Raw genomic sequence first — 55010 nt, 5'->3', positions numbered from 1 at the left:
ACGAGGCGAGTTCCGCGGGGACTTCCATTCCATCGGAGAGCTTGAACCCGACCGCCCGTTTCCTGGAGTCGTCGACGGCGTACATCACGTTGATCGACAGCCCGTTCTCGTAGAAGACGTAGGCGATCCGAATGTTCTCGACCTGAAATGCGGTCGCTTCGAGCGGCCGAGAGGCGATGACGATGCCGCGTTCTTCCTTGAGGATCCGATTCACCCAGTCGATCGTCGACGTGGCGTTGCTCGCGGGCTCGACCGTGAAGACGTGGCCGTACTTGTTCTTGAAGTACCGAGCCTCGTTCGCCCGCAGGCCGGCGAGTGCGGCCGCGACCGGCGACGACTCCAGGCCGACGGTCGCTACGGTGTCGAAGTCCACGGCATAGGGCATGACCAATTCCTCCGTGTTCGCGTCCGGTCGGTGGCGTCGGACATCGTCCACCGAGGGATGGATTCAACGTATTCGCTGGTAACGAAGGTAGCCGACGCGGGAGCTCGTGGCGCGATGCCCTCGCCGCGGCCGATGAGTCCTCCGTCTCAGCGGCTGACGCACCAGTAGCGTCACGAGGGCCCGCCCCCGGCTTGGTCTCCAAGGTCGGCCGAACGCGCGCCACGCGGCATTATGGGACGTCTCGAGCCGCAGCCGGTCTCGTCCGCCGAACGCGCGATAGGCGGCTACTTAACACTGGTGCCAGGACCTTATCCCGGCCAGGATCGGGTCCAGGTACCCGGCGAGAAGCTCTATAAGCGGCTGCCCACCAGCATCATTGGTGTGGCTCTCACATGGCTTGCCTCTCGCCGGGTGCCGTGCCGGGAATGGCTGAAGAGGGGTTTGCCCAGCTCGAAGTAGCGGTGCCTTCCCGCACGGACCTCACACGCCGAGACCGGAAGGACACCACAGGTGGCAGTCATAATCGGAATGGACCCGCACAAACGCTCAGCCACGATCGAGATCATCGACCCCACCAGCACGATACTGGCCACGGGCCGATACGGCACCGACAACGCCGGCTACACCGAAATGCTCACCACCGCAAAGCAATACACCGATCGGGTCTGGGCGATCGAGGGCTGCAACGGCATCGGCCGACTGCGCGCGTTGGGAAGCCATGTCGACCAACAGATCTGGACGATCGACCAACGCGCGCCCAGCGACATTTCAGGATGTTTGGTGCGCGGCCTGAATCGGCAGAGTCGGCGAGCTGGAACAGGTCCTGGCTGGCGGAGACGGGCCGGTGCGACTCGATCACGCTTTCATTCACGCCAGCCGCCTCGCACGAGCCCGCTACCTAGGTTTGATCTGAACCTGGTCTTGGTGGGTCAGCGGGCGAGGGAGACGGCGAAGGGCTTGACGCCGTGTCGGCGCAGGATGTGGGGCACGACCAGGATCATGGCCTCGGTGGCGCGGGCTGTGGTGATGTCGCCGAGGTCCTCGATCCATTCGGGTTGCCAGCCCAGGTCGCCGAGTAGGCCGGTGACGGTCCTCTTCGCGTGTTGGTCATCGCCCGAGAGATAGGCGGTCGGTGGGTTGGCCAGGGATGCGGGAGCGGTCATGACCATGAAAAGCATGGTGTTGAGGGTCTTGACCACATGGGTGTCGGGGAGCGCGGCCTGGAGCTTCTCGGCGAGGCTGCTGCCGGGATAGCACAGGACGCCGGGCAGGCCGTCAGCGTCGTCGCGGGTGGCGTTGGAGACGTCGATGAGGATCTTGCCGGCGAGTTCGGTGCGCAGGACGGTGAGCCGGTCCAGGGAGCTGTCGCCGGGCGTCGCGTTGATCACGATGTCCGTGGTGCGGGCAGTGGTGCGCTGGTCGGCGCGGGTGATCCGCGGGTCGAGCCCGGCGGGGCCTTCGGGGCCCCGGCCGCCGAGGGTGACGTGGTGTCCGGCTGCGGAGAGCTTGCCGGCGAGGTTGGTGCCGACGCGGCCGGCGCCCAGGATGCCGATGGTGGACATGCGGTGATGCTCCTTGCGGTATTCGGGGTGGGAAGAGCGGAGACTTCCGGTCAGGCGATCGGTGCGAGGACCTCGAGGGTGGCGGAGTGGATGCCGGGGGCGGCGGCCAGGAAGTCGCGGCTGCCGGTGTTCCAGGGTTCGCCCGTCAAGTCGGTGACGGTGCCTCCGGCCTCGGCGACCAGCAGGGCGCCGGCGACCAGGCCGGAGCGGACGTCGGAGAACTGCCAGAACGCGTCCATGCGTCCGGCGGCGACGTGGATGAGTTGCATCGTGGCGGGCACGGACACGCGCACGACCAGGCCGTTGATCAGCATGGCGGTGACGGAGTCACCGATCCGCCGGAAGGTGCGCTCGTCCTCGCCGGGCTTGGCCTGGCCGGTACCGATGAGCGCGGCGCCCAGGTCGGTTTTGGCGGACACCTTCAGGGGTCGGTCGTTGAGGCGGGCACCGCCACCGGCGACCGCGGTGTAGGTGTCGCCGGTCAACGGCAGGTGGACGACGGTGAGCACCGGCTGGTTGTCGCCGACCAGGGTGGCGGTGACGGCCCAGTCGTCCATGCCGTGGACGTGGTTGATGTTGCCCTCAGCGGGGTCGACGACCCACCACTCCCCGGGCGGGAGCGCGCCGCCGGCCAGTTCGTGCTCGGCCCACTGCGACCCCGGGCGGGCCCACAGCAGCGGTTCCCGCAGCACGTCCAGCACCGCGTCGTCGTTGGCGTGGATCTCGCCTACGACCTCAGCCAAACTCACGCCCCGGGCGTGCGAGGTGTAGCGGTCGCGCAGCGTGACGCCGGCGGTCTGCACCGCAGCTGTCACGTCGGACAGCAGCGTCGTACCGGCGGCGAAAGGTGTGGCTGTGCTCATGGTGGGCTCCCTGTGATCGGTCGAAGCGGGGCAGTTGTCTCGCCCCGCATTTCGAAGGTAGGCCGCCCGATCGTTAACAACAAGTGCATGCTTTTCACTTGTAGAGTTACTGTCATGCAATTGGATTTGAACCTGCTCACGGCCCTGGATGCCCTGCTGGAAGAGGGCAGCGTCGCCGGCGCGGCAGCACGCCTGCACGTCACCGCACCGGCGATGAGCCGCTCGCTGGGCCGCATCCGCAAGGCCACCGGAGACCAGATCCTGGTCCGCACCGGCCGCAGCATGGTCCCCACCACCCGCGCGCTGGCCATGCGCGCCGAGGTCCACACTCTCGTGCAGCAGGCCCACCAACTTCTGTCCGCGCAGCCCGACCTCGACCTGGCGGCTCTGGACCGGGTGTTCACCGTGCGCTGGCACGACGCCCTGACCGCCGCGTGCGGCGCTGCGCTGATCACCGCCGTCCACCGCCAGGCCCCCGGTGTCCGGCTGCGCCTGTCCGCCGAACCCGGGACCGACGACGCCGAGCTGCGCCGCGGTGAGGTCGACCTCGAATCAAGCTCCAGCACTCCGACGCTGCCCGACATCCGCCACCGTCTCGTCGGCAGCGACCGGCTGGTCGTCGCCGTCCGACCGGGCCACCCGCTCACTGAAGGCCCGCTCAGCCTCGCGCGCTACGTAGCCGCCGAGCACCTCATCGTTTCGCGACGCGGAAGACTGCGCGACCCGATCGACGACGCCCTGACCACGCACGGCCTCGAGCGACGCGTCGTCGCCGCCGGGCCCACCGCCGCCTTCGCCCTGCAACTTGCCCTCGACACCGACCTGGTCGTTACCCTCCCGGACGCGGTCACCCGCACGGCCCGGGAACAACTCGGCCTGGCCACACTGCCGCCGCCACTCCCGCTGCCCGACATACCCCTGTACCTGCTGTGGCACCAGCGCTACGACAACGACCGCGCCCACAGCTGGCTGCGAGAGCTGGCCACCCAAACCATCCAGGCACTATTCACACCACCGACCGCCTCTCCACAGCCCCTCACCAACCGAACCGGAAAGTGATCGGTACGCCCAGGGGAAAGCCTGCGGCAAGCTGACTCCCGTTCTCATGAACATCACCAATTCGTGCGAGCGTGCGACTCCCAATCTCACGTCGAAACGACGTCGTAAGTCGCGTACGCACCCAGGCGGGGCCGGGCCTGGAGCCTCTCACGGAGGTCGATCCTCGGCGGTTCGGCAGCGCAGCTGTCCAAGAACCCACCCGCCCTATAGATCCTGTTCGAGCTCATGGACGAGTTCCAAATGACGGCCGCAGATATCGGAGTGGGCTCGACGGACTCATTCTGATCGGCGCCAACGGCGCGAGCGAGCCGCTGTTGTCCAGCGATTGCTTTCACTCGCACATCGGCAGTTGCGGACGTTCGAGAACGCGCGCCACGCGGCATTACCGCTCACTCGTCCTGACTGAAGTCAGCCTGGCGAATGCATCCTGGGCACGTAGCCGCCGTAGGACGCCACCTCCGATGGAAACGAGATCCTCAGGTCACCACGCCGAGACTCCCCGGGAATGGCTGTTCACCACTTTCGCGGTTTCAGCTTTCACAGCTGCTTGGACCAGTCGCCTCGAGGGCGGTAACCACGGCCATCGCCGACCGGCGTCATCCCTCCGGGAAGGACTGCCCCGTGGTACGGATACTGTTCGGTCACCGCTGCCAACACGAACTCGAGGAAGCCGCCCTCGAACACGTCCCACATCATCCTCGCGTCGAACTTGGCGGCGACCGGCCACCGGTCCGGGTCCGGGCCCCGCATCAGCCAGAAGAAGTGGTCGGAGTTGTAGTTGTTGCCCCACTTCAAAAGCCCACCCTCGGCCGGGAACAGCAGATAGGGGCACTCGTCGTAGTCCCCGCCCTGGTAGGCCTGGGCCAGCATGGCGCAGTATCCGTAGGGGTCCGTGGTGTTGTACAGGAATCCCTCGAAACCGGGCGGCTCCCCGATATGGGAACTAGGCGCTGCCGAGGGTGCGTAGATGTGCAGCTCGTTGCTGATGCTCACCATCCCGTACCGGTCGACGAACGCCCGATAGTCCGCAGGCAGTTGAAAACCCATCATCTCGGGGCCGAGTTCCCACGGAACCGGAACAACTCCACCCGCGGGCGGTGACCCGATCACCGAGCCGAGCCTGTCCAGCATTTCCTCGATATCCATGTCCGCTCTCATCAGCGGTCCATTCTCGCCGCAAGCCATCCATTTCCCAGAGCTGGAAATCCCGGAGTCAGGTCCCGCACGCTGTGATAGCAGCTCGCTCATCGGCATTACCGGTCGTTCTGCTGCCGCGTCATGATCGGTGCGCCTAACGGATCTGGAACCTGTTCTCACAGTGCATCACATGCTGTCGGTGGTCTTACGGCTGACAACGTGGTGGTCCCACCACCCCCTGGCAGGCGACAGTCACTGGCAGAAGAGTTGCGTGACGTTGCGATCGCGTTCGCGTTTGACGTTGGCGCGTGCGCCATCGAGGGAACGCCGTAGGGTGCGGTTCTCGGTTCGGGCCTCGGTGAGATTCTCGTTAAGTGTGGTGAGAAGCTGCCGCAGCTTGGCGTTTTCGTCGATCAGGTGGTTGCCTTCGGGGTCGTAGAGCTGTCCGGTCAGGTCGCTGATCCGGTCGTCGCGATCCCTGATCGTGGCCCGCAATGATCGTATGACCGCTTCGGCGTTGAGGGAACGTTCGCGCCAGGACGCGGTCTCCGCGTCTAGAGTCTGCTCGGCTCGCTTGGTGCTGACAGCCTGGGAAGCATCGCGGGCGGCCAGAACAACCTTGGTGAGTGCAGGGCGGCGCCTGTCGTAGATGAATGTCTTGCCGACGCCGGCGAGGTCGCAGACGTTCTCGATGGTGAAGGGGACACCGGCCCTGGTCAGCTTGGCCAAGGCTCGGCGGACGCGTTTCTCGCAGTCGGCACTGGTGCGGGAGCGTTGCTCGATCATCTCGACGGGACGACGGCGAGTGTTGGGTGCCAACGGGTTTCGTCTCCTAGATATCGCCTTCAGGGGGCTGGCTACTCGAATTCAGTTGGCGCATTTGCCATCCGGTGGAGAACAGGGGATCGAAGTAGTCGTGGACCGGAGTTCGAAGATCGAGCTTCTCGGCGCCCTCGAGCAGGCCGAGATCGGCCAGGGCCTGGCGCAGACCGGTCAGGACAGGTTCCCAAGGCTCCCATTGGCCGAGGATGTAATCACGGGCCTCATCGCTGGGCGCTCCTTCGGCGAAGTGGACCGCGGCGTCGCGTTTGCGTTCCCAGTAGGCCAGGTCGGCACCGGTGAGCACGAAATGCTCGCAGGGCCCGTTCGGTCCATCGCTGCAGTTCTTTCCCCACGGGCATTGCGAGCCGCCGACCACTGGACCGTAACGACAGAGACCATGCTCGACCGGCACCACCGTCAGATCGATCCGAGCCGCCGCCGCGGCGGGGTTGTCTGCTTTGAGTTCGGTGGGGCGCAGCAGGATGGTGCCGGGCCTGTCCATGCCGGGGCCCCGCGGTCCAGACTTGTTGCAGATGCCGCGTCAGGGTGTCGTTGTTGTAGTTGGCGTAGTGTGCCAGCGCTTCCTCGGAGAAGTGCCCGAGCAGCTGCCGGACCAGGGCCGGGGGTGCGCCGTTGTTCAACAATGACGTGGCCAGCGTCGCCCGCGTCTGGTGCGTGGTGATGGGCTTCAGCCCGAGTCCTTGGAACCATCCGGTCCAGAGATCTCGGAACGAGTTCTGGGTAATCTCCAGCGTTAGGTCAGGATTCAACGTCGATCGAGGGAACAACGGCATTTCGCGATCCCACCTCGCTTCCAGCCGAGCTCGGCTACGGCCGTCAAGCTCTTCGAGTTGATCGCGATACCGCAACCGAAGCTTGGCGAGTGTGATCGCCCGGCGTCGCAGGAAGCGTTCATAAACCGGCAGGTAGCAGGGCATTCCGTAGTCGACCACCCCAACTTTGGCGATGTCGCGCCAGAGGTAGGGCTGCGCGGCGCCGACGAGACCGATACAGCCCAGCCGCAGTCCGAGCGTCTCGCTGATCCGGCCGCCCTGAAACGCTTGTGCGAGCCAGAGGTCGGAGAACCCGAGGTCTTCGACATCGAGAGCGTCGAGAGCCTGAAGGCTCTTCGGGCTGACCAGCAACTGAAAGTCGTCATCGCTGAGTGGGCGGGGCCGCGGATTGATTGCGGCCCTGGGAAATTCGGGCAGACTGAGGATGAAGGGGTCCAGCTCTGTGGCAGTCCGGCCGAGTTCACGTGCCGACCGCAAGACCGCCCGAAGGCTGGAGCTGAAGACGTGCCGAGTCACCTCGGTGAGCACGCGTGGTTTGTTGTCTGCACCACTGAGGGGCAGCGGGTCTGCTCGCGAAACCACAGAGCCCAGGTCTGTCTGAGCATTTCCGCGTCGGCTTTACCGATCCGTTCCGGATGCATCCCGTGATCGGTGCGGTTTTGCTCCAGCGTCTGCGACAGCAAAGTGATGCCGGCAATCCGGTTGACGATCGTGGCGTCGCATGGACGTTTGCCTGTCGGCTTTAGCGCCTCGTCGGACAGGTGCTCCCAGAGCAGGTCTCGCAGCCATCGCTGTGTGACGACCGTGAGGTCCCACGGTTTGCGGCGGGGTCCTTGAGTGTCGTGGAACGGCGAAGCTCCCAGCAGGATCGGATCGAACCAGCCTGCGTCTTTGGCGGATTCAGCCGAGATGGTGAGGCTGCGCACGCAGGCACGTCCAGCCAGATCCGCCGCGCGGGCTGTCGGCTGCGGATCTCGCGCCCGGGAATCAGCTCCGCAATCTCTGGATCGGTGAGAGACTGCACCCCCGCCGCTGTCAGCGCATCGACCACATGTTGAAGTTCAGCGGGACGCCACTGCGAGCGACGCGCAGTGTTGGCGTGCCGATGAAGGGCGTAGCGCACCTCCTGTTGAAGACTGGCGGGAAGCTTGGCCAGCGACAGTTGTCCGCGAATGCTCGGTGGTGACAACGATTCGACAACGCGGCGAGATTCCAGGAACTCGCCCCACTCGCGTGGTGCTTTGCCACACGCTTCGAGCCAGCGATTGAACTGCTGAGCGTGACTGTGGCAGATCTGCCTCCTCGCGCTGCCGACGACCCGGCTTGCTGATGCGTCATGAACGCAGCCGCTGATCCAGCACTCCCTCAGCGCCTGCAGCGGCTTCTGGCCTGCAGCCCAATCGATTTCGGTGAACCCCTCCCGTCGGCGTGCACGACTGAACGAACCACCGTGGCTGTAGCAGTATCGACATGTTCCGACCTCGCGCGGACACCCGCGGACGGCGCATGTCGCCAGTCGAGTCAGCGCCCAACCGAACCGCAGAGCGCGGATTGGCTCGGCGCGGGCCAGGAAGTCGTCGATGCCGAGGGTGTGCTTGACCTCGAGGTAGATCTTGGCGTGGTTGACACACAGCTGCTGGGTCGCGGTCCCGCCCAGGGTGCCATCACACCTCTCGACGCGACATGCCCATCCGTAGGTGTCGTGATGAGGCGGGAACTCGATCGGTTCGGCCAACAGCCAGTTCGGGAACTGCTGGCTGATGATGGCGTAGCGCCGGTCCGGGTTCAACTCCAGGTAGTCGCTCGCGGTGGAGACAACGGGTTCGTGCGACGCTGCCGGTACCATCACGAGTCGCCCTCGCTCGGTCGGGGCGGTGCCAGCCAGGGCTCTGACGGTGGGCGCGCGGTGGCCTCCCACGCCTGCTGCAGATACTTCATCGCGTGCCGGTTGGCCGACTTTCCGTAGACGTCGGTGACCATGGCCGGACTGGACCACCCGAACTCTTGCGCCACCAGCTCGGCGTTGAAATCTGATGCAGCATATAGTCCGGCGGCGGCCTTGTGCCGAAACGAATGCGGGAGCACGCGCATGTCCAGGTGGGCGCGGTGGCATGCGCGCCCGAGCATCTTGCGGACCCCATCGGTGCGCAGCGCAGCGCCCGGTGTAGCGCCGCCGGTATGGACGAGGATCTGCTCGTGGTCGACCAGATGCTGGGTCGGGCCGTACTCATCGAGTAGATAGGCATAGAAAGTGCTGATCATGTCGTCGCTGACCGCCCGGATCACCCCGTCCACGGTGTAGCCGTCCTGGCTCGGCTCCACGGGGACATACGATTTCGCTCACGCCCCGTTTGGATTGTCGTCGCGGCCGACGACGTGAACGTGCGGGTCCGCGCGCTGCCCACACGGGTGATGCCGAATCAGGTGCAGGTCGCAGAACCGCAGCCCGCAGAGGCCGCCGACCCGCAGGCCGCCGTCGTGCAGCCAGGTGACGATCATGACGTCCCGGGCGGTTGTGAGCACGCCAGGCTCGAACAACGCCTGCACGACCTCGTCGGGCAGGAACCTTGGCCGCCGCGAACCTGTGTGCGGGGCAAGGGGATTCGACTCGACTGTCCGACCGGCCCGACCATGCCGAGTGAAGCTACGGCCCGAGGTCAGGGCCTCGATCAGGTCCGCCCTGACATTTCCCGACGCCTGCAGGGAAAGGTAGTAAGCCTTCACCACCGTCGCGACGTTACCTGCCGCCGAAGTGCCGAGCGGCTTTTGATCCGGCCGTCGCCAGGCCAATCCGTAGACGCCGTCAGCTTGCCCGGTAGCGCCGTTCATGTAGCGGCGCAAGTCGTCGAACGCGATGGTGTCCGGGCTGCGGTTGTTCACGTGCAGCCAGTTCAGATGGTCGACCAGGCTGTAGGCATAGGTCTCCTGAGTCGAGGTCCCGTACCGGGTCAGCACTGCCAACGACGTCCGATGCACCTCCCCGGTCGGTGTGAAGATCCAGTGCGAGAGTCGGCCGTCCCGGTGGCGAACTTTCCGAACTACGAACCGATCAACATCACAGCCGACCGCCGTCGGTGTGGCCATATGCGTGGCGAACGTATGCATCAATATCTGTTCGCCACAGAATGTTTTCCGGATTGGTACGGATGTCGCGGACGCCGTTCGCGTGGGCACTAATCGTGCTGCACGAGCAGAGGCAGCAGCGTGTGCTCGGCGGCCAGCACACGGGCAGCGAGTGTGTCGACGGTGTCGTCGGCGAGGACCGGGACCTCGAGTTGGGCGATGACCTCGCCGGTGTCGTATTCGTCTTCGACCAGATGGACAGACGGGCCGCTGACCTTGGCCCCGGCATCGAGAACAGCCTGGTGAACGCGGGCGCCGAACATCTGAGTGCCGCCGAAAAGCGGTAAAAGTGCGGGGTGCACGTTGACGATTCGGGGTGCGAACTCCTTGAGGGTCCGCGGGCCGAGCTTCTTCATATAGCCGGCCGTGACGACCAATTCGACCGAGTGCTCGACGAACATGGCGCGGACGGCGTCGTCGAGTTGGTCGGGATCGGGATGGGTCTTGCCCGACAGATGGCGGGTCGGAATCTCGTTCTCGCGGGCATACGCCAGCCCGAGCGAGCGACTGTTGTTGCTGATCACAGCCACTATTTCGAACTGCGCGTCGGTTTGCAGTGGTACCCGGTGCAGCGCGCGCAGGTTGGAGCCGTTGTGCGAGACCAGGACACCGACGCGGAGCTTGGGCATGGGCCGATAGTCTTCCACAGCCGATTGTCGCCCGGGGTGGGTAGCTTGGCCGGTAGGAGTTATGACGGCGCAGCAGGGGCAGGGCAATTGCGTTCTACGCCCGTCATGAACTTCGTCGTCACACCCCGCAGTCGCCCACACCGGACACACCCGGCCTCAATGATTGTGACGATGGCGCTGCCCCTGCGAGGCGCAGGTCTGGCGCCCTGAGTCGTGGTGGCCTCGGATATGCGGCAAGTAGCCCAGGTTGACGAGATTCGGTGAGGCGCAACGGTGTAACTGCTACAACTTAGCGGTGCGGCTTGAATCCTCTCCGGTGTCGGGCTCTGGCCAAGGCTCGGTTCGTCCGGAAACTCCTCTTCTGGTCGCGTTAGACGTCGACGGAACGCTGTGCAACGACGGAAGCCACACTGACCGCGCCGCCCACGCGACCATCACCGTTGCGGTGCGTTCGGCGGTCAGGGCGGTACAGCGGGCCAACTCGTATGTGGTGTTGTGCACGGGGCGGCTCGCTCCCGCCACTCTGCCGTTCTTGCGTGAACTCGATATTCGTGTCGGGTATGCGGTCTGCTCCAACGGTGCGATAGTGGTTGATGCCGCGACCGGCGCGGTAGTCCACCAGTACCTGTTTCCGCTCCCCGCCGTCGTCGCCGACCTTCAGAATCGGCTTCCGGGTGCGGTGTTCGTGGCGGAGGATCCGGGTGTTGGCGTGCGAGTCACCGGCCCGGTATCGGACTCGGAAACCTTCTTCGGCACGGTTCGGGAGGTCGATGTCGCCGAACTGGCCTTGCAACCCACGACCCGTTTGGCGGCGCACTGGCCGGACCACACCACCGAGGAACTCGTGGCGGCGCTCGCGGGGTTCGCGCTTCCCGGATTGAAATGCTGGGTGTACCCAGGAGAGTCATTCCTCGACCTGACCGCGGTCGGAGTCAGCAAGGCGTCGGCATTGGAGTTATTACGCGCCGAACTCGGTGTTCCCATCGGTCGCACCCTCGCCGTCGGAGACGGCACCAACGACATGGAGATGCTCCGCTGGGCAGGATGGGGGGTAGCGATGGGACAGGCGCCAGCGGTGGTTCAAGCGGCTGCGGATGAGGTGTGCCCGCCGGTGACCGAAGACGGGGTGGCCACAGTGTTGGCTCACTGGTTCCCGCCTTCAGAGCCCGATCACTGATGGAAACTGAAGGCGTGGGTGAACAGGTCACGCTGGGGTTTTGGGGCACTAGTTTGACGGAGCATCCAGCGGGCGTTAGCTCTCGGCTAGTTGATCAGGCCAACTTGCCGAGGGGTGGGGAATCGGTGATGGTCGAGGGCGTCGAATGCCGAGGCTACGTTCATCGCGTGTCCATTGCACTGCAAATCAGATTCCCGCACAAGGTATTTCGGATCATGAATCACGGTTCAGGAGGAGCGACGTCCCGTGATGTGCTGGCCTGCGCTCAGCGCACAGGCGACAGGGTCTACGGCGTCGCGGCCTGCGAAGTTGCGACGAATGATGTTCTCCGACAATTTCAGCGGCGCGTCGACGAGGCGGTGGCGATCGAGGAATTCACGGCCAACTACCGGGAGATGTTGCGGTGCCTGAAACGTCGCGCGGCACGGCTGGTGTGCATAGGCGTACCGCCGATCGGGTGGAGTTCCGACGCCGAGGCCGATCTGGATGTCGTAGCGGCCAATCGAGAATTGGTGCGGTACAACGAGTCCGCCGCGGAGTGCGCGGCCAATGCCGGGGCAGTCTTCATCGACATGTGGCAGGAGTTCATCAGGGCCGCCGGACTTCTGAGCGGCTGGTCGCTGGAACTGCCCGCTCGGCCGAGCGCGCGCAGCTTGTGGCATGCGGATGGTCTTCATCCGTCACCGGATCTCGGTGTGGAACTGATCGCCTCGTTGGTGGTGGAGGAGCTGGCACGAGGTGGGGCCTGAAGGATCGTGTCCTCGCACCAAGATACGGGGACCAGGCCACCAACCGCGTATCCCGAGGAGAGGGTGGGACATATGAAGATTGTCGACTACGACCCTTCGTGGCCGATCCGTGCGGATCGGCTGTTGGACAACGTACGTGCGGCGATTGGTGATTGGCCCCATTCCGAGGTGTACGTGTTCGACCACATCGGATCAACCGCAGTTCCCGGCTTGGTGGCCAAGCCGATCGTCGATCTGCAAGTGTGTCTGCCCGTGCTACCAAGGCTGGCCGAACTCGCCACCGTCCTCGCACCGACAGGGTTCATGCCGGCCTCCGGCGCGCGGCCGGACTCGCCCGGTGTGTACCGCGACATCCCACGCCGGGACAGTGCAGCGTCACCTGAGCTGTACGACAAGCGCCTGTTCCATTCGCCAGAAGAGCCGGCCATCCTGCACATTCGCAGGCTCGACTCCCCGTTCGCCAAGTTCGTTGTCCTCTTTCGGGATTGGCTGCGGGCGCACCCCGACGAAGCGCGGGACTACGCCGTATACAAGTGCGGGCTGGCCACACAGCACGCCGCAGATCCCGACTACGACGACTACACCCGCGCCAAGTCGACATACTTCGACGAGATCGATGCGCGGATGCGCCGGTGGGCGCACAGCCAGACGTACTGCACACCAGTCGCCCATCTCGGGGCGCACGTGACTGGCCCTACGACTCTCGTGGAAAGGCTTCCTACAGTCGACGAGTATCTTCTGCTTCGCCGTCTTGTGGGATGGAAGTGTCCGCCCGAGGATGCCTGCGCGTCCGCGCTGGTGGCGAGCCTATTTGGACTCGTTGCCCAAGACCCGGACGGGCGAACTGTCGGTATGAGCCGACTCGTCGGTGACGGTCTTTACGGGCTCGTTGTCGACGTTGTTGTCGAACCAGCAGCGCAGGGACAGGGGATCGGTTCACGCATGGTTGCTCGGCTTGTCGAATGGACGCAGCAGCACGACATTCCGCACGTTGCGGTCGCCGCCGATACTTCGGTGGCAAGGTTCTACCGGGGCATGTTCGAGGACCGGGGTACCCGGTACCTGCGTCTACCCACGCCGCTCTGATGCATGTGAGCCAGGCATCGACCGCCTGGATGCTGCGTGCCTCTCGGCGCGGTGACGCCGCTCATGAAGACACGGTCTCGATAACGGGCAACCACGCCACGGTATTGTCCTTGAAGGACTGCATTCCCGACCCCTCCATAGATGTCTTCCCACGTTGAGTCTTGGCCGACTGCTGGAGCAGTCGCACCGCACAGCAGGTGTCCAGGCTGAAGTAGCAACGAGCCGATCCCAACTCGCGCCAGAGCGCCTTGGCGATGGCGTGCTCACGGCCTCCGGGACCAACGACGAGGATCTTCACAGGCATTCATCCTCTACGGGGTGCTGGGCACTCGGGTCGGTGCCTTGTCGGTATCGGCGCAGTACGGAGTGCAGCGTATCGAGGCCCCATTCGAGCTCGTCAGCGGTCAGAGTGAGCGGCGGGGTGAACCGCAGCACGCGCTCTGCCACGACGGACAGCAGTAAGCCTTGCTCACGCAGCTGCGCGAGCAGGTGTTGGGGCTCGACGACGGCGGAGACCCTCCAGGGCCTTGTAGTAAATCTCTGCCGCGGCCGGCAGTGACATACAAAGCACCGTCTGCGGCGAGTTCGCGCAGTCTCCGACTCGGGGCCAGTGTGTGCCCAGTCCGCTCGACGTTTCCTGGTAGAGCGGATCGATGTGGTTCATTCTCGTCCTCGGCCGCGCAATCACCGCTGCAGCAGACCCGGCCGAAGCCGCACAAGCCATCGCCACAGAAGTCGCACAGGCCCTCTGATCGAGACCGGCCGATCGTCGATCGCTCTAGACGATCTGCCGGTTTCGACAACCTGCGGGCACGATCAGTCTTGTGCTCCGACGATCGGAAGCCACGCGACAGCATTGGGACGGAAACTCTGTCGCTCGGGCGTCAAACCGGAGTGATTATCGAGGCTCATCATCGTGACGCCCACCAGTTCTGCGTCACCGTCGTCCTGGGCCGCGACAGAACTCCCGCAGATACCGCAGAAACCACGCTGAGAATCGGGAAAGGTGTTGTACCAGACCGGCTCTCCGCCTAGTCCTGTCCACTCGAACCCGTCGCGAGGAAAGTCGACCCACGACATCACCGGGCTGCCGGACAATCTCTGGCAATGTTCACAACTGCAAAGGTGGGGAAACGACAGTTCGCCCGATGCCTGATACCTGATGTTGCCGCTTCTCTGCACCATGCAAGTGGACTCGCCGTCGACTGCCTGGCTGTAAGTACGAATTCTGAGACCACTTATCCGCGAATTCGGAAACCGCTAGGGACCGATCCGGGGCGGATGTATCCGTGAATTTGGAGGCCACCCCGGTCGGTGTGTCCGGTCGCCGGGCGTGTCAGAAGGGCTCGTGTCCGTTGCCGGTCGAACTGACGCAGGAGAACACCCGGTGAGCAGTGGTGCGTCAAGTATGTGGCGAATCGTGGGGATCTGTGTCTGCCCGTTTGTTGATGCTTTCGAGGCTGAGGTCGATTGTCGGTGCGGCCTGCCACCATGGCCTGTATGACGACAGCCGATCCTTGGGCCCCGTTCAAGTGGCTCGATGCATCCGAGAGCCAAGCAGGCCCGCTGGGCGTGATCTTCAGTGTGGCCTTCTTCCGCGGGCTCGACCCGTCGGAGGTGGTACGTCGCTTCAACAATGGCGAGGACTCCAGCCAGGAATTGGACTTCGAACAGCTCAACGACAGGATGGTTGAGTTCCTCGGGAAGACCGGCGGCGGAAGCGGCGGTGGTCACGTGGGCGTGTTCCCGGCTGGTGAGTGGAGCGTGGCCATCGAGCCGTTCGGGTGGTGGGCGACCGATCGCGATGTGCTGGCGGACCTGTCGCGAGGATGTGAGGTCCTGGCGATCACACGCCACGACTACGCCGAGCACAGCCTCGCGTACGCAATCGACAGCACGCTTGTTACCGCCCACGAATTGCAAGGCCCGCACAACCGTTGGGGCTCCGATCCCGACCGACTCAACGATTACATGCGTGAGCTGGGAATGGTGCTGGATAGCTCGGACAATGAGATCGACTGGGACGCTGTCTGGAACATCAACTACAACATCGCCGTGCCGAGAGCTTTCGCCCTGGCGGCCAAGGTCACTGGAGTGTCGTTCACGCCGGTCATGCTGAACCAGCCTCTGCTCGTGGGACCTATCGCCTACCGATGGCCACCTCCCGGCTACGGCACCACATAGGGCCAGGTTCGTTCGTTCCGACTGTGATTTAGCACAGCGCGATGATGCTCATGGCCGACGTACGAACGATGGTCCCGGGGCGAAGCCCCGCTATCGTGACCTCTTCGGGTTCATTAGGTCTGCCGTCGTAGACGACCAGCCAGGAGGCGTGCAGCAGGATCCGGACCGGCCGGCCTATGAACCGGATCGGGACACTGTATTTGTTGGTCCTCGCCGCGACCATCGAGTACCGGTCGACCCGTGTGGCCAGCCACGACCCGGTCTCGAACTCATCGACCGGCAACCGTTTCAATGTCGGAGCCTCGGCCTGGAAATGCTCTCCGATCGTGCGGGCCCGCGCCCCAGGTCCTCAGTGTCCCACTGCTCGACCTTCGCGTTGAGAGCCTCAAGGGACGGAATATTCGGGACCGGGACGAAGTGGTTGCGACGGAAGTACCCGATCTGGCCTTCGACACCGCCCTTCTCGTGCGCCCCTTCGATGCCCGGGATGCAGTAGAACGGGTCGTCGATGCCGTAGTGGCTGCGGACGCGGTCCAGCGCCAGACCTGGCCCCTGCCCGATGCAGGTTCGGGTGACCGGCCGGATCGATGGCCGGCCGTGGCGCGAGCACCTGGACTTCGAGGAAGCACCGACCTTGGTGCGTCACCTGGCCACGGCGCCGGCCGTCGTGATCCTGTACCTGACGGGCATGCGGCCGCAGGAGGCCCGAACCCTGCGATCAGGGTGCTGCCCCGATCCCGGATCGACTGGCCCGCACCTGATCCGGGCCCACCACTATAAGAACGTTCGTGACATCGACGGATACCATGTATCCGCCGGCGCGGAGCGCGATGTTCCGTGGGTCGCGATCACCCCGGTGGTCAAAGCGATCCGCATCCTCGAGCGAATGGTCCCCGAGGGCGAACTTCTGTTCAGCGCGACGCACCACGACGTCGTCTCCCAACGCCAGCATCACGGGGCACTCCGGGCCGCGAGCCTGGATCGCCGGGTTGAACAGTTGATCGGATGGATCAACGCCGAGGCCACCGCTCAAGGTCTGCCGCACCAGCAGGTTCCCGATGATCCGTTCGGGAACATCGGGCTGGGTCGCCTACGCAGGACCCTGGCCTGGCACATCGCCCGAAGGCCGGGCGGCTTGGTGGCGCTGGCCATCCAATACGGCCACATGCGCACCGTGTTGGACGGTCGCACCGCCAGCGGCTACGGCAACCGGGCCCGGCGCGGCTTCCACGGCGAACTCGACGTCGAGACCGCGCTTGCCGCCGCCGACACGGCCGCGCGCCTGCGGGACGCCACTGCGGCCGGAGAGAGGATTTCCGGCCCCGCCGCTCGCCGTGCCTTGATCGCCGCCGCCCACCTGCCCCGCTTCGAGGGCGCTCTCACCACGCCGAAAGCGGCAGCCAAGTTCCTGAGCCGAGACGGACAGGTGTTGTTCGACAACCCTGAGGCCTTCCTGATCTGCGCGTTCAAACGCGATATGGCACTGTGCGATCCGGCGTCCAACGCCACAGCCCCCAACCAATTCGCGTGCCAAGTCGGGTGCGGCAACGCCGTGCGCACCGACAGCCACGCCCGTGCCGCACGAACGTATGCCGACGTGCTGGACCGTCGGGCAGCCCACCTGCCCGAGCCAGCGGGCAGACGACTGCGCCTGAGCGCCATACGCTTCCGCAGCCTCGCGGATACCCATGACGTCCAATCGCTGGACGCCAGCGAGGTTGTCGAATGAATCAGCAGCACAGCGACGAGCAAACCCGGATCCGGGCTGCGATCGAACGGCTCCTCACCGGCCGGCCTGAACGCTCGGACGGCAGCCTTACTGTGGTCGCGCTGGCCATTGAGGCCGAGGTCCATCGAATGGCCTTGCAGAAGCGCCACGCCGACCTGAAAGAGGAGTTCTACGCACGCGTTCGCGCCGAAACCCATCAGCCGCCGGAAGTCGAGAAACGCCTGCGCGGCGAAGTCGCTCAGCTGAAGAAGGCACTGAAACAGTCACGGACAGCCGAGGAAGAATCCCGCCGACACGCCGAGCAGATCGCGCTCGCCACCGCGGTCCTCCTACTTCAAAACACCGCCGACTCACCGACTCCGCAACCGGCAACGGTCCTGCCACTACGCCCTTCGATCAGCAATCGGGGACGATCGTCCTGACTGCGGGGCGGGATTCATCCGAGTTCTCCCGTGATGGAGGACAACCACATCTACTATCGACAACGGTCCGAAGCGACGAACACGATATCGGCAGCAGAACGTAGATGCTGTTGACGGTCGCCCCTTCTCTTCCAGCGACGATCCCGTGAAAGGGTATGTGCACCATGCGATCTGGCGGCTGCTTGTGCGGCAACATCAGGTACCAAGCATCGGGCAACCTGTCGTTTCCCCACCTTTGTAGTTGTACACATTGCCAGAAATTGTCTGGTGCACCGGTGATGTCGTGGGTCGACTTCCCCCGTGAAGGGTTCGAGTGGACCGGGCCCGGCGGGGAACCGGTCTGGTACAACACCTTCCCCGATTCCCAGCGTGGCTTCTGCGGTGTTTGCGGGAGTTCCGTGGGTGCCCAGGACGACGGTGACGCGAAGCTGGTCGGTGTGACAATGATGAGCCTCGACGACCACACGGGTTTGGTGCCCGAGCGGCAAAGCTTCCGCCCCAACGCCGTTCCCTGGCTTCCGATCGTCGGTGCGCAGGACTGATCAATTCCACTCTGGTGATGCGCACCCTGAAAAGATCCAGACCTGCCTGACCTCACGATCGGATTTGGAATCCGCTGCGGCCGTTTTGAACCGCGCACTATGCGGCAGATTAGTGCGTTTGGTGTAATTTCAGCGAGTTTCGCAAAACGAAGCACGTCACCCCCGATGGAGACTCGACCCTCGAGTTACCGTGCCGAAGCCGCCCCGGGTATAGCTGTTGACCATGTTCGCGGGTTCAGCTGTCACAGCCGCTTGGACCAGTCACCACGAGAGCGATAGCTACGGCCATCGCCGACCTGCGTCATCCCGCCGGGAACAACGTCCCTATAGTACGGATACTGCTCCGTCACCGCGGCCAGCACGAACTCGAGGAAGCCGCCCTCGAACAGGTCCCACATCAGCATCGAGTCGAACTTGGCGGCGACTGGCCACCGGTCCGGGTCCGGGCCCCGCATCAGCCAGAAGAAGTGGTCGGAGTTCCAGTTGTTGCCCCACTTCAGAAGCCCGCCCTCGGCCGGGAACAGCGGATACGGACACTCGTCGTAGTCCCCGCCCTGGTAGGCCTGGGCCAGCATGGCGCAGTATGCGTAGGGATACGTCGTTTCAGAGAGGAATCCCTCGAAACCGGGCGGCGCCCCGATCCGGGAACTGGGCGCCGTCGAGGGCGTACAGATGTGCAGCTCGTTGCTGATGCTCACCATCCCGTACCGGTCGACGAACGCCCGATAGTCCGCTGGTAGCTGGAACCCGATCGCCTCGGGCCCGAGCTCCCACGGAACCGGAACCACTCCACCCGCGGGTGGCGGCCCGATCACCGAACCGAGCCGGTCCAGCATTTCCTCGATATCCATGTCCGCTCCCATCAGCGGTCCATTCTCGCTTGAGGCAATCCATTTCCCAGAGCTGGAAACCCCGGGGTCGGGTCCCGCGTGCCCTGATAACAGCTCGCTCATCGGCAGAATAGTGCGTTCAGCACGCGCACGATTTCGGACCATGCCACGTTGAGCGCGATCCGAGACGGCGATCGGCGGCGCTCGCCAACCACGCTCACAAGGTCAGACTTCTGATTCGACATCCATCCAGGTTCACCGATGTTGCCACCTGAACAGCGACCCGGGCATGCGCTCTAGCGCTGAACAGAAGCACTTGACAGGGAACTGTGCTCGTGTGAGCACTGCCAGCGGCTTTCGGGTGCCCCGGTCATGTCATGGGTATCTTTTCCCGAGGAAGGATTCGAGTGGACCGGCCCGGGCGGGGAACCGACCTGGTTCGAGACGTTCCCGCAGATATGCCGCGGGTTCTGCCCAGTCTGCGGATCGAGCGTGGCATCCAAAGGTGATGAGGCCGGCTTGGTCGGGGTCACGCTGGTCAGCCTCAACGATCACAGCGGCCTCATTCCTGAGCGGCAAAGCTTCAAGGACAACGCGGTTCCGTGGCTGGCCCCGCTGGGCTGAACCGCGAAATCTGCGCATCGACACCCTGCATGGGACAGGTCATTCTCTGACTTGTCCCATGCAGGCATCGCCGTTCAGCCTGCTCGGGGCGGTGGTGGTTCCAAGGTGATCATCGTGGGTCCGGCGGGGGCCAGGCGCGCCAATCGTTCTGTCTCCGAACGCTTTTGCCGGAGGAAGGACAGTGTGAGATCGATGCTGTCGATCTCACCGAGCCAAGCCTCTCGCTCGGCTCGCTCTCGGCGGCCGAGCAGGTCGTCTTCGATCTCGGCCAGTCGCGAAAGCATCTTCGGGTTGATGTTGAGCATCGGGCACCGGATGCCTGCTTGACCTGCCCAGTCTTCATCACAACCCCAGAGTTCCTGCCCCAGCACCGGGAACAGCTCGAACTGACGCGCGGCATCATCGGCCGCGCCCGCGAACGCGGACAACTTCGCCTGGCCGAGATGAACCAACGCACCGCCGACAACCTCCTCACGATCATCACCAGCCTCGAAACGCCATCTGCCGCAACAGATCCAGAAAACAACAATGCGTGCTGACAACACCGATCACCTGAAGGCAGCTGCAAAACTCCGGCATGAGCAAGCACGACGCCGCGCGATCGACGTCATCGATCACCTCGAAGCCACGGGCGCTGCGGTCACCATCGCCGGTCTGGCTCGCGCCGCGGGCGTCGCTCGTTCCTGGCTCTACACCCAGCCCGACCTGCTCGCCCGGATCAAGACCACAACCCCAAACCCGCCAACGAACAAACCTCCGCGCTCAGGCGCCAGCGACGAATCCTGGCAACGACGGCTCGAACTCGCACACCAACGAATCAAGGAACTCACCGAAGAGAACAAGCAACTACGAACCCAGCTCGCCATGGCTCACGGCCAACGCAGAGCGGATCAGATCACCGCGATCAGGACACCGTCCATAACGCAGAGCACCTGATCAGAGCGCCTAAAGACGGCTATGGCTCAGGGGAAACTATGTTCGTGTAATCGCATATCGTTTGGTCTGAGTCGATAGAGGATCGGCATTGATAGCTGATCATCTGCCGGAGGAGTCTGGACGCCTGATCGGGATAGTCTGCGTACCGTGGTGTACGAGAACGACTTGGTGCGCATCGGCAACGGTGGGGTCTCGGTTTCCGGGTCGACAGCATCGGCGAGGACGGGCAAGCGCTGCTCGTCCCGGTCGGGGACGCGGGCTACCCATTCCCGATGCTGGTGACCGCGCTCGTTCCGGCCGGTGACCTACAGTAGTCGGAATGGTGACCGTGACGCCGAGTCGATAGCCTCCCTCAGTCGGTAGCTGAATATACGCTGATTTTGTGGTGGCAGTGCCGGCGCCGATGCTGGCCGTCGCAGGGCGGCCGCCGGATGCGGCTGCCTGGGCCATCGAGATGAAATGGGACGGTGTCCGCGCCCTCGCCCTGTGCAAAGGCGAATCATGTCGCTTGTACAGCAGAAACAGGCGCGAGATCACCGACTCCTACCCCGAGCTCGCCGCGGCGCCGGCCGAGTCGGCGCGGGGCCGGGTGTTGATTCTCGACGGTGAGGTGATCGCGCAGACCGCCTCGGGTGCACCGTCGTTCGGTTTGCTGCAACGTCGCATGCCTGTCATGCACCCAGCCGCGCAGCGATGGGCCACCCCAAGTACAGAACAACCCGGTGCTGCTGACTCAGTTCGTGTGCGGGTGCCTGATGGAGTCGCCACCCTTTGTCTCGTGCAGCCGGCCGAACCGGCTGGCAAGCAGATGTGCCATGCTCTCGGCCGCGCCCCGACAGGCGTCATCGATCGTCGCGGCGTTGTGGGTCACCGCGACCGGCTGCTGACCGGTCGGACGAGCCTGCAGCACGCATCGCTTGTCATCCGGTCCGCCCTTACCCGCGTTCTGGTCACTGAGGTGGGCTTCGACGCTGATGATCTGGTCGCTGAAGCGCTCGAGCGTCGAAGCGATCTCCTCCTCGACGTGCCGGATCAGCTTTTCGCCGCTGTCGATGTTGCTGTCGGTGTTGATCAGAATCTGCATGTGCGTATCCATTCCGGTAGGTGGCAACTGTTACTCGGACAGAGGCGGATGGTGTTCGTCGGCGACTCCGCCGCCGTAGCCTGCTCCTCCTTTACCTCGGTACTCACCGTAATCCCCGATGATCATCGGACTGAGCGGTCTGGGTCGCCCAATTGTTGGCGAAAGCGATACCCCCGGAGTTCCTGGTAGCCCAGCGGCGATCGAGTTCGGCACGGGTACTGCCTTCCAGAAGGGTTTGAGCGCGATGGCGGCGCCGGTGATGGCCATCCAGGTCGGTAGCGGTAGAAGAGGGAGGTTGCGGAGCATCCACGCGGAATCCGGCGGTAGCGCGAATCGAACTGGGCGTTTGCTGTCGGACGGCTCTCGGCGTGGCCGGTGTGGCGCATAGTTTCCAGAGTCGACCAGCCCTCGACCGGTCATGGCGCCCACCGCCGGATTTCTGGCGGATGCGCCCCTACCCCCTAACTGCAGCGGCATAGCGCCATTCGTGTCGGTCCCGCGTGCGAGGCTCAAACAATCCGTCGAAGCATTCGCACGAATCGTCAATGTCCTCACGGCCGAAAACGATCGCCTTGCCCAGAAGTCCGGACGAAGCAGCCGCACCGTCATCCCACTCAACCCCGTGGCTCGGTCGTGAAACTTGGCGTCAGTTGATCGCGAATCTGAGCACGGGTCGGCGTTTGCGACTCGTTCATAGTCGCGAATTTCGACACCCCTTGTCGACGGAGGCAACTGAGCCAGGTCGGAGCAGCCGTGCTGTATGAACGGTGAGGGGTTGTGGACCGATAAATCGGGTGGCTGTTCGGGCCCGGCGGGTCTATGGTCGCGTCATGCCGGTGCTCGGGCGTGATGATGATGCGGACGACCTGGGGTCCGCTGAATCATCGTGGGCGGAGCCGAGCACGTTGCTCGGGATGATCCAGCGTGGGCGAGGAGCTTGCTACGGCGCGGCGCATGCGGAGCGGGCGATGGCGGGCGACTTTGTGGTCGACTGCATCGTTCACGACCCTCGATGGGACCACCAGGTCGAGGAACGCAGTTGGTTATACGCGACTCTCGTCGTCGACTTGAGGGTCGATCTTTCTCGGTTGCGCGCGGCATTTGCGGGACCGCTGGACGCGAGCGGAGACACCGACACCTGGCTCGCTACAGGCGTTTTCGAGCGGCTTGCCCATCGCGGTGTCGGTGGCAGCGTCACCGAACTGCGGCACTACCTGCGATCGGGTCGGGACCTCGAACAAGTGCTCGGCTCCTTGATTCCGTTCATCGACCACCCCGAAGCCGAGGGGTTACTCGATGACGTGCTGGAGGTCGCCGATGACGAACAGCTGCAGTCCACCATCGGTTGGCTCGGAAATTTGTCCGCACCACCTTGGCCGGACTGGCGGCGGGCTAGCGCGCGCATCGAGCGGGTCGCCGCAGCGGCCGCAGGGTCTCGGTCGGCAGGCAGCCGACCGAAGTTCGATCGCGCCACACGGTCCGCGGCACATCGCGAACGGGTGCTGCGAGCGGCAATCGAATCGGGCCTCATCACTGCGATATCGGGGCCCGAGCTGACCGATGAGCGTTGGGAGACAACGCTTTTGGGCATCGCCTCGGACATGCTCCAGAGTGAGGACCGCCGCGTGCGGATCGCGGTGCGGAGATGCCTTCGCAATTTACGCTCACCTCGAGCACTGGCTTGGGCCAGGGCGAACACCGCCCTCGACGGCTACGCCGGGTCCGTGGCGCTGTCTCTGATCGCTGACATCGCCGAAACGTCCGACGCTCCTTGGCTGCTCGAGCTTCTAGTGGAGGCAGTTGCCCGTGGCAACGGTTACCTCTATGAGCAGTGCGACCTTGTCGACGGGCTCGCCCGCCTGGGCAACGTCGTCAGTATCGCGACTGTCGAAGAGATCTTCGATAACACCGTCTACTCGCGTCTCCGCGAACGGTGCGCCGCGGCGTTGAGCAGCCTTGCAGCGGATTTCGCCGACGAGCGGGCAGTTGAATGCCTCGACGACTGCGAGTCCGAGACGCGGGCAATCGCCATCGCCCACGCGAACATGTTGGTTCCCGAGGTCCGTGAGCGAATCGGTCGGATCGCTGACGACCTGACCGAGGAAGACACCAACCGTCGAGCCGCCACGACTCGAATCATGCTTCACCGCTGAGGACACCTCAGCGGTGAAGCACGCTCGTCCTGCATCGCAACCCTGGAAGTGGTGTCGAAATTCGTGACCACAAACATCCCTGTCCCACAGATGATGTCGAGTTTCGCGATCAGACGGCGCCCAGTTTCGCGATCAGAACCAACCCCGAGTCGAGCTGACTTCTCGCTATCCGGCGGTTGGTGCCTCGTCTTCGCCGAACAGCAGAAGCTGCCGTGGCTGACTGGTGGATGCGCCGATTCGGCGCAGGCATCGGGCGCAGGTTACATCTGCTCGTGTCGGCGCCAAGGCTGTTGGCGACCATCCCGAGACACCGGTGTGACAGAGAAGCTCGGGCACTTCTTCGTCTCCGACCCATTGCCCGAGGCTGACCGCATGCACCGTCCGGCCGGCCCGGACGACAGCATGCACACCCGGGGCCCCGAACACTGCCCGGGTTGAGGCAGCGAGCGGGGCGATGTCGGTCACGTGACCACCATACGGTCGGGCACCGACATCGGCGACGGAGCTGCCTTGCGGCTGAATCGCGGCGGCGTGCCCTCGTCACTCCGGTTCGGCAACACACCCAGACTTGACAGGGAACGCCGCTGCCACGGTTGGCTCATGTCACCGGATTCGGTCGCCCGCCGTATTGGCCCGACCTGCGAGGCCCGTGAACGCGCCGAGCTGCGCGCCCAGGCCGCGCGGGAGCTGACCCTCTTCGACATCGCGGCCTGAACTGTTGCTGACAGGGCCTCCGCCCACGCCTTAGCGCCGGATTCGGCGGATTTACTCCCGCGCCCCTAGGACAGCCCAGCCAGACCGCTGACCACCTCGAGGCTCTGCCCGCGCCATGCCCTTATCTCGCGTAGGCGCTGGCCGGTCTCGTCCGGCGGAATATCACTCGACAGCACGCCCATACCCCACGTTACGACCGACCACCCTGCGACGCAGGGGCTTGCCCGGCTCGATGCCGGACGACCCTGTCGAATTCGCCGCCGCCGTGTCGGCGGCCAGTGAGATGATTTGATCGAACTGGATACTGCGCGAACCGATTTCAGGGGTGTGTTGCATGACGTCGACCGAACTTCCACGCCACAATCACGACTGGACCGACGAGGACTACCGGATCGTCATCACCGGATGCCTTGCCGGGATGTCGGACGCCGACATCGCGAAAGGTGTCGGGCGAACCCTGTCAGCGGTGCAGACTCGCGCCCGCTACCTCATCTAATGGACTACACCCCGCCCGACCTGGAGGGCCTTCGCAGTTTCGGCACGCTGACGATGGCCGAGATCGACGACGCACTGGCCGCCCGCGGACTATGCCTGGCCGGCCGCGACCCCGACCGAGGTTCCACTCTCGCCGAGGAGTTCCGTACGGTGCTCGATCAACGCAATCAGCTCTTGGCGCTGGTCGAGCGAATCACCGATGCAGTCGGCACATCCGAGGGACTCCGCGACGTCACCACGACGATGGACGGCATGGACCTCACGCCCACCACGCGCCAGATCGCGGCCACTCACCACCACGCCGCCGGCTGACTCGGTATCTCGCCCCCGGCCCGAGATCCCGCTTGACCCTTCAGCTTTCGGCCCGACGAACATCCGGATAGGTGTCGGTGCCCGAGCGCATCCTGGATCTAGCTTGAGTTTTAACGTCTGAGGTCGTGCTGGGGGACCCAGTTGATCATGAACGAAGCCCTTGTCTGATGATTTGTCTTGCGACAGAACAGATCTCACGACCAAGGGCTTCGGTGAATAGTGTGCACGACACCGGCTGTGCCGGTGTGTTTGGGGACCTGTCGGCGTTCCGGCAGGAGTTCTGTCAGTGTCTGACCGCTCGGGCGGATGCGGTGTTCGAGTTGGCCGATACGGTGTTGTGTGCGGACGGGCCGGTGCGGTCGCTGCCGGAGTTGTCGCTGGTCGGCGAGCATCGGCGGGGCCACGCAGCGTGTATGCGGCGCTGGATCGGGGCCGCATCGAGGTTGCTCGGCTGCGGCGGGCGCTGGCCGCGGTTCCCTTGCCGCGGGCCGCCGACGGCCGACGGGTGCTGGCGGTGGATATCACGTGCTGGCTGCGACCTGAAGCGCCTACCTGCCTGCAGCGGATGCTGTGTCATACCTACGGCCGCGCCAAGAATTCCCACCTGATGATTCCGGGATGGCCGTATTCGGTGGTCTGCGCGTTGGAAACTGGCCACAGTTCTTGGACCGCGCCGCTGGATGCGGTGCGGCTGGCACCCGGTGACGTCGCCGCCACCATCACCGCCGACGCGAAGTGCTCTGCACTAGCTGGGCCATTTCGAACAACATCAACCAGCACCGCTCTGGCCGGTGAAGATCGCTCGATGTTGTATCGGGCGAGCACAGCGCGACGGGCGCCGAGCAGGGCAGCGAGAGCCGACACTGTCGGCGTATGCACGGGGTTTCGTCGCTCTACGAATTTGGCCAAGTCGGCGGAAGCGGAAATTGCACTCCCGTGCGAGGTTCCGTTGCCTGAAGGTCGCTGGGGTGGCTCGGAGTTGGTGTCGCGCATGGCGATCGCGGCGGACAGCGCGCCGCGCCGCCGTAGAGCGTTCGACAGCCGGGCCGGGCGCGGTCGCCGCCCATTGCAGTGTGGTCGACCACGCGGTCGTCCCGGTGAGCGAGAGCCGATGGCTGGTCGGCGCGATGGTCGCCTTCGAGCTGAGATTGGCACAACCGTGACCGCGCCGTCTCTGGAGCGCATCCGGAGCGCGTTCGAGGGTTCGCGGCAGCCTCTCTCAGTGCTCCGTACGGTGCCGCAAGGTGGCGCGGGTGCGTGGAACCTGTACCGGTGGGCGGAGTTCGGTACTTTCCCCACGAGTTCCTTTGTGCCTTATTGGCATTGCAGATTAGAGTGTTATGTAAGGCTGAGGTCCGGTGTCGGCCTCTGAGGGGTGGATTCGTGTCGGAATTGGAGAAGGCTGCCGCCGAGCATGCGCGGATACAGCGGGAGATTGCCCAGCGCGAGGCTCGACAGCGGGCCGAGGAGCGAGCGGCCACGGTACGAGACATGAACATATTCAGGCGCCACGCCGCGGAGTTTTTCGCGTTCGCCCGCAAGCGCGGCGCTCCGCTGTTCCAGCGATATATGGAACTCGAGTACACCGACTACTCGGAATACAAGCGGACTCCCGACCAATGTGTAGTTGCGGTCGGCTGGTATCCCGGTGGGCACTTCATCGAACCCCGATGGGCGGTTACCTCCGACGGCGCCCTGTACCTGAGTGCGTACGTCCGCGACAAGAGGGACGTCGTCGCGAGTCGCAAAGGGCCCGACCTTTTCTGGTCGGCCGAGACACTCGAGGCCCACTTCGTCGCAGCGGCCTCGGCATTGACCGCGCCGGTGCGCCTTTCCAACAGTCAACAGACCGGCATCCAACCCGACGGGACTATCGGCTACCGGCTCTGAGTAAGCACTGGTCCTGTTCGGGCAGCTGAACACAGTGCCGACCGGTCTGTTGTGGCCCTGAACGGGGGTTGAGGAACATCTGGGACGACAGTCACGCTAAGCAGGCAGGGTGAATCCTGTTGTTGTGCTGATGATTTCATCTGTGCGTGACTGATGAGGGCGTGCCCGGCTACGGGCGTTTCGGTGTGTTGCCCCGGGTGAAGCTGGAACGGCTCTGCTATCTGGATGATGAGAATCGCCGGTTGATCGCGGCGCGGCGCCGGGACTACAACTGGCTCGGGTTCGCGGTGCAGGTGGTGACGGTCCGCTACCAGGGGATGTTCCTGGCTGATCCAGTCGACGTAACCACCTCGCTACGAGCACGCCGGACTGATGGCCCTTGGCTGGCGACCTCGAGAGTGGAGTAGATCTGTGCCTGAGCCCTGGCCGCCACGGCCGCACCGTGTATTGTGCGGCCGTGCTACGACATCCGCGGCGGTCAGCAGGAAATGCAGAGCACCAACCAGCGTGCGGTGAATCCGAGGTCGGGTACCGACCGCTGCCGAATGGTGGCATGGCGACCGCCGCCGCCCGGGTTCTCGTAGAGGTCCAGGACGTAGCTGGTGTTGTTCACCACTGACCGGGTCGGGTTGATCGCTACTTGGCCGGCTCCTCTCCCACCGGGCGGCACCGCCTTCTGGGTCATCGTGCCGGTGTAGCCGGCCCCGGACCACAGACAGAATGCACCGCCGGGGCAGCGCCCCGAATCCGCATCCGCCGACGCCGGGACAGCGCTGATCCCGATCCCGCAGGCCAGACCTGCAATAGCCGCGAGTGCCAACAGTCGTGCACGCATGGAATTCCCCTCCCATAGAGCGGCCGAGCCGGGACACTCCCCATGTCCTCACATCAACTCGGCGCCGTCTCAGGCTACCGCATACGGCCCTGGGCGACTGGGCGAATTGTTCTGCGGAGTCGCCATCGGCCGGGGCTGCTGCGGGGCTTCGATGTTGAGGCGGGGTATGAAGAAGTTTGTTGGGGTGCAACGCCTCATGTGTGGCTTCAGTGGGAATCGCCTAGTCAGGGTGTGGATCTGGGTACACCAGGCAAGTGGTCTGCGGGTGAACCCTGGCGATCTACCAGCCACTGTGCCCAGGTGTTGAGAACACGGTGCTGTGGGGTTCCCCTGAAGTAGTGGACATCTGAGATAGCGGGACCGATGGTCCCTGGAAGGATGTTCGCCATGCCTGGTCCGCGTCGATCGTATTCGCCTGAATATCGGGTGGAAGCGGCGCATCGAGTGATCGATTCCGGTCGGCCGGTGCGGGAGATCGCCCGTGAGCTCGACGTGCACGAGAACCTGCTGCACAAGTGGGTGCGCGAAGAACGCCGCCGTATGGCCGCGGCCGGCCAGACCGGTGGTCGGGCTCCGGATGACGGTGGTGGCCAGCCACTTTCAGCCGATGAGCGCACGGAATTGGTGCGGCTGCGAGCGAAGGTCGCCGAGCAGGCCAAGGACATCGTGTTCCTGGAAAAAGCCTCGGCGTACTTTGCGGCACGGCATCCAAAGTGAGCAGGTTCGAGCTCATGGCGGCAGAGTGCGCCGGTCTCGACGTGACCCGGATGGCCGAACTGCTCGGCGTCTCGACCTCCGGCTACTACCGGTTCCTGCAGGTCCGTGCCAGCGCGGAGCCGTCGGCGCGGCTGCAGCGGCGCCGGGATCTGGAGGTGAAAATCCTTGCCCACCACCGTGCCTCCGACGGCACCTACCGATCGCCCCGAATCACCACCGACCTGCTCGCCGAAGGCGAACGGGTATCGAAGAACACCGTGGCCGCGATCATGGCCGATCTCGGGATCGAGGGCATCAGCCCACGCTCGTTCAAGACCACCACCATCGCCGATCCAGCAGCATCGTTCCCGCCGGATCTGGTCGGACGTCGTTTCGACCGTGGCCGGCCCGACCTGGTCTGGTCCTCGGATATCACCTACCTGAGCTGCGGTGAGGGCGAGATGTTCCTATGCGCGATCCGCGACGAACATTCCCGGCGCGTACTGGGTTGGGCAGTCGCCGACCATATGCGCGCCGAGTTGGTCGTGCACGCCGTGGACCGGGCCGTGTTCGTCCGTGGTGGCCGCTGCCGCGGCACAATTCTGCACTCGGATAGGGGCAGCCAATACACCGCTGCCGTGACCGCCGAAGCCTGCGCCCGGCACGGCTTGCTCCGCTCGGCAGGAGCCACCGGGATCTGCTGGGACAACGCCGGCGCGGAATCGCTGTGGTCGACATTCAAGCACGAGTGCTACTACCGGCACACCTACGCGACAAAGACTGAACTCGTTGCTGCAGTTGACAATTGGATGCACTTCTACAATCATCGGCGGCGACACTCGTCGATCGGGATGCGCTCACCGATCGACTACGAGCAGTCCCTCAAAGCTGCCCCTGAAGCAAGCTAACGTTGTCCACTTTTTCGGGGGAACCCCACCCCATCGAGCTGCGCGAGCTTGCTGATCACCTCCGCCCGCCGCATCGCGATCCGCCACCGAGGTTCCGCCCCGCAGTCAGCACAGCCGGTCCGCCACCGGCTCATCCGCCATCGGGCACCCCTACCGTCGTGAACACGAGTACGGACGAAAAGCACTGTACTGCAAACGAGTTCGGGACACGCCGATGTTCGAGGTCCCGTTCGTTCATCCCCGAGTCCGGCAGGTCAGCGTTGACCACGACCAATCGGCCCCGCAATGCACCTGAAGTGGAATCTGGGCTCCCACTGTCCACTACTGTTCGGCGGTGCGGGGCAACGTCTTGCCGTCGGCATCCTCCGGTTGACGGGAGAGAACGGCATATCGTTCGAGCCGGTGTCGGGACGCACCAACCACACCGAGACCGCGAAATCGACCGCGGGCCAACCGGCCTCGGCCAATAGCGACGGCGCAAGTTCAGCAGAACCGCGCCGGGATGGCGCGCAGTTCCTTATCGGCGCCGAATTTGGGGTGTCGGACTGAGGGTTATAGACCCTGAGTGAGACGGACTTCCGCTCCGGCGGTGGTGCGTGACCAGCCGCGGAGTAAAGCGGTGCAGCATGCGTCGAGTGAATTTGTTGGGAGATAGGTGGCCCCGGCGTGGCTCTGTTCGACGTCCGGAAACAGGCCCTCATTCGCGGATGCGAATCGGGCACCAGCCCCTCGAACTCAGCGGTCACGAGGGTTGACGGAGGTGTCCGGAGAGGGTCGAGCGCTTCACCCCGAGGATGTCGGCGATCTACTGCACCATGCGCTGGCGTTCGTCGTAGAGTCTTTGCGCGGTGGCGGCCTGGTCTGCGGTGAGCTTCGGTCGCCGGCCACCCACCCGGCCGTGGGCCCGAACCGTAGTCAGCCCGTGGTGGGTGTTCGCGACGATCAGCTCTGGCTGGAACTCCACGGGCACCGGCGGTATGAGGCTGCGGCCGTGGCATCCCGCCCGAACGAACGTCCGGAACCCGCACCGCCTATCGCACGGTCGTTCGGTTGGGGAGACACTGACGAAGGTTAAACGTTCGAATCTGCCGGATTTCGCCCTGCCGGGCGCGGTGGGCTACAACCACGGCACCCCGGCTCGGAGCAGCACATTGGCGTAGGGCCGGGCCTCACCGGTTCGCACCACGAACCGGCAGGCCCCGATGCGCTGCTTGAAGTCGTCGTGGTCGATCAACTCCGCGTGCAGGCGGTGGCGGAGCAGGTTCGCCGCTTCCGGGTTCTGGTTCACGACGTCGCGGCTACCCCAGGCGGCTTCGATGGTGACCTCGTCGAGTATCAGGTCGAGGATGGGCTCGAACCGAGGGAATCCGTAGCTGATACCCAGGTCGATGACCGGCACCCCGGCCGGTGTCGGCAGACCGGAGTCGCTGACGGCGAAGAGGTCGGTGTGGCGCAATGCCGTGAGCGCCGATAGCAATTCGGCGTGAATTAGTCCGCTAGTGCGCAAGGTTCGGTCCTTATCGAAGAGGGTGAAGCCCCGGTCAAACGAGTGGCCTGGCCGCCGGGATGGTCGCGAGCGCGGTGCGGATCTGGTCCGCGGTGGGGTAGGAGGCATGGGTTCCCGGCGTCTGAACGGCGAGGGCACCGGCCGCGGTGGCGTAGGCCACGGCGGCGCCCAGCTGCCTGCCATCGGCGAGTGCGGTGGCTAGGGCGCCGACGAAGGCGTCGCCCGCACCGGTGGAATCCACCGAATTCACCTGTGGCGCAGCCTGATACCCGCCAGCGACCGGCGCTGGCACGTCGCAGCGGTGCGCCCAGACCGAGCCGGTGGCGCCCAGCGTGGCGACGACGGAGGCCACCCCGCGCAGGCATAAGGAGCGGGCCAGGTGGAATGCCTGCTCGGGTGTCCGCGCGGTGGACCCGGTCAATGCCGACAGCTCGGATTCGTTGACGACCAGCGGGTGGCAGCGCAGCAGCAGCTCATCTGGCAGCACCGTCGCCGGCGCAGCGTTGAGCACGAGCCGGCGAGCATGCCGCGCGGCCCAGGCGACGACGCGCAGCGGCACCTCCAGTTGCACGACAACCACATCCGCCGACCGCAGCAACTCGACCTCGTTCAGGGTGTCGAGCTCGGGTTCGGGTTCCCAGCAGAAGTTGGCGCCGGAGTCGACCACGATCTGGTTCTCGCCGTCGGCGACGGTGATGTAGGCGGTGCCGGTCCGCGCGTCCTCGACCTCGCGCAAAGTGGCGAGCCCAACAGCGTAGTCGCGCAACGACTTCCGTAGCCCGGGATCGGCATCGCGGCCGATCCTGGCGATGAACTCGACCCGGCCGCCGGCTTGGGCTGCCGCGACGGCCTGATTGGAGCCCTTGCCGCCCAGATTGGTTCGTGCGCGCAGTGTCAGCACGGTTTCGCCGGGGCGCGGCAGCCGTTCCACCTCACACACGATGTCCTGGTTGACCGATCCGAGGACGACAACGCTCACGACTGCGCCTCGCTAGCGCTCGGCTCCGTCGTGCGCGAAGGCGCACCGTGTTCATGGTTCACTCGCTGTCGCTCGCTCATGATTCGGCGCCGGTCCCGGCGACCTCCAGATTGCCGGGTGCGGCACCGGTGATCAGTGCGACCAGCCGGTCGCCGTCCACCTCGTCGATCCGGTGCGCGGCAACGGATCTGCCGCGCCGCAGCACCACCACGTTGTCGCAGATCCGCATGACCTGTGCCAGGTCGTGGCTGATGATCAACACGGTGATTCCGCGGTCGCGCAGGCCACGTACCAGCTTCTCGACCGCGGCGGTCTCCCGCACGCCGAGCGCGGCGGTGGGTTCGTCCATGATCACCATGGATTTGCCCCAGGCCACCGCACGGGCGATGGCGATGCTCTGGCGTTGGCCGCCGCTCATCCTGCGTACGGTGGTGCGCACCGAGGGCACGTCGACATCCAGGTCGCGTAGGATATCGCCGCTGCGGGCGATCATTGCCCTGCGGTTGACAATGCCGAGCGGATACATCAACTCCCGGTTGAGAAATAGGTTCTGCCACACCGCCAGATCGTCGATGAGAGCGAGATCCTGGTACACGGTCTCGATGCCCATTTTGCGCGCGTCCTCGGGCGAACGCAGGCGCACCGGTTCGCCCTTGAACCGGATGTGCCCGGTATCCGGTGCCTGCACGCCGGTGAGGCAGCGCACGAGCGTCGACTTGCCCGCGCCGTTATCGCCGACCAGGGCTGTGACCTCACCCTCCGGAATCGTCAGCGTGACCCCGGCCAGCGCGCGGACCGAGTCGAACGACTTGGTGAGCTCGTGCGCCTCGAGCAGTGGAATCGTCATGTCCTTGGCCTACTTTCGGAATCGGGCGATCCCGGCGGCCAGCAGCAGCACCGCGCCAACGGCGACCGGCTGGTAGTACTGCGAGATGCCGAGAATGGTGAACCCGTTGATCAGCGAGGTGAACAGCACCGCACCGCAGACGGTGCCGAGCACCGACGCCTTGCCGCCGGACAGCGACGAACCGCCGAGCACCACTGCGGCGATCGAGCTCAGCAGGTAGGTGGTCTGCAGCGACGGATCCGCGCCGCCGTTGCGGGCGACCAGCATGACACCAGCTATGCCGCACAGCAATCCGGACATGGCATAGGCGAACAGCCGGATCCGGTTCACCGAGATGCCGGTGTCGCGCGCGGCCTCCAGGCGCCCGCCGGTGGCGAGCAGGTGGGTGCCGATCCGGGTGCGGAAGATGATGCCGGCCACGACCAGCGCCGCCACCAATGCCATGAGCCAGAACCAGCGCACCGGTCCGATGCCATCTAGCGCGAGCCGTTGCAGGAAGCGGGAACTCACGGCCTCGGTATTGCCGTGCGTCAGCAGTAGCGTGATGCCATTGAGCACGCTGAGCATGCCGAGCGTGACGACGAAGTCGGTCATATGCAGTCGGCCGATCAGCACACCGTTCACGACGCCGACCGTCAGCCCGCTGAGGATGGCCGCCGCAATGGCGACCGCCATCGGGTAGCCGTGGCTTGCCAGGTAGCCGAGAACGGCTGCTGCCCATGGGAGGTTGGCGCCGACCGACAGATCGATGCCGCCCACGGTGATCGCGAACTGCTGTCCGAGTGCCAGCACGGTCAGGATCGTTGAGGCGACCAGCAGATCGCCGATATTGTCCGTCGTCAGGAAGTCCGGGGTGGCGATGAAGAACGCCACCCACAGCACGACCAGGGCCAGCGGTGCCGCGAATTCGGCTAACTTGGCGAGGATCTCCGTGCGCCCCTCACACGCACGGGACTCGGCGGGTGCCACGGCTGTCACTTGTTCAGCAGCCCTTCCACTGGGTTGTCGAATGCGACAATCGGACGCGGGAACGCCGAGATCTGCTGCTCGACATTGTCCTTGCCGATGAAGGCGATGGGCGAGACCACCCGCTCGGGCAGCTTCTTGCCCTGGTGTTGGGCCAGGCAGCTCTGGACCGCGAGTTGTCCTTCGGCATAGGGGTACTGGGTCACTGTGCCGGTCAGGGTGCCCGCCTTGACGGCGTCGAGGGCGGCCTGGATGCCGTCGACGGAGATCACTTTGATCTGGCCGGTCTTGCCCGCGTTCTTGATCGCCTGTGCGGCGCCCAAGCCCATAGTGTCGTTGGCGGCGAAAATACCAGTGATGTCGGGGTGCGCCTTCAGGATCGCCTCGGTGACCTGCAAACCCTTATCTTGTTCGTAGTCGGCGGGCGCCTTCTGCACGATGTCCAGCTTGCCTGCGACGGTGTCGGTGAAGCCCTTGTCGCGGTTGATGCCGTTCTGCTCGCCCGCGATGCCCTGCAGGATGGCGATCTTGCCGGTGCCACCGAGCGCGTCGAGCATATGCTGACCGGCGATGCGACCGGCATCGAGATTGTCCGAACCGATGAAGCTCGCGTAGGACACCCCGGCCTGCTCAGAGGCCTTCGCGTCGATTTGGGTGTCGAGGTCGAGGATCGGGATATTTTTGCGCGCCACCGGCGTGAGCGGCGTGATCACATTCGTCGCGTTGACCGGCACCACACCGAAGCAGTCATAGCCCTGCGCGGCCAAGGTCGAGATCTGGGCGTTTTCACCGTCGGCATCGGTCTCGGACTGCCCGGCCTGCACCGTGACCTTCACACCGAGCCGTTGCCCCTCCGCGAGGGCACCGTCGCGCAGGGCCGCCCAGTAGGGGTTGGTGAAGTTCCGGGTGACGATGGCGATCTTGAAATCGCCGTCGCCCGCGTCCTGACCGCCGCGACCGCAGGCGGCGGCGGCGAGCGCGCCGATGAGGACAAGCGGCACCATTGCACACCTGAATCGAGCATTCATCGTGAGTTCGACCTATCCGTTTCGGTATCAACTCGTGTTGATCAACGCGAGTTGATGAGTAGTGTGTGACCCGAGTCACCGGCTGTCAAGTGCTAATGCGGAGTGCTTGGATGGACGGTCGGAGCAAGGAGAGAATTCGGATGGCAGTCACACGAGCCGACGTGGCGCGGCTCGCCGGTACATCACCGGCGCTGGTGAGCTACGTGCTCAATGGAGGTCCGCGGCAGGTCGCGCCCGCGACCAGGGCCCGCATCGAGGCCGCCATCGCCGAACTCGGCTACCGGCCCAACATGTCCGCGCGCAGCCTGCGCATGAATCGCGGGCACGCGCTCGGCATGGTGATCCCCGACGGGGCCAACCCGTTCTTCGCCGAACTGTCCGCGGTCATCGAGGCAGCCGCCTTCGCGCGGGGATATCCGCTGTTCGTCGGCAATGCGGCCGGCGACCAGGAACGCGAACGCGCCTATGTGCGCACCTTTATCGATCGTAGAGTCGAAGGGCTGATTGCGATTTCGTCGTCATGGGAGACCGGTGTCGCCGACGCGTGCGAGGAGGCCGGAATGGTGCTGGTCGCGCTGGACCGCGTCATCGATCCGGCGCGCTGCGCGCATGTGATGTGTGATTCGGTCGCGGGCGCACAGCAGGCCGTCGCACATCTAATCGAGCACGGTCACCGCGATATCGCCTGTCTGAGCGGCCCGCATGTGTCCACCGCCGAGGACCGCGTGCAGGGCTACCGCAACGCGCTGGCGGCCGCTGGATTGGCCGAAGGGCGCATCGTGCGAACGGATTTCGGCGGCGCCGCCGGCTACCGCGCACTGGCCGACCTCATGGCCGACTCGCGCCGCCCCATAGCGGTATTCGTGACCAGCGACCTCCAGGCGATCGGTATGCTGCGTGCGGCCTACGATGCCGGGCTGCGGGTGCCCGACGACCTCGCGGTCGTCGCCTTCGATGGAATCGAGTACTCCCGCTACACCAGGCCCGGACTGACCACCATGGTGCAGCCCACCCGGCGCATGGGCGAGACCGCGGTCGATCTGCTGCTCGAACAGATCGAGGACCGCACGCCCCGGCCCGGTGTGGTGAACCTCGAGGCGGTCCTGCACACCAGGGGGTCGTGTGGCTGTCCCGACGAGTTCTGAAAGCGCCCGGTCCGCCGGTGCGGCGCCTGCACGCTACCGTGCACTCGAACGACTTCGCGATTCCCATCGTCTGGAGGGCGGAGGCCCGGTCTGTCCTTCGGCATAGGCCGATGCATTGGAATGGTGAATGGTATTGCCCGACAACGGATATCCCTCGCGGTCGCGGATCGCTGCCGCCTGGCGGATCGCTGATTCGACAAACGCGGCAGTTTTGCTGGTCGAGCATTCCCAACCCAGAACCCGGCTGGCGTAGGCATCGATCACGAACGCCGTGTAGACGAACACGCCCGTGACCAAGCGAACGTAGGTGAAGTCCGCGACCAGTAGCACGTTGGGCGCAGGCACCCGGAACTGGCGATCGACCAAGTCCGGCGCTCGCGACGCTGCCGGGTCCGGCTCGCTCGTGCGGACCTTCTTGCGGCGTGTGACACCACTCCAGCCGCGCTCACGCATCAGCCGTTCCACCGTGCATCGAGCGACCGCGATGCCTTGGCGTTGCAGGTGCGCCCACATCTTTTCGGCACCGTAGAGCGACTCCGGCGCGCGCCGGCCGCTCTGGCCGGGTTCGTAGAACCCGGCCAGAATCTCGGTGACCGAGATATCCCACAGGGCACGTTTGGACGGTGCTCGCCGCACCCAGGCGTGGAAGGTTCTCGGGGCGATCTTGCATCCGTGTGCGGTGAGCGCACGGCAGATCGAAGCGACCCCGAACCGAGCGCGATGCTCGGCGATGAACGCACACACTATCGGTGTCGCGGGTCGCTCTCCCGCGCGAAGAAAGTTGTTGCTGCCTTGAGGATTTCGATCGTCTGTTCCAACTCGGCGATCTTGCGTTTCTGCTCCCGGATCACCTTCGCCGACTCCGTCGAGACACTCTCGGCGGCCCCGGTGTCGATCGCGGCTTGCCGGATCCATTTACGCAGGGTTTCGCCGGTCATCCCGAGCCGGGACGCGACCGCGGTGATCGCGGCCCATTCGCTGTTGTAGTCGTCACGATGCTCGACGACCAGCCGGACAGCCTTGGCTTTGGTCGCTTCGTCGTACTTGGCAGGCATGATCTGCCCATCCTTCCCAAGAAAGAAGGTGGGCACCAAACCCAGGGCGATTCAAGGCTTTGTGGGCGCGTAACGATGTGGCCGTGCCGGTCAGTCGTACCAAGCAGGTTCGTAATCTGGCGGTGGGGGAGTTGGAGATGTTTTTGACGAGCATGTCTCTGCCGTCGGTTCCGCATGCGTGGATGCAGATTTATACCCCGACTGATGAGGTGGCGTGGTCGAAGCTGCGGGAGTTGTTGGCGATGAGTGTGGAGGAGCGGCAGCGTCCTTGGGCGGAGCATCGCGAACAGGTTCACCTGGTGGTGGGCTGAGGCTGGTTTGGGTCCGGTACGAGCAAAGCCGCGAAAATGGGCTCGAAAGGGGCTATCAATAGTGCCACCAGAGGAAGCGGGGCGGACGCGCGACGCGGCGCCGGATACGGTTGATCGACATGTGATCGAGTGCCTAGTCGGAACTGTTGCGGTCGCCGCCGTTCCACCAGTACCGCAGAAGTGTGAGTTGGCGTTCGGTCGGTGGACCGGCGAGTTCTTCGCATACTTTGTAGCCTGACCCGCCGCAGGCGGCTACCGATCTGCCTCACTCACGGATCCGGACACTACCGCTGCCCGACAGGCGGGGGAGCTGGACAAACCTCCGAACCGATCGGCCAGCGACCTGCCGCCGTGGCCGATCGCACCAGCGACGTCGAGGACGAAGGCGTGATCCTGTCGTGTCCGAGGACAAACACCGTCGCCTGCAGGCGATATAGCTTGCGGCACAGCCTGACTCGGCGGTGCGTTCACCTTATCGGCGGTCAGAAGCGGGATGCGCATCGGTTGGAACCGGCTTCGGGCCGGCGGGGGTGAGATGCTGCCTACAATTCAGGCACCACCGTGAAGTGGGAATGGTCTGCAGGAGGTGGATCGGGATCTCGACATAACAGCGGCGACAGCGGCCGTAACGGCCTGTGGTGATGAGCATGAGGGTTTCATCGAGGTCGGCCAACGCTTGTCGTGCTGCCGCGGCCAACTTGATGGTGACCTCATGTCTGGCCGTATCAGCCGCGTTGGCGGGTGCGGCGGGGCGGTCGATTTCGGCTTCGAGTTCGGCCAACTGCTGCAGGCGGAAGCGGCGTTGCTGGTGCAGTGTGGCTCGCAGTGCGGGTAGGCGGTCGGTAAGACGTGTGCGTGGGACGGGGTGTGCGGGGGTCATCCGGGGTCTCCAGGACTGGTGGTGGGAATGTGGTTCGCGATGCGGTCGAGTGAGAAGGGATGGGCCGCCCTGCCAGCGGCCCCTGTATCACCACCACGCCATCCGAATATTCGCTGACAAGGCCAGGATCGTTTACATGGAACGGCTGCGCTTGTCCGTCTGCGACAATTGCGGGTGCACCGCTTGTTTGATTTCTCCACTCGCATCCCTGGGTCCGTTTCGACAGCACACCAAGCGGGAATTGCGACAGCAGGTGGATGGGCGAGTCGGGTGGCGGTCGTCAGCGACAGGATCCGAGCGGCCCGGTGATGGTTCGGATGAGGTAGCCGTCGGACAGGTTCTACGCTTCTGTGAACCGCTTGTCCACCGGCGTCGTGACCAGCGGTCTGCTCGCAGCATTGTGAGGACGGTCCCGACAACGCCGAGCCGATTGGCGCGGGCGAGCCGGGCGTGAACAAGTCGAACCCAGTGGTCGCCGGAGCGGAGGCTACCAGCAGCGCGGTGGGCTATTCGGCGGCGATGTGTGCGCGGACCGATATGCCCCAGGGCTATGTGATAACGCGAGCTGCGACCAGGTGCGCCAATACCCGGCGTATCTCGTTCAGTGGCCACAATCTGTCCACGTTCGGCGCCACACGGCTGAATCCACCGATGTGGCGGTACGCCGCTTATGTCGAAGGTTGGATTCGGACTGTTGCGGTGGCCGGGTCAGTGCGCGGCTGCGGCCGCGGCGGCCGGCGTGGTCGCGATGGTCGCGGTGCGGATACCGGGCACTGTACGGGTGAGGGCTATGGTGATTCGCCGCTCGGATTCGTCGGCGAACCGGCCGGAGATGGTGGCGTCGCCTTCGTGGACGGTGACATGCCAGCGCCGTGCGCCGGTGTATTGATCCAGCAGGTTCTGTGCATTGGCGACGAGTGCGTCGTCGGGGGTGAGCATGAGTCGCAACGCGTCGCCGCGGCTGAACATGCCGATCACGCGGCTGTCGCCATCGACGACTGGCAGACTGCGCAGTCCGTGCGTTATCAGCCTGCTCATGACCTCGGCCAGTGCGGCGTTGTCGGGGACCGAGACCGCCGGTGTGGTCATCACTGAACTGACCGTGTCGTTGAGTTCGCCTGCCCGCAAGAGGTCGCCGCTGGTGAGTACCCCGATGAGGCGATCGTTCTGGTCGAGAACGGGCAACGCTGCGTAGCCCAGTTCGGCGAGCATCAGCGCCGCCTCGCGTGCCGTGTTGTTGTGCCGCACGGCGATGATCGGTCGTTGCATGACCTCGCATACCCGCATGTTCTTCATTCCGTTCAACTCCGTTCAGCTAGTTACCGGCTGGGGGCTGGGTCCGTCAGCCCCGTAGGGGACCGCGTGTAGCAGCGTCACTGCCATGGTCGCGCCGCTGGGGCCGCGGTAGGTACGGCGTTCGCCCGGTCGAGCCCCGGTGATGGCGCGCCCTAGTGGCGATTGCACGGAGTAGACCTCCGTCTCGGTGCGTTCGGCTTCGCGTACTGCGAGCAGGAACGTCTCGACCGCTCTGGTGTCGTCGTAGCGGACGGTCAGGACCATGCCGGGCTCGGCGATTCCGTCGTCGGGTGGGTTGCGACCGATGAGGGCGTTGCTGAGCAGGTGGTGGATCCGGCGGATGCGCGCCTGGCGTGCGGAATGCAGAGCCTGGTTGCGTGCGTATTCGCCACTGTCCTCATCGGGCTCGATGTCGCCTCGGGTGAGCAGCTCGTGCAATTCGGTCTGAAGCCGATCATGGGCTTGTGATGTCATCCAGACGCCTGCGGTACTGGTCATGTGTTTGTACCCCTTCCTTTCTGGCTGGGTTGGAGATTGTCGTCAGGGGCGGGCCAAGGCGGCGGTGCCGCCCCTGACAACGCGCAGGCCCTGATGTCGGGCCGGGTCTGAGTCGCTGGGACCCACGGGTCGTGCCGAATCGATTCGCGCGGCGCGTCCGGTCCGTAGCCGCGTCTTCGGCGACAATATGGCTGGCTATGGTCGGTTGTCGGGCCGATCGATGCTCACCATGTCGCTCCTGCCACCTGGGGCGTTCTTGTCAACTCCATGATGGCGTGGTTGTCGAGGTGATCAGTTGCGCCGATCCGACAATCTAGGCGTCGAGATTTGTGGCGATGGCACAGCGCAGTCATTCGTTGTCGGTGATGGCGAGTTCGATCATCATGGCGAGCCGTTTGCGGGGGTCGTCCAAGCCCAGGTTGGTCACCTCTGCCATCTTGCGCAGCCGGTTACGGACGGTGTTCTCGTGCACGCCGAGCTGTGCGCTTGCCTGGGCGGGGTCGCCTTGGGCCTGCAACCAGGCGCGCAGCGTTGCTACGTAGTGGGTGGAGTTTGCCTGGTCGTGGCGTCGCAACTGCGACACCGGCCCCCGTGCGGGGGTGCGTCCGGAAAGTCCTGCGGCGCGCAACCGTTGCAGCAGGATCTCGTCCCACGACTCGTCATAGGCGGGGGGCGCAGCATCCGCTGAGTGGGCCTCGTGCAGCGCCAGGCATTCCTCGGCCTCTTGGCGCGCCAACGCCAATTCCGTGGCCCGGGCCCCACCGCTGATGCCGGCCAACACCGTCATCTGCGCGGGCAGCGCCGCCTGTAGCTCGCTGATCCAGTGGCGTGCCGTCGCCGCCTGATCTGCGGGCAGTACGGTGTAAATGGTGTCGCCGACCAGGGCGCTGCGGCTCGAACGGGACCAGCCGAATCCGGTTGTTGCTCGCTCGAAGATCAGCAGCAGCGCGGCGTGCTGCTCGTCGGCGATCCGTGCGCGCAGCGCGATCGCCCGCAAACTCTGCGGCGCCAACCCCAGCCTGCTGGCCACCGTCGCCGCGTCCGCGGCGCCCTCCAGCAAACTGATCACCAGTTCGGATTCCACTTGACGTTCCAGGTCCGCGCTGGCCCTTGACCGCAACAGGTGCAGGGCCACCGTGCGCGCGCCGTCGGCCAAGGCCATCCGTCGAGCCCCGTGTAACGGCGCTGGGCACGACACCCATACCGAACCCAGCAGTTGCCGGCCCACGCGCACGGCCACGACCATCCGCCCCGTCACACCCTGTTCTGCCTGTGCGGGAACGAACAACGGTTCCTCCGAGACCGCCAAGTGCGTGAAAACACCGTGCGCATCGAACACCGCCCGCAACCACTGCGGCATCTCCCGGCCCAGGATCGTCTCGACCCGTGCGGGGTCGAGGTGCTGCTGCGGCCTCGAATACGCCAGCACCCGAGACAGCCGGTCCTCGATCGTCACCGCACCCCCGACCGCGTCGGCCAGACTGTCGGCCAAAGCGAACAAATCGGTCGGGCCGCGACCGGCCTCGGTCTCGCGTCCTTCCAGCACCAACCCGTAGACCACCGCGGCCACCTCGCTCCAGGCCACCGCAGGATCGACCACCATCACCGCCACACCCTCGATCTCCGGCTCATCCGCGATCTCCTCACCCCCACGGATGATCGCGACGACAGCCCGCGTCGACACTGCCCAGTCCACCACCTCCTGCACCGAGCGTGCCCCGATGCCCAGCAGCACATCTCCCGCTTCAGTGGGGTCCTGATCGGCCCCGCGGATCACCACACTGCGCAATTGGGTGGACCGGGGAACCGAACACAACCGCAAACGGATCCCATAGCCACCCAGTACGTTCGCCAACCGGTCCAACGTCACCATGAGCCGCTCCTGTGTCGAATCGACGGTGCAGCGCGATCAAGCGCCCGACGCGACCAGTAGACGTTGGTGGACAAGGAAGTCGGTCCAGCTTTCGCGACACTGGTGCATCAGGATGGACGCCATCAATACCCCGCGCGCCGCATCCATCAGATGAGATCTCCGGTGCCGCGCCTCGTGCGATGTGTACGGCGAGGGCTCTTTGCTTCCACGGCCAACCTGCGTTGCCGTCTATCACTTTTCGAGGGATCTGTTCGATTGTGCGACGAGATCGGCGAGTACGGCTGCTTCGCTGATGTCGGTATTCTTGGTGCCGGTGAGCAATGTGAGTTTGTTCTGGCCTGCCAGTTCGCGCAGGTGTGTGAGGGCGGTGGCGCGGTCTGGCTCGGTCAGTTCGTCGCGATACCGGCGGGCGAATTCATCGAAGAGTTCCGGGTCGTGGCCGTACCATGTGCGCAGTTCGGTGGATGGAGCGATCTGCTTGCACCATTCGTCGAGGTGGGCTCTGGTTTTGCTGACGCCACGGGGCCAGAGACGGTCCACCAGGACGCGGGTGCCGTCTCGAGGAGTTGGGTCGTCGTAGATTCTGCGGATTTGCACAGTGCGTCGAGTCGTCATCATCGACCTCCGGTTGTTATCGCTGGGCGAGTCGGTGCAGCGCCGTTGGGCGATAGACGCAACACCGAGCCTGCCAGCACCCGCGTCGCAGCGAGGAGTAAGCGTCGAACTCAACGAGAGCCGATCCGGCCATAGAGTTTCTGGTGAGGTCGGCCTGTAAAGAGCTTATACGCCGATTCGGGCGTCTGTGCGGCGTAGCAGCCCGGAGAACACGCCTCCTGAGCTGTGTGTTTCCGGCAACCTTGGCGATGCCGGTAGGTGCAGCTCCATCTCTACCCCCTTTTCCGAGGTTCTCCTGGCATGCTGCACCTGCGGTACGAGAGATCCGGGTGCTCGCATTGAACACATGGCACAGCGGCAGCAAAATCTCTAACGGTATTCAGCTGATCACCGATCTCATCATCTCGACACAGGCCTCGATCGTGCTGCTCTCGGAGGCAACCGAAGCGACCACGGCCGTTGCGGCCGAACTGGTGCGGCGGGGGCGCGAGTTCAACGCCATCCCTTCGCACGACACGGGAATTCTGTCGGTGTTTCCGGTCGAAGACAGCGCCGATCTGCAATGGATGGTCAAGGCGCGGTTGAACATCGGCGGAAAGCGACTCACTGTCTACTCCGCGCATCTGGAGTATCGCTGGTATGCCTCCAACCTGCCCCGAGGGTACGGACCCGGGGCCCCGGCGCCGGGCGAGTTCGCCGAGCACGAGTGGAACAAGCTGCCGGAGGGCCCAGTGACCGACCCTGCCGTGATCGGGCGCATCAACGCGGCCTCGGGCCGCCCCGAGGTCATCAGCAACTTTCTCGCCGACGCGAAAGCCGAGATCGCCGACGGGTCTTCGGTCATCATGGGTGGCGACCTGAACGAGCCGTCCCTGCTGGATTGGAACAATTTCCTCGCCTCGCCAGCGCAGTGGGGCAGCGACCACAAAGGAATCTTCGCGACGTACCAACTCACCGAGTGACGGAGAGGATAGGGTTTCGCCTCCGCTGCGAGGTCGTGGCCCGTCAAGTGGTCTATACGCAGACTTCGGAGTGCGCCGACGCGGAAATGCCGTCTGAACTGCGTCTTTACGCTTCCGTGGCGACGTTGCTCATTGCTACTCCTTTCCGAGGTTCTCCTGGCTGGAACAAGGCAGAAATATCAATGTCAGTGTGCAGGTGTTGGATTCGGTGGCGCGTACTCTGCAGTTGGATGCGGCGGAGAAGGCGCATTTGTATCGGTTGGCGGATGTGCCGACGGTGCCGACGGCGCATGCGGGTACTGCGTTGCCGGAGGAGCTTCAGGTGATTTTGGATCATGTGGAGCCGTTGCCGGGGGTGGTGTTGAGTGCCCGGTATGACGTGTTGGCTCATAACGAGGCGTATGAGGCGTTGTGTCCTGGTTTCCTGACCGGCGAACGCAACGTCGCTCGCCGGGTCTTCCTTACCCCGGAATGCTGCAATACCTACCAACACAACTGGGATGACCTGCGTCGTATGGTCGGCTATCTGCGTGGTGCCTACGCCAAGAACCTCGGTGACCCGTACTGGGAGGAGTTCATCGTCGAGTTGTGTTCGGAGAGCCCGAATTTCAAGGCTTTGTGGGCTCGTAACGATGTCGCTGTCCCGGTCAGTCGTACGAAGCAGGTACGTAATTTGGCGGTGGGGGAGTTGGAGATGTTCTTGACGAGCATGTCTCTCCCCGCGGTCCCGCATTCTTGGATGCAGATCTATACCCCGACTGATGAGGTGGCGTCCGCCGACGCGCCTGGGTGCGCCGGCATCCACGATGAACGACAGCCAGGATTTGATTGCATCGTTTTGCAATGTGGACCCGCTGTGGAACCTTGGCTATGGTTGAGTCCATGACCGCCAACGATCGGGCTTTCGATTTGCTCAGGGCAGTCGTCGCGGCGCCTTCACCGCAGGGGTTGGGGGAGTTGGTGGTGTCGTCGGGTTTGACGAAGCCTACGGTGCGCCGTCTTCTGGTCGCCTTGGATCGGTTGGGGTTCGTCCGCCAGGACGCTAAGCGGCGGTACGTAGCTGGCGCTGGGATATTGGATCTGGCTGCTGCGGCGCTCGAGCGGATCGATCTGGCCGGCGAGGCCCAGGAAGTGCTGGATGGGTTGCGGACGACGATGGCTGGCACGGTTGCGCTTTCGGAGTATGTAGACGGCCGCCTCGTCGTTGTGTCGACGTTGGCTCCCAGTGGTCCGTACAAGGTGGCCGGGCGTGGTGTGACGAACACCGGTCTGCATGCGACCGCGACGGGGAAGGCAGTCCTGGCGTTCCTACCCGCTGCCGATACTGTGTGGCTGCTCGGGAACAATCCTCTCGAGCGCTACACCGAGCACACCCTGGCCGATATCACCGCCTTACGCGGGCAGCTTCGGGAGATCGCCGGTCTGGGATTTGCAATCAACGATCAGGAGTCCAGAGCGGGAGTGCGCTGTATCGCTGCGCCGGTGCGAAACCACTTGGCTCGCCCGGTCGCGGTGGTCTCGGTATCGGTTGCTGCGGCGCAAGTTTCTGTCGCCGCGCTGTGCGATCACAGTGCACAGCTCATGGAGGCTGCTGATGCGATCAGCGACGGTATCGGTGGGCCTCGGCTCGGGAACTGTGTAGCCGGTGGCAGTGAATCCGGGGAGTCCGATCAGCGATGACGACGGTTGACAAGACGTTCGACATTCTCGAGCACTTGGCGAACGGTGGCCCTAGGCTGGCGTTGGCTCAGTTGCATGAGATGACTGCCATTCCCAAGCCGACGCTGTATCGCATGCTGCGTACGATGGTCGATCACGGTTTGGTCCGCCATGACGGTTCCGGCCGGTACAGCGTTGGGCGCAGCGTGTTCAGACTGGCTGGCGAGGTATATCGGCAGGTGTCTGTTCCGGCAGCGGCACGACAGGTGATGGTCGATCTCCAGACGGTTGCCCCGGAGACGGTGCATATCTCCGCTTTCCGCTACGGACAACTTGTCTACGTCGAAAAGCTCGAGGCGCTCCACCCGTACCAAATGGCCTCGCGTGTAGGAAAGCTCCAGGCTCTGCATTCGTCGGCCATCGGCAAGGCCGTCCTCGCGCAGTTGCCCGCAGAACAGGCGGATGCCCTACTCGCGGATCATAGGCTGGAGGCATTTACCTCGACGACAATCGTGGATCGGTCGCAGTTGGCTGCCGCGCTGCCGGAGATTCGCGCACAGGGCTATGCGATGGATGATGAGGAAGATGAGGACGGATTGCGGGCGATCGGAGTTGCATTCTGCGACGGCGCCGATCACCCGATCGGCGGGATCAGTATCGTTGCGCCCTCTTTCCAGATGAGTGTGGAGCAAGCACACACATACGCACCGGCGGTGAAAGAAGCCGCCATGCGCCTAGAGGAGATCCTCGCCGAGTCACCTCCCGAGCCATGATCTCGCAGCCATCAACAAGGGTGTTAGCAACCAGACTCCGTCGGCCCCGGTCGCGGCCAGAGTTCCTCGCCGCGGACTGCGGCCTGAAACCGTCGTCCCACGCTCGCCCGGTAGGCGTCAAGCGTGGGAATTGATTCTGTCGGAACGCTTGTCGGGTGTTCTCCGGGCTGCGCACCCCGGGGCGATGATCAGGGCATCCATGACCGTTCATACCGAAGCCGTTTGAGCACTGGCGTGGCTTGGTCATCGATGGTGACTCTTGCGATGTGCTGTTTGTGCGCCGCTTGTGCGAACGCTTCGGCGGCGCATTGCTCGGCTTGGTAGTGCAACACTGCGTCGCCCAGCTCGATGGTCAGGTGGCACTACATCACAAACACGACCGCTTGCCCTGAAGGAGCCCCTGTTCGCGTTGCCGCTCGAGGCATCCTGATCCTGCGGCCGTCATGAGTGACGGCGAGATCATCGCGAGTGTCGTACGTTTTCGCGTCTTCCTGTTCGTGCCGATCGCAGTGCTGCGAGGGCGAACGCGACCGACCAGACGCCGTCGGCGCCGGTCGCGGCGGGTGTTCCTTCGCCGCGGACTGCGGCCTGGAACCGGCGCACGCCGACGGTATAGAGATCTTCACGTTCTCCGAGGTCGACCGGGGTGTGGTCGTGGCCGCGGACATGGGTCAGGGTGCCGACCGGTGACATTGACTGGATTCCGGTGCCCAGCAGGGCGCCGTCGGTGCCGAGGATGTCCAGGCGGGTGGCAGTGTGCCCGGTGACGAAGCTCTCCAGGAAGCTGACGTGTGTGCCGCGACCGAACTCGGCGGTGCCCATGATGGTTTCGTCGATTCCGGGTTGTGTCATCAGGCCGGAGCTGGTGTAGGCCTGCACTGTGGTCGGGTCGTCGTCGAGGACGAACCGAAGGCTGTCTACGTCGTGCACGGTGATGTCGAGCGCGACGCCGGCGCCGGCGTCGGGATCGGTTGTGCGCCACCGTTGCGCTGCTGCAGGCAGTTGCACGGCATGCTGGACAATGGCCGCGACCGGGGTTCCGATGTCTCCGGCGGCGATGGCGCGGCGCATGAGTTCGTGGGGCACGGAGTTGCGCATGTGGTGGTTGGTCGCGAAGACGACTCCTGCGCGGGCGGCGGCGTCGACCAGGCCCTGCGCGTGGGCGACACTCAACGCAAGGGGCTTCTCACACAGCACGTGCTTGCCGGCGTTGATGGCTGCGAGCGCGTGCTCGTAGTGTCTGGAGTTGATGCTGGAGACGTAGGCGACGTCAATGGCGGGGTCGTCGAGGGCCTTTGCGAGATCATCGTAGCCGCGTGCATCCCAGCCGTCGGCGAGCGCTTGGGCGCGAGCGCGGTCACCGCTGACGACGCTGGCGACGACAGCGTCGGGTTGGGCGGCGATGGCGGGTGCGATGGATGTGGCGGCGAAGTCGCTGGCCCCGACCAGGCACCAGCGCAGTGAAGGAGCGCTCATGATTGTGGATCCTCTTCTTTGTTGGCTGCTGATCTGGTAAATGGAGTGAGAGCCACCCTGGTGGCAGCCAAGGTCACGATGTGGAGGTCGCGTCGGTCGGTGAGTCCGTGCCCCAGCCAGCTACCGCCGCACGCGATCACGTTGGACAGACGCAGATACTGTGGGGCTGTTTCCAGGTCGATGCCGCCGGTCGGGACGAACCGCATAAGCGGATACACCTGCGCCATCGCCGCCAGAAACGGCGCTCCGCCGGCGAATTCGGCGGGGAAGAACTTGACCGCTGTTATCCCCGCACGCCACGCCCTCATTACTTCGCTGCTCGTGGCGACGCCGGGAAGGTAGGCGATGTCGAGTTGTGCGGCTTTGGCGACGAGGTCCGGGTCGTATCCGGGGCTCACAGCGAATGCGGCGCCGGCGGCGACCACGTCGGCGAGCTGACTGGGCGTCAACACCGTGCCTGCCCCCACGGACACCCGCGGGTGGCCGGCAGCCCGCGCGAGTACTTCGAGCGATCTGGGCGTTCGAAGAACGACCTCGATGGCTTTGATTCCCGCGTCGGCGAAGTCGTCGAGACGGGACTCGAGCGCTAGAGGGTCGTCACAGACCAGGATGGGAATGACTGGAAGCCCCCCGTCCACCATGGCGGCGATACTCATAGCCGAACCTTGCAACCCGGCATTGGAGGAAGGTGGTGCGGTTCGATGATCGCGCCAGGGTGTGCCACGACAGCCGCCGCAACCTCGACACCGGCGCGCGCCGCCTCGACCGCGGTCGCACCGCATATTTTGCGATACAGGTACCCGGCGTTGAACGAGTCACCGGCGGCTGTGGTGTCGAGGGCCGCGACCGTAACGGCGGGGATGTAGGTGCGGTCGCCTCCATCGGCGACGTACACGCCCCGGTGACCGAGCTTGACAGCGATCTCCCCGATCCCGAGGTCCTGGAGCCGGTCTACGGTTGCGTGCTCATCTTTATCGCCGAAGAGTTCCTGCTCGTCCTCGCAGGTGGGGAGTGCGAGGTCGGTGCGGCGCAGGACTTCGGTGACGACGTTGCGAGCTTCAGCTGTACCCGACCACAGAACGGGCCGGTAGTTGGTGTCGAAGACCACCTTTCCGCCGCGGGCGCGCAGCGAGTCGAGCCGTCGATACAGCACCGCCCGCGCTGCCTCGGTCAGGATCGCGACCGAAATACCTGACAAGTACACCCAGTCGGCGCCGTCGATTGCTTCCTCGGCGTCGGGGGTGGCGTCGGTGAAAAGCTGCCGCGCCGCGGATTGGCCCCGGTAGTAGACGAAGGACCGTTCGCCGTGGTCGTCGACCTCGATCAGATACATCCCGGCGGTCTTTCCCGTTATGCGACTGACGGATTCGGTTCCGACGTGATGGCGGTTGAGCCAGTCGAGCATCTCACCGCTGTAGCGGTCCTCGCCTACTGCGGTGAGATAGTGGGTACGGACGCTCGAGCCTGCCGCGCCGTAGTGAGCGAGGTAGATCGCGACGTTCGCAGAGTCCCCGCCGAAGCTCAGGGCCATCGGCCTCGGGTCCTGTGCACCGGGTCGCCCGCGCAGTTCGACCATGCATTCTCCGATGCATAGCAGATCCAGGGGTGTATTCATAGCAAGTCCGTCGCAGTCTGCTCGATAACGCTGCGCCGGAATTCGTTGTCCCAGAGCAGATCTGGTGCGGTCAGCTTCAGTAGTTGTATTGCGAAGCCGGCGCTGTCGGCGCTCTCGGCAATGGCGATCAATCGTGGGGCGAGCGGATCGCGCAGCCTGTCGGGACGTTGATCAGCGCAACGAAGGATCCAGTGTGCCCAGCTGGCCCAGACCCTGGCGATGTGTCGGGCGGGTCGTCCCTCGGCCCGCAACGCTTGGGCTGTGGGTGCCAGGCGTTGAGGCAGCTTCTGGGTGCCGTCGGCGGCGAGCTTGTCCAGTGAGTAGCTGACGCTGGGGTTGGCGAAACGCTTCAGCACCGATTGCGCATACGCCGCGACATCGGTGTCGACCGGCGGGAGCATCGGCAGGACTTCCTCTGCCAGCAAGACCGAGATGAACTCCGCGATCGCGGGATCGGCGATCGCAGCTCGGACGTCATGGTGGCCGGCCAGCAGCCCGAGGTACGCCAAGGCCGTATGGGCGCCGTTGAGAACGCGAAGTTTGAGATCCTCGAACGGTTCGACATTGTCGACGAAGCGGGCTCCGGCCAATTCCCATGCGGGGCGTGGGCCTGCGAAATCGTCCTCGATGATCCATTGCAGATATGGCTCGGTCAAAACAGCAGCGCGGTCGTGGATTCCGGTGAGCTGGTCGACGCGGTCCACTACCGCCTGGTCGGGGTCGGGAACGATCCGGTCGACCACTGTGGCGGGGAAGGTCGCGTAATCGGCTAGCCAACGGGACAACCCCTTTTGCCGGTACCCGGGGTGGGCTTCGGCGAATCCTGTCACCAGCCGCCGGATCAACGATCCGTTGCCGCGCAGGTTATCGCAGGACAGGATGGTGATCGGTCCGCCATGGTTGTGTGCGCGTTCGGCCAGTGCCGACGTGAGCAGTCCGATGACAGATTCGCGCGGAGATCCGGACGCAAGGTCGGCAGCGACAGCGGGGTGGCCGAAGTCGAGCGCGCCATCTGTAGTTGTCGGGTATGCCTTCTCGGTGACGGTCAGGGTCACGATGCTGGTGGTCGCGGCCGCGACCTCTTCCCGGAATCGATTCGCGTCGGTTCCCGCGCACCGGGCCGCCTGGATCGCCCCTAGGACCCGCACCTCGGCGCTGTCGCGGTCACTGGTGAGGACACTGAACAGACCGTCCTGATCGGTGAGTCGGGCCGGGAGCGCGGTGTTTCGCCAGGTGTAAGCGCTGATTCCCCATCGCGTATCAGCGCGGAGCGCGGTATCGGTGCACAGCGCTTGATGTGCCCGGTGAAATCCGCCGAGCCCGAGGTGGACCTGCCCGACCGTCACGTCGCTCAGGTCGTAGCGAGGCACGTCGGCGCGCGTGGACAGCTCTGGCAGGGTGTGGCGGGACAGTCGTATGCCGGTGCGGCTCACCATGGGTGAACCGTGCCGTCTTCGAGCCGGTTGACCGGGAGATACGCGGGCACATACGGGAAGTTCTCGGCGAGAGTCTCGTCGATGTCGACACCCAGACCCGGTGCTGTCCCGGCGTGGAGGTAGCCGTCGGCGAAGTGGTAGCTGTGTGGGAATACGGCGTCGGTTTCGGGGGTGTGGCGCATGTATTCCTGGATCCCGAAGTTCGGGATCGTCAGGTCGACCTGGAGCGCGGCCGCCATGGCGACCGGGGAGAGGTCGGTGGCACCGTGGAATCCGGTCTTGACACCGTAGACCTCGGCGAATGCTGCGATTTTGCGTGCTCCGGTGATGCCACCGGCCCTAGCTGGCGGGGTTCGGATGTAGTCGATGAGTTGTTCACTGATCAGCGTCGAGCAGTCGTGCACACTGTTGAAAACCTCACCGACGGCCAGAGGAGTAGTGGTGTGGTTGCGCACATGCCGGAATGACTCCTGATGCTCGGCGGGTGTGACGTCTTCGAGCCAGAACAGCCGGGCGTCTTCGAGGCGCTGTCCGAGCCATGCCGCCTGGTTGGGAGTCATGCGGTGATGGCCGTCGTGCAGCAGATGGACGTCTGGTCCGACCGTGTCGCGGAGCTGGTTGAACAGGTCGGGGACGACGTTGAGATATTTCTCGGTGGACCAGGTTTCTTCGCTGGGCCAGCCCTTGGCCGCGGGCTCGTAGAACAGGTCGCCGCGGCCGACACCGTAGACGCCGGTGAGCCCGGGCACACCGGTCTGGGCGCGCACCGCGCGATAGCCCATGCCGAGGTAATTCTGGACTGCGGCGATGGTGTCGGGAATGTCGCTGCCATTGGCGTGTCCGTAGACGAGGACACCGTCGCGGCAAGCCCCGCCCAGCAGCTCGTGGACCGGGGCGCCGAAGCTTTTGCCTTTGATGTCCCACAACGCCATGTCGACCGCGGAGATCGCCGACATGGTGACGGGCCCGCGCCGCCAGTAGGCACCGTGGTAGAGGTACTGCCAGATGTCCTCGATACGCCGCGGATCGCGGCCGATCAGCAGCGGCGCGATGTGCTCGCTCAGGTAGCTGGCGACCGCCAGTTCACGTCCGTTGAGTGTGCCGTCTCCAAGACCGGTGATGCCTGAATCGGTGGTCAGCTTCAGAGTGACGAAGTTGCGGCCGGGTGAGGTGATGATGACTTTTGCATCGACGATCTTCATTATCGCTCCACATTCAGGGCGTGCGGGATGGTCTGCAGGGACGCTGCGCCGAGGGAGGAGGACACGACGAGGTTGTCCTCGTTACGCACGCCACCGACGCCGGGAAGGTAGACACCCGGTTCGATGGCGATGACGTTTCCCTCTTCGAGCACATGGTCGCTGCCGGGTTTGAGGAGCGGAAACTGTTCGTGGAATGCGATACCGACGCCATGTCCGGTCTGGTGTGGGTAAGCCTCAGCGAGTCCGGCCGCGTCGATCACCTCGCGGGCGGCGGCGTCGACCTGAGCGCCGGTGGCACCCGGTACGGCGGCGCGGGCTGCGGCCTGGAACGCGGCCTCGGCGGTCTGATGGAGCAGGCGCTGCTGGTCGGTCGGCTCACCGATGACGAATACCCGGGACAGATCCTGCCAGTAACCGTCGGCGACAACGGCGAGTTCCATCAGCACGTGCTCGCCGGTACGCATCCGTCGGGTGGAGGAGAATTCGTAGTCCAGGTGGCATTGCGAGGTTTGCGGGCCGCTCATGACGAAGGCGTAGCCGCGAACCCGGCTGGCGCCTTGATATCCGACGCCGAAAGTTTCGATTGCGCGTTCGACCTCGGTGGCGACATCGATGTCGCGTGCGCCGTCGGTCAGCCGGTCGCGGAAGGTACGCAGGCCGACATCGGCGATGGCTGCGCTGCGGCGCAGCGCTCGAAGCTCCGCAGGGGTCTTGGCTGCGCGGGATCGGCACAGTGCCTGGTCGAAGAACACGACTTCAGCGTCCAATGCCGAGGCGACGACCGGGCGGATGATCTCGTGACGTCCGGAAACCTCATGGGCCATGTGCGGAGGAACCTGAGCCCGGAACGGGCCCTCGACACCCACCCGCCGACCCGCCGCCGACCCGCCGCGAGCAAGCCGCCGCAGAAGCCGATCGACCGTCGTGGCGAACGGGGGATCGGTGATTCGTCCGGCCTGGTACATGTGCAGGTTGTGCCAGCCTGAACGCGCGGCCCAGAACTCCTCTCCGGCCGGTACCAGCAGGTGGGGATCGCCGGTGCGCGGGACGACGGCCACGCAGGTGCCGTTCATCGGCCAGTAGCCGCTGATGGAGAGCACATTCTCGGAGCTGAGCAGCACCGCGGCATCGAGGTTGTTCTCTGCCAGAGTCTGCTGCAACTGTGCGACACGTGCACTGTCGTGGGTGACGTTGCCGCCGAGGGATTCCAGCAGCTGCGGCAGCGCGGCGTCGGCGGGCAGCGTGACGACATCGGCGTATCCGTAGGACTGCAGATCGGCGAGGAATCCGGAGACGACTGCCGCGGGGAATTCTTCGGCCATGTCGCCGAGGCGGACATGCCCGAGCCGCCCCACCAAGCTCGCGGTGGCGCGGTCGCTGTCCTCGCCAGCAGCGGCGAAGGCGGTGAGGTCGGCCTCAGCGCTGACGTTGAGGCGGTTGACCGAAGCCAGAACATCCCGTAGATCCGCGGTGTCGGCGATGACCGACGTCGCTTCTGCGGGGCGTCCGACTCGCACCACGAGCGACAACCCGGGCTCCTCGCAACGCTCAGCGAGTTCGCGCAGCATGGCATCGAACCATCGCCGCACCTGCTCGCGCGTGTCGTTCGGGTCGGCGGCGGCGGTCAAGGTCACTCGGCGGCAGGACACCGCCGAGGCGAAGGCGACCAGACGATCGAGTTCGCCGCGCGGATCGTCTGCTGTGGTCACCGCACCTAAATCGATGGTGGTGACACTGATTCCGCGAGCGCGGGCGGCGAGCAGCTCGGCTTCGGCGCTGCGCGTCACCGCCCGCCACCCGACCTCGATGGCGTCGAGCTCATGGGACTCGGCCAGCTTGATCAGGTGGGTGATGTCGGTGCCTGCTGAAGCACTCAGGGCAAAACGGGTGAATCCCATGGTTGGCAACTCCTCTATACCTCCGAATTGATAGATGGCGTGGTGGGACCAGATGGTCAGGTGGTCCGAATCCCCGCGAAGACCTTCTCCAGCAGTCCGAGTGCCTCATCGATGTCGGCTTCGGTGTGCGCCGAGGTGATTCCGTAGTGCATCGGTGCGGCCTTGGTGCCGAAGTCGTGGAAGTGCAGACCGTTCTGGGCGCACCGGGTGAGGAATCGGTTGTTGAGTGCGGCGTCGAATTGGGTCGCGGTGCGGTAGTCGGTCGCGATCTGATCGAAACCGAAGTACAGACCGAATCGCGCGCCCAAGCCCTGCAGGTGCCCGCTTACGCCGGAGTCGGCGAAGAGTTGGTCGAAGCCCTGGTAGAGCCTGTCGGCCAGGGTATTCAACCGGGTGTAGAAGCCGGGTGCCGACATCTGCTCGAGTGCGGCCAGTGCTGCGAGGACCGAGCAGAGCTGACCGGTGTAGGTGCCACTGACCACGGTTTTGCCGACCGGGTTGAGCACCGACATCACCTCTTCGGTGCCGGTGACTGCAGCCAGCGGCCAGCCACCTGCGAGTGCTTTGGCCCAGGTCGCCAGATCTGGAGTGACGTCGTAGTACTCAGCGGCTCCGCCCAAACCCATGCGGAATCCCGAGAGCACCTCGTCGAAGATGAGAACAATGCCGCGTCGGTGAGTCTCTTCGCGCAGCTGGCGCAACCAATCGGGGTCGGACTTCACACAGCCCAGGTTGTAGGAGACCGGCTCCAAGATGACCGCTGCTATCTCGCCGTCGAATCGATCCAGGGCGGTGCGCAGGGCCTCGATGTCATTGAACGGCACGGTCACGATGAGGTCGTCGAGGGCGCCGGGGATGCCGGCGCTGTCGGCGAAGGGCGGGACCACGGCTTCGTATGGCCGTTCGGGGGTGTGTGCGTTGTAGAAGACGTAGTCGTGCATGCCGTGGAAGTGGCCGTCGAACTTGAGAATCTTCTCCCGACCGGTCGCCGCGCGAGCGATGCGGACAGCCGCCATCGTGGCTTCAGTGCCGGTATTGGTGAAACGTACCTTCTGCGCTCCAGGCAGAATCTCTATCAACCGTTCGGCCAACGCGACGTGATACTCGGTCTCCTGGGTGCAGATGGTGCCCATCCGAAGACCTTGCTGAACGGCGGCGTTGATCGCCGGATTGTTGAAGCCCAGCAGGCTCGCGCCGTTGGACGAACTGAAGTCGATGAACTCGTTGCCGTCGACATCGCGAACACGAC

At 64.7% G+C, this 55010-nt stretch carries 60 protein-coding genes and 3 pseudogenes (2 of these 63 cut by a window edge); 28 read left to right on the top strand and 35 right to left on the bottom strand.

Going from position 1 to position 55010, the window contains the following annotated elements; genetic code table 11:
- From OHA42_RS26565 to OHA42_RS26555, 3 genes are all read right to left on the bottom strand, one after another.
- On the bottom strand, nucleotides 1–385 hold the 5' portion of the coding sequence (locus OHA42_RS26565) for a phage tail protein (protein ID WP_406230548.1). The gene continues 77 nt to the left of window position 1, outside the view; only the first 385 of its 462 coding nucleotides appear in the window; it begins with the start codon at nucleotides 383–385; its stop codon lies off the left edge, out of view.
- A gap of 929 nt (nucleotides 386–1314) precedes the next feature.
- On the bottom strand, nucleotides 1315–1947 hold the full coding sequence (locus tag OHA42_RS26560; protein ID WP_406230547.1) for an NADPH-dependent F420 reductase: 633 nt from the start codon (nucleotides 1945–1947) through the stop codon (nucleotides 1315–1317).
- Between the two features lie 50 nt (nucleotides 1948–1997).
- Nucleotides 1998–2810 carry an inositol monophosphatase family protein gene (locus OHA42_RS26555; protein WP_406230546.1) on the bottom strand — a complete coding sequence of 271 codons (813 nt, stop codon included), beginning with the start codon at nucleotides 2808–2810 and terminating at the stop codon, nucleotides 1998–2000.
- A 114-nt stretch (nucleotides 2811–2924) separates the two neighbouring features.
- Here OHA42_RS26555 and OHA42_RS26550 point away from each other — a divergent pair, with 114 nt between their 5' ends.
- Nucleotides 2925–3869 (top strand): LysR substrate-binding domain-containing protein, encoded by a 945-nt coding sequence (locus tag OHA42_RS26550; protein ID WP_406230545.1) that lies wholly within the window; start codon nucleotides 2925–2927, stop codon nucleotides 3867–3869.
- A gap of 537 nt (nucleotides 3870–4406) precedes the next feature.
- Here OHA42_RS26550 and OHA42_RS26545 read toward each other — a convergent pair.
- The 8 genes and pseudogenes from OHA42_RS26545 to purN all read right to left on the bottom strand — a co-directional run bounded on the left by OHA42_RS26545 (nucleotide 4407) and on the right by purN (nucleotide 10374).
- Nucleotides 4407–5015, bottom strand: coding sequence for a hypothetical protein (locus OHA42_RS26545; protein WP_406230544.1), 609 nt, complete (start codon nucleotides 5013–5015; stop codon nucleotides 4407–4409).
- 243 nt (nucleotides 5016–5258) lie between these two features.
- Entirely contained in the window at nucleotides 5259–5735 is a 477-nt protein-coding gene (locus OHA42_RS26540; RefSeq protein WP_406230543.1) for a hypothetical protein, read from the bottom strand.
- A gap of 103 nt (nucleotides 5736–5838) precedes the next feature.
- On the bottom strand, nucleotides 5839–6330 hold the full coding sequence (locus tag OHA42_RS26535) for a hypothetical protein (protein WP_406239917.1): 492 nt from the start codon (nucleotides 6328–6330) through the stop codon (nucleotides 5839–5841).
- Between the two features lie 112 nt (nucleotides 6331–6442).
- Nucleotides 6443–6622, bottom strand: a pseudogene (locus tag OHA42_RS26530) (hypothetical protein); the annotation flags it as partial.
- A 512-nt stretch (nucleotides 6623–7134) separates the two neighbouring features.
- The gene (locus OHA42_RS26525) at nucleotides 7135–7548 is read right to left on the bottom strand and encodes a hypothetical protein (RefSeq protein WP_406230542.1); all 414 of its coding nucleotides are present in this window, start codon (nucleotides 7546–7548) and stop codon (nucleotides 7135–7137) included.
- 919 nt (nucleotides 7549–8467) lie between these two features.
- Nucleotides 8468–8944, bottom strand: a complete 477-nt coding sequence (locus tag OHA42_RS26520; protein ID WP_406230541.1) for a tyrosine-type recombinase/integrase — start codon at nucleotides 8942–8944, stop codon at nucleotides 8468–8470.
- An 18-nt stretch (nucleotides 8945–8962) separates the two neighbouring features.
- Nucleotides 8963–9583: a hypothetical protein gene (locus OHA42_RS26515; RefSeq protein ID WP_406230540.1), complete on the bottom strand. Its 621-nt coding sequence runs from the start codon at nucleotides 9581–9583 to the stop codon at nucleotides 8963–8965.
- Between the two features lie 212 nt (nucleotides 9584–9795).
- The gene (gene purN / locus OHA42_RS26510; protein WP_406230539.1) at nucleotides 9796–10374 is read right to left on the bottom strand and encodes a phosphoribosylglycinamide formyltransferase; all 579 of its coding nucleotides are present in this window, start codon (nucleotides 10372–10374) and stop codon (nucleotides 9796–9798) included.
- A 295-nt stretch (nucleotides 10375–10669) separates the two neighbouring features.
- Here purN and OHA42_RS26505 point away from each other — a divergent pair, with 295 nt between their 5' ends.
- The 3 genes from OHA42_RS26505 (at nucleotide 10670) to OHA42_RS26495 (ending at nucleotide 13386) form a co-directional block, all read left to right on the top strand.
- Nucleotides 10670–11551, top strand: coding sequence for an HAD family hydrolase (locus OHA42_RS26505; RefSeq protein WP_406230538.1), 882 nt, complete (start codon nucleotides 10670–10672; stop codon nucleotides 11549–11551).
- The gene (locus OHA42_RS26500) at nucleotides 11551–12300 is read left to right on the top strand and encodes an SGNH/GDSL hydrolase family protein (RefSeq protein WP_406239620.1); all 750 of its coding nucleotides are present in this window, start codon (nucleotides 11551–11553) and stop codon (nucleotides 12298–12300) included. Before OHA42_RS26505 ends, OHA42_RS26500 begins: the two co-directional genes overlap by 1 nt.
- A 72-nt stretch (nucleotides 12301–12372) precedes the next feature.
- On the top strand, nucleotides 12373–13386 hold the full coding sequence (locus OHA42_RS26495; RefSeq protein ID WP_406230537.1) for a GNAT family N-acetyltransferase: 1014 nt from the start codon (nucleotides 12373–12375) through the stop codon (nucleotides 13384–13386).
- A 61-nt stretch (nucleotides 13387–13447) separates the two neighbouring features.
- On the opposite strand, the gene OHA42_RS26490 is transcribed toward OHA42_RS26495, so the two are convergent.
- Both OHA42_RS26490 and OHA42_RS26485 read right to left on the bottom strand, forming a co-directional pair.
- Nucleotides 13448–13684 (bottom strand): hypothetical protein, encoded by a 237-nt coding sequence (locus OHA42_RS26490; RefSeq protein WP_406230536.1) that lies wholly within the window; start codon nucleotides 13682–13684, stop codon nucleotides 13448–13450.
- Nucleotides 13685–14202: 518 nt separating this feature from the next.
- Nucleotides 14203–14466, bottom strand: a complete 264-nt coding sequence (locus OHA42_RS26485; RefSeq protein WP_406239618.1) for a GFA family protein — start codon at nucleotides 14464–14466, stop codon at nucleotides 14203–14205.
- 420 nt (nucleotides 14467–14886) lie between these two features.
- Between OHA42_RS26485 and OHA42_RS26480 the strand changes: the two genes are divergently transcribed.
- Complete coding sequence (locus OHA42_RS26480) at nucleotides 14887–15570, top strand: DUF6461 domain-containing protein (RefSeq protein WP_406230535.1); 684 nt, start codon at nucleotides 14887–14889, stop codon at nucleotides 15568–15570.
- 28 nt (nucleotides 15571–15598) lie between these two features.
- On the opposite strand, the gene OHA42_RS26475 is transcribed toward OHA42_RS26480, so the two are convergent.
- Complete coding sequence (locus tag OHA42_RS26475) at nucleotides 15599–15862, bottom strand: Mu transposase domain-containing protein (protein WP_406230534.1); 264 nt, start codon at nucleotides 15860–15862, stop codon at nucleotides 15599–15601.
- Nucleotides 15863–16141: 279 nt separating this feature from the next.
- On the opposite strand from OHA42_RS26475, the gene OHA42_RS26470 reads away from it, so the two are divergent.
- The 3 genes from OHA42_RS26470 to OHA42_RS26460 all read left to right on the top strand — a co-directional run bounded on the left by OHA42_RS26470 (nucleotide 16142) and on the right by OHA42_RS26460 (nucleotide 18263).
- Complete coding sequence (locus tag OHA42_RS26470; protein ID WP_406230533.1) at nucleotides 16142–17299, top strand: hypothetical protein; 1158 nt, start codon at nucleotides 16142–16144, stop codon at nucleotides 17297–17299.
- The gene (locus OHA42_RS26465; protein WP_406230532.1) at nucleotides 17296–17721 is read left to right on the top strand and encodes a hypothetical protein; all 426 of its coding nucleotides are present in this window, start codon (nucleotides 17296–17298) and stop codon (nucleotides 17719–17721) included. Before OHA42_RS26470 ends, OHA42_RS26465 begins: the two co-directional genes overlap by 4 nt.
- A 278-nt stretch (nucleotides 17722–17999) precedes the next feature.
- Nucleotides 18000–18263 (top strand): GFA family protein, encoded by a 264-nt coding sequence (locus OHA42_RS26460; RefSeq protein ID WP_406239616.1) that lies wholly within the window; start codon nucleotides 18000–18002, stop codon nucleotides 18261–18263.
- A gap of 242 nt (nucleotides 18264–18505) precedes the next feature.
- On the opposite strand, the gene OHA42_RS26455 is transcribed toward OHA42_RS26460, so the two are convergent.
- Nucleotides 18506–19114 carry a hypothetical protein gene (locus tag OHA42_RS26455; RefSeq protein WP_406230531.1) on the bottom strand — a complete coding sequence of 203 codons (609 nt, stop codon included), beginning with the start codon at nucleotides 19112–19114 and terminating at the stop codon, nucleotides 18506–18508.
- A 351-nt stretch (nucleotides 19115–19465) separates the two neighbouring features.
- On the opposite strand from OHA42_RS26455, the gene OHA42_RS26450 reads away from it, so the two are divergent.
- The 4 genes and pseudogenes from OHA42_RS26450 to OHA42_RS26435 form a co-directional block, all read left to right on the top strand.
- Nucleotides 19466–19717 carry a GFA family protein gene (locus OHA42_RS26450; RefSeq protein ID WP_406230530.1) on the top strand — a complete coding sequence of 84 codons (252 nt, stop codon included), beginning with the start codon at nucleotides 19466–19468 and terminating at the stop codon, nucleotides 19715–19717.
- A gap of 164 nt (nucleotides 19718–19881) precedes the next feature.
- Nucleotides 19882–20256, top strand: a complete 375-nt coding sequence (locus OHA42_RS26445; protein ID WP_406230529.1) for a hypothetical protein — start codon at nucleotides 19882–19884, stop codon at nucleotides 20254–20256.
- Nucleotides 20246–20653 carry a DUF6262 family protein gene (locus OHA42_RS26440; protein WP_406230528.1) on the top strand — a complete coding sequence of 136 codons (408 nt, stop codon included), beginning with the start codon at nucleotides 20246–20248 and terminating at the stop codon, nucleotides 20651–20653. Before OHA42_RS26445 ends, OHA42_RS26440 begins: the two co-directional genes overlap by 11 nt.
- 403 nt (nucleotides 20654–21056) lie before the next feature.
- Nucleotides 21057–21266: pseudogene (locus OHA42_RS26435) on the top strand (ATP-dependent DNA ligase); the annotation flags it as partial.
- Between the two features lie 120 nt (nucleotides 21267–21386).
- On the opposite strand, the gene OHA42_RS26430 reads toward OHA42_RS26435, so the two are convergent.
- Nucleotides 21387–21737, bottom strand: a complete 351-nt coding sequence (locus OHA42_RS26430; RefSeq protein ID WP_406230527.1) for an HPF/RaiA family ribosome-associated protein — start codon at nucleotides 21735–21737, stop codon at nucleotides 21387–21389.
- A gap of 830 nt (nucleotides 21738–22567) precedes the next feature.
- Between OHA42_RS26430 and OHA42_RS26425 the strand changes: the two genes are divergently transcribed.
- From OHA42_RS26425 to OHA42_RS26395, 7 genes are all read left to right on the top strand, one after another.
- Nucleotides 22568–23890 carry a hypothetical protein gene (locus tag OHA42_RS26425; protein ID WP_406230526.1) on the top strand — a complete coding sequence of 441 codons (1323 nt, stop codon included), beginning with the start codon at nucleotides 22568–22570 and terminating at the stop codon, nucleotides 23888–23890.
- 600 nt (nucleotides 23891–24490) lie between these two features.
- The gene (locus tag OHA42_RS26420) at nucleotides 24491–24604 is read left to right on the top strand and encodes a hypothetical protein (RefSeq protein WP_328411988.1); all 114 of its coding nucleotides are present in this window, start codon (nucleotides 24491–24493) and stop codon (nucleotides 24602–24604) included.
- 334 nt (nucleotides 24605–24938) lie between these two features.
- A complete protein-coding gene (locus tag OHA42_RS26415) occupies nucleotides 24939–25100 on the top strand; it encodes a hypothetical protein (protein ID WP_406230525.1) in 162 nt (53 codons plus the stop codon).
- The gene (locus OHA42_RS26410; protein ID WP_406230524.1) at nucleotides 25100–25411 is read left to right on the top strand and encodes a hypothetical protein; all 312 of its coding nucleotides are present in this window, start codon (nucleotides 25100–25102) and stop codon (nucleotides 25409–25411) included. The genes OHA42_RS26415 and OHA42_RS26410 overlap by 1 nt, the downstream gene beginning before the upstream one ends.
- A 286-nt stretch (nucleotides 25412–25697) precedes the next feature.
- Nucleotides 25698–26783 carry a transposase gene (locus OHA42_RS26405; RefSeq protein ID WP_406230523.1) on the top strand — a complete coding sequence of 362 codons (1086 nt, stop codon included), beginning with the start codon at nucleotides 25698–25700 and terminating at the stop codon, nucleotides 26781–26783.
- A gap of 119 nt (nucleotides 26784–26902) precedes the next feature.
- Nucleotides 26903–27301, top strand: a complete 399-nt coding sequence (locus OHA42_RS26400) for a hypothetical protein (protein ID WP_406230522.1) — start codon at nucleotides 26903–26905, stop codon at nucleotides 27299–27301.
- 146 nt (nucleotides 27302–27447) lie between these two features.
- A complete protein-coding gene (locus OHA42_RS26395; protein ID WP_406230521.1) occupies nucleotides 27448–27708 on the top strand; it encodes a DUF4158 domain-containing protein in 261 nt (86 codons plus the stop codon).
- Nucleotides 27709–27779: 71 nt separating this feature from the next.
- Here the strand turns inward: OHA42_RS26395 and OHA42_RS26390 are convergent, their stop codons facing one another.
- Nucleotides 27780–28136, bottom strand: coding sequence for a peptidase inhibitor family I36 protein (locus OHA42_RS26390; protein ID WP_406230520.1), 357 nt, complete (start codon nucleotides 28134–28136; stop codon nucleotides 27780–27782).
- Between the two features lie 363 nt (nucleotides 28137–28499).
- Here OHA42_RS26390 and OHA42_RS26385 point away from each other — a divergent pair, with 363 nt between their 5' ends.
- From OHA42_RS26385 to OHA42_RS26375, 3 genes are all read left to right on the top strand, one after another.
- Nucleotides 28500–28853: a transposase gene (locus tag OHA42_RS26385; RefSeq protein ID WP_406230519.1), complete on the top strand. Its 354-nt coding sequence runs from the start codon at nucleotides 28500–28502 to the stop codon at nucleotides 28851–28853.
- Nucleotides 28850–29740 carry an IS3 family transposase gene (locus OHA42_RS26380; protein WP_406230518.1) on the top strand — a complete coding sequence of 297 codons (891 nt, stop codon included), beginning with the start codon at nucleotides 28850–28852 and terminating at the stop codon, nucleotides 29738–29740. Before OHA42_RS26385 ends, OHA42_RS26380 begins: the two co-directional genes overlap by 4 nt.
- Before the next feature lie 285 nt (nucleotides 29741–30025).
- Nucleotides 30026–30289 (top strand): hypothetical protein, encoded by a 264-nt coding sequence (locus OHA42_RS26375; RefSeq protein ID WP_406230517.1) that lies wholly within the window; start codon nucleotides 30026–30028, stop codon nucleotides 30287–30289.
- Nucleotides 30290–30545: 256 nt separating this feature from the next.
- Here the strand turns inward: OHA42_RS26375 and OHA42_RS26370 are convergent, their stop codons facing one another.
- The 6 genes from OHA42_RS26370 to OHA42_RS26345 form a co-directional block, all read right to left on the bottom strand.
- Complete coding sequence (locus tag OHA42_RS26370) at nucleotides 30546–30704, bottom strand: hypothetical protein (RefSeq protein WP_406230516.1); 159 nt, start codon at nucleotides 30702–30704, stop codon at nucleotides 30546–30548.
- 153 nt (nucleotides 30705–30857) lie between these two features.
- Entirely contained in the window at nucleotides 30858–31247 is a 390-nt protein-coding gene (gene rbsD, locus OHA42_RS26365) for a D-ribose pyranase (RefSeq protein WP_406230515.1), read from the bottom strand.
- Nucleotides 31248–31281: 34 nt separating this feature from the next.
- A complete protein-coding gene (locus tag OHA42_RS26360; RefSeq protein ID WP_406230514.1) occupies nucleotides 31282–32226 on the bottom strand; it encodes a ribokinase in 945 nt (314 codons plus the stop codon).
- A 76-nt stretch (nucleotides 32227–32302) separates the two neighbouring features.
- Nucleotides 32303–33073, bottom strand: coding sequence for an ATP-binding cassette domain-containing protein (locus OHA42_RS26355; protein ID WP_406230513.1), 771 nt, complete (start codon nucleotides 33071–33073; stop codon nucleotides 32303–32305).
- Between the two features lie 9 nt (nucleotides 33074–33082).
- Nucleotides 33083–34051, bottom strand: coding sequence for an ABC transporter permease (locus tag OHA42_RS26350; RefSeq protein ID WP_406230512.1), 969 nt, complete (start codon nucleotides 34049–34051; stop codon nucleotides 33083–33085).
- Nucleotides 34048–35043, bottom strand: a complete 996-nt coding sequence (locus OHA42_RS26345; protein ID WP_328401865.1) for a substrate-binding domain-containing protein — start codon at nucleotides 35041–35043, stop codon at nucleotides 34048–34050. Before OHA42_RS26345 ends, OHA42_RS26350 begins: the two co-directional genes overlap by 4 nt.
- Nucleotides 35044–35207: 164 nt before the next feature.
- Here OHA42_RS26345 and OHA42_RS26340 point away from each other — a divergent pair, with 164 nt between their 5' ends.
- Nucleotides 35208–36212: a LacI family DNA-binding transcriptional regulator gene (locus tag OHA42_RS26340; protein ID WP_328401864.1), complete on the top strand. Its 1005-nt coding sequence runs from the start codon at nucleotides 35208–35210 to the stop codon at nucleotides 36210–36212.
- 105 nt (nucleotides 36213–36317) lie between these two features.
- On the opposite strand, the pseudogene OHA42_RS26335 reads toward OHA42_RS26340, so the two are convergent.
- Nucleotides 36318–37267: pseudogene (locus tag OHA42_RS26335) on the bottom strand (IS3 family transposase); the annotation flags it as partial.
- 83 nt (nucleotides 37268–37350) lie between these two features.
- On the opposite strand from OHA42_RS26335, the gene OHA42_RS26330 reads away from it, so the two are divergent.
- A complete protein-coding gene (locus OHA42_RS26330; RefSeq protein WP_406230511.1) occupies nucleotides 37351–37578 on the top strand; it encodes a hypothetical protein in 228 nt (75 codons plus the stop codon).
- 1588 nt (nucleotides 37579–39166) lie between these two features.
- Here OHA42_RS26330 and OHA42_RS26325 read toward each other — a convergent pair.
- The 4 genes from OHA42_RS26325 to OHA42_RS26310 all read right to left on the bottom strand — a co-directional run bounded on the left by OHA42_RS26325 (nucleotide 39167) and on the right by OHA42_RS26310 (nucleotide 42665).
- Entirely contained in the window at nucleotides 39167–39754 is a 588-nt protein-coding gene (locus OHA42_RS26325) for a CBS domain-containing protein (protein ID WP_406230510.1), read from the bottom strand.
- A gap of 15 nt (nucleotides 39755–39769) precedes the next feature.
- A complete protein-coding gene (locus OHA42_RS26320) occupies nucleotides 39770–40252 on the bottom strand; it encodes a GreA/GreB family elongation factor (protein ID WP_328401858.1) in 483 nt (160 codons plus the stop codon).
- 349 nt (nucleotides 40253–40601) lie between these two features.
- Nucleotides 40602–42125: a PucR family transcriptional regulator gene (locus OHA42_RS26315; RefSeq protein ID WP_406230509.1), complete on the bottom strand. Its 1524-nt coding sequence runs from the start codon at nucleotides 42123–42125 to the stop codon at nucleotides 40602–40604.
- Nucleotides 42126–42356: 231 nt separating this feature from the next.
- The gene (locus OHA42_RS26310) at nucleotides 42357–42665 is read right to left on the bottom strand and encodes a DUF488 domain-containing protein (RefSeq protein ID WP_406230508.1); all 309 of its coding nucleotides are present in this window, start codon (nucleotides 42663–42665) and stop codon (nucleotides 42357–42359) included.
- Between the two features lie 413 nt (nucleotides 42666–43078).
- Between OHA42_RS26310 and OHA42_RS26305 the strand changes: the two genes are divergently transcribed.
- The 4 genes from OHA42_RS26305 (at nucleotide 43079) to OHA42_RS26290 (ending at nucleotide 46134) form a co-directional block, all read left to right on the top strand.
- Nucleotides 43079–43702, top strand: a complete 624-nt coding sequence (locus OHA42_RS26305) for an endonuclease/exonuclease/phosphatase family protein (RefSeq protein WP_406230507.1) — start codon at nucleotides 43079–43081, stop codon at nucleotides 43700–43702.
- Nucleotides 43703–43892: 190 nt separating this feature from the next.
- Nucleotides 43893–44588, top strand: coding sequence for a transcriptional regulator (locus tag OHA42_RS26300; RefSeq protein ID WP_406230506.1), 696 nt, complete (start codon nucleotides 43893–43895; stop codon nucleotides 44586–44588).
- Nucleotides 44585–45382: an IclR family transcriptional regulator gene (locus tag OHA42_RS26295; protein WP_406230505.1), complete on the top strand. Its 798-nt coding sequence runs from the start codon at nucleotides 44585–44587 to the stop codon at nucleotides 45380–45382. The genes OHA42_RS26300 and OHA42_RS26295 overlap by 4 nt, the downstream gene beginning before the upstream one ends.
- The gene (locus OHA42_RS26290; protein WP_406230504.1) at nucleotides 45379–46134 is read left to right on the top strand and encodes an IclR family transcriptional regulator; all 756 of its coding nucleotides are present in this window, start codon (nucleotides 45379–45381) and stop codon (nucleotides 46132–46134) included. The genes OHA42_RS26295 and OHA42_RS26290 overlap by 4 nt, the downstream gene beginning before the upstream one ends.
- Before the next feature lie 459 nt (nucleotides 46135–46593).
- Here the strand turns inward: OHA42_RS26290 and OHA42_RS26285 are convergent, their stop codons facing one another.
- The 7 genes in view from OHA42_RS26285 to OHA42_RS26255 are tightly spaced (at most 56 nt apart) and all read right to left on the bottom strand, a layout consistent with a single transcriptional unit that may run on beyond the window.
- Entirely contained in the window at nucleotides 46594–47610 is a 1017-nt protein-coding gene (locus tag OHA42_RS26285) for a Gfo/Idh/MocA family protein (protein WP_406230503.1), read from the bottom strand.
- On the bottom strand, nucleotides 47607–48266 hold the full coding sequence (locus OHA42_RS26280) for a bifunctional 4-hydroxy-2-oxoglutarate aldolase/2-dehydro-3-deoxy-phosphogluconate aldolase (protein ID WP_406230502.1): 660 nt from the start codon (nucleotides 48264–48266) through the stop codon (nucleotides 47607–47609). Before OHA42_RS26280 ends, OHA42_RS26285 begins: the two co-directional genes overlap by 4 nt.
- Nucleotides 48263–49225: a sugar kinase gene (locus tag OHA42_RS26275; protein ID WP_406230501.1), complete on the bottom strand. Its 963-nt coding sequence runs from the start codon at nucleotides 49223–49225 to the stop codon at nucleotides 48263–48265. Before OHA42_RS26275 ends, OHA42_RS26280 begins: the two co-directional genes overlap by 4 nt.
- Nucleotides 49222–50661 (bottom strand): mannitol dehydrogenase family protein, encoded by a 1440-nt coding sequence (locus tag OHA42_RS26270; RefSeq protein WP_406230500.1) that lies wholly within the window; start codon nucleotides 50659–50661, stop codon nucleotides 49222–49224. Before OHA42_RS26270 ends, OHA42_RS26275 begins: the two co-directional genes overlap by 4 nt.
- Nucleotides 50655–51863 (bottom strand): D-mannonate dehydratase ManD, encoded by a 1209-nt coding sequence (gene manD, locus OHA42_RS26265; RefSeq protein ID WP_406230499.1) that lies wholly within the window; start codon nucleotides 51861–51863, stop codon nucleotides 50655–50657. The genes OHA42_RS26270 and manD overlap by 7 nt, the downstream gene beginning before the upstream one ends.
- Nucleotides 51863–53761 (bottom strand): M24 family metallopeptidase, encoded by a 1899-nt coding sequence (locus OHA42_RS26260; protein WP_406230498.1) that lies wholly within the window; start codon nucleotides 53759–53761, stop codon nucleotides 51863–51865. The genes manD and OHA42_RS26260 overlap by 1 nt, the downstream gene beginning before the upstream one ends.
- Nucleotides 53762–53817: 56 nt before the next feature.
- Nucleotides 53818–55010, bottom strand: the 3' portion of a protein-coding gene (locus tag OHA42_RS26255; RefSeq protein ID WP_406230497.1) for an aspartate aminotransferase family protein. The gene runs 151 nt beyond the window's last position; the window shows 1193 of its 1344 coding nt (coding positions 152–1344); its start codon lies beyond the right edge, outside the window — the gene reads right to left on this strand; its stop codon occupies nucleotides 53818–53820.

It is taken from the genome of Nocardia sp. NBC_01009 (genome assembly GCF_045208035.1).
Taxonomy (GTDB): Bacteria; Actinomycetota; Actinomycetes; order Mycobacteriales; family Mycobacteriaceae; genus Nocardia.
Note: the sequence above shows the minus strand (reverse complement) of the source record. Positions and strands in the feature narration are given on the sequence as shown.

Coding starts and splice junctions, on each gene's coding strand:
- purN (WP_406230539.1), bottom strand. CDS start 10,374: ATGCCCAAGCTCCGCGTCGGTGTCCTGGTCTCGCACAACGGCTCCAAC.
- manD (WP_406230499.1), bottom strand. CDS start 51,863: ATGAAGATCGTCGATGCAAAAGTCATCATCACCTCACCCGGCCGCAAC.
- OHA42_RS26340 (WP_328401864.1), top strand. CDS start 35,208: ATGGCAGTCACACGAGCCGACGTGGCGCGGCTCGCCGGTACATCACCG.
- OHA42_RS26345 (WP_328401865.1), bottom strand. CDS start 35,043: ATGGTGCCGCTTGTCCTCATCGGCGCGCTCGCCGCCGCCGCCTGCGGT.
- OHA42_RS26315 (WP_406230509.1), bottom strand. CDS start 42,125: ATGGTGACGTTGGACCGGTTGGCGAACGTACTGGGTGGCTATGGGATC.
- OHA42_RS26495 (WP_406230537.1), top strand. CDS start 12,373: ATGAAGATTGTCGACTACGACCCTTCGTGGCCGATCCGTGCGGATCGG.
- OHA42_RS26320 (WP_328401858.1), bottom strand. CDS start 40,252: ATGACCAGTACCGCAGGCGTCTGGATGACATCACAAGCCCATGATCGG.
- OHA42_RS26260 (WP_406230498.1), bottom strand. CDS start 53,761: ATGGGATTCACCCGTTTTGCCCTGAGTGCTTCAGCAGGCACCGACATC.
- OHA42_RS26415 (WP_406230525.1), top strand. CDS start 24,939: ATGACGTCGACCGAACTTCCACGCCACAATCACGACTGGACCGACGAG.
- OHA42_RS26270 (WP_406230500.1), bottom strand. CDS start 50,661: ATGGTGAGCCGCACCGGCATACGACTGTCCCGCCACACCCTGCCAGAG.
- OHA42_RS26450 (WP_406230530.1), top strand. CDS start 19,466: ATGTCATGGGTATCTTTTCCCGAGGAAGGATTCGAGTGGACCGGCCCG.
- OHA42_RS26295 (WP_406230505.1), top strand. CDS start 44,585: ATGACCGCCAACGATCGGGCTTTCGATTTGCTCAGGGCAGTCGTCGCG.
- OHA42_RS26545 (WP_406230544.1), bottom strand. CDS start 5,015: ATGGATATCGAGGAAATGCTGGACAGGCTCGGCTCGGTGATCGGGTCA.
- OHA42_RS26355 (WP_406230513.1), bottom strand. CDS start 33,073: ATGACGATTCCACTGCTCGAGGCGCACGAGCTCACCAAGTCGTTCGAC.
- OHA42_RS26480 (WP_406230535.1), top strand. CDS start 14,887: ATGACGACAGCCGATCCTTGGGCCCCGTTCAAGTGGCTCGATGCATCC.
- OHA42_RS26400 (WP_406230522.1), top strand. CDS start 26,903: ATGAACATATTCAGGCGCCACGCCGCGGAGTTTTTCGCGTTCGCCCGC.
- OHA42_RS26465 (WP_406230532.1), top strand. CDS start 17,296: ATGAATCAGCAGCACAGCGACGAGCAAACCCGGATCCGGGCTGCGATC.
- OHA42_RS26290 (WP_406230504.1), top strand. CDS start 45,379: ATGACGACGGTTGACAAGACGTTCGACATTCTCGAGCACTTGGCGAAC.
- OHA42_RS26280 (WP_406230502.1), bottom strand. CDS start 48,266: ATGAGTATCGCCGCCATGGTGGACGGGGGGCTTCCAGTCATTCCCATC.
- OHA42_RS26560 (WP_406230547.1), bottom strand. CDS start 1,947: ATGTCCACCATCGGCATCCTGGGCGCCGGCCGCGTCGGCACCAACCTC.
- OHA42_RS26500 (WP_406239620.1), top strand. CDS start 11,551: ATGGAAACTGAAGGCGTGGGTGAACAGGTCACGCTGGGGTTTTGGGGC.
- OHA42_RS26455 (WP_406230531.1), bottom strand. CDS start 19,114: ATGGATATCGAGGAAATGCTGGACCGGCTCGGTTCGGTGATCGGGCCG.
- OHA42_RS26555 (WP_406230546.1), bottom strand. CDS start 2,810: ATGAGCACAGCCACACCTTTCGCCGCCGGTACGACGCTGCTGTCCGAC.
- OHA42_RS26385 (WP_406230519.1), top strand. CDS start 28,500: ATGGTCCCTGGAAGGATGTTCGCCATGCCTGGTCCGCGTCGATCGTAT.
- OHA42_RS26535 (WP_406239917.1), bottom strand. CDS start 6,330: ATGGACAGGCCCGGCACCATCCTGCTGCGCCCCACCGAACTCAAAGCA.
- OHA42_RS26420 (WP_328411988.1), top strand. CDS start 24,491: ATGTCACCGGATTCGGTCGCCCGCCGTATTGGCCCGACCTGCGAGGCC.
- OHA42_RS26325 (WP_406230510.1), bottom strand. CDS start 39,754: ATGAAGAACATGCGGGTATGCGAGGTCATGCAACGACCGATCATCGCC.
- OHA42_RS26275 (WP_406230501.1), bottom strand. CDS start 49,225: ATGAATACACCCCTGGATCTGCTATGCATCGGAGAATGCATGGTCGAA.
- OHA42_RS26440 (WP_406230528.1), top strand. CDS start 20,246: ATGCGTGCTGACAACACCGATCACCTGAAGGCAGCTGCAAAACTCCGG.
- OHA42_RS26285 (WP_406230503.1), bottom strand. CDS start 47,610: ATGAGCGCTCCTTCACTGCGCTGGTGCCTGGTCGGGGCCAGCGACTTC.
- OHA42_RS26410 (WP_406230524.1), top strand. CDS start 25,100: ATGGACTACACCCCGCCCGACCTGGAGGGCCTTCGCAGTTTCGGCACG.
- OHA42_RS26390 (WP_406230520.1), bottom strand. CDS start 28,136: ATGCGTGCACGACTGTTGGCACTCGCGGCTATTGCAGGTCTGGCCTGC.
- OHA42_RS26375 (WP_406230517.1), top strand. CDS start 30,026: ATGCACCTGAAGTGGAATCTGGGCTCCCACTGTCCACTACTGTTCGGC.
- OHA42_RS26430 (WP_406230527.1), bottom strand. CDS start 21,737: ATGCAGATTCTGATCAACACCGACAGCAACATCGACAGCGGCGAAAAG.
- OHA42_RS26425 (WP_406230526.1), top strand. CDS start 22,568: ATGCCGGTGCTCGGGCGTGATGATGATGCGGACGACCTGGGGTCCGCT.
- OHA42_RS26485 (WP_406239618.1), bottom strand. CDS start 14,466: ATGTCGTGGGTCGACTTTCCTCGCGACGGGTTCGAGTGGACAGGACTA.
- OHA42_RS26460 (WP_406239616.1), top strand. CDS start 18,000: ATGTCGTGGGTCGACTTCCCCCGTGAAGGGTTCGAGTGGACCGGGCCC.
- OHA42_RS26550 (WP_406230545.1), top strand. CDS start 2,925: ATGCAATTGGATTTGAACCTGCTCACGGCCCTGGATGCCCTGCTGGAA.